Source organism: Pseudomonas sp. NFACC41-3, assembly GCF_900109505.1.
Classification (GTDB): Bacteria; Pseudomonadota; Gammaproteobacteria; order Pseudomonadales; family Pseudomonadaceae; genus Aquipseudomonas; species Aquipseudomonas chlororaphis.
The window spans coordinates 399713-457383 of sequence record NZ_FOAE01000001.1; the positions used below are offsets into that span (position 1 = coordinate 399713).

The following is a 57671-nucleotide window of genomic DNA, read 5'->3' on the forward strand; positions in this document are numbered from 1 at the left end:
TGACGAATCTTGGATATGATAGGCGCGATTTGCCGGCCTCCAATGGCCCGCATTCTCACTTATTTTCCAGGTCCAGGCCATACAGCTGGCAAGCGCTCCCCGAGCAGCCGGCTTCTGAGCTTTTCCAACACAGTTAGTGGAGAGATCACCTTGGTAGAGTACGTAGTTTCCCTCGATAAGCTCGGCGTCCATGATGTAGAGCATGTGGGGGGCAAGAACGCATCCCTGGGCGAGATGATCAGTAACCTTGCAGGCGCCGGTGTATCCGTCCCTGGAGGCTTTGCCACGACGGCCCAGGCCTATCGTGATTTTCTCGAATTGAGCGGTCTTAACGACCAGATCCACGCTGCGCTCGACGCCCTGGACGTCGATGACGTGAATGCCCTGGCCAAGACCGGCGCGCAGATCCGTCAATGGATCATGGAAGCCGAGTTCCCCGAGCAACTGAATAGCGAAATCCGCACCGCGTTCGCCAAGCTGTCCGCGGGCAACCCTGACATGGCCGTGGCCGTGCGCTCCTCGGCCACCGCCGAAGACCTGCCGGACGCTTCCTTCGCCGGCCAGCAGGAAACCTTCCTCAATATCCGTGGCGTCGAGAACGTCATTCGCGCCGCCAAGGAAGTCTTCGCTTCCCTGTTCAACGACCGCGCCATTTCCTACCGCGTGCACCAGGGCTTCGACCACAAGCTGGTCGCCCTGTCTGCCGGCGTGCAGCGCATGGTGCGTTCGGAAACCGGCACCGCCGGCGTGATGTTCACCCTCGACACCGAGTCGGGCTTCCGTGACGTGGTATTTATCACCGGCGCCTACGGCCTGGGTGAAACCGTCGTTCAAGGTGCGGTGAACCCGGACGAGTTCTACGTCCACAAGGGCACCCTGCAAGCCGGTCGCCCGGCCATCCTGCGCCGCAATCTGGGCAGCAAGGCGATCAAGATGATCTACGGCGACGAAGCCAAGGCCGGTCGCTCAGTCAAGACTGTCGACGTCGACAAGGCCGATCGCGCGCGTTTCTGCCTGACCGATGCCGAAGTCAGCGAGCTGGCCAAGCAGGCGATGATCATCGAGAAGCACTACAAGTGCCCGATGGACATCGAATGGGCCAAAGACGGCGACGACGGCAAGCTGTACATCGTCCAGGCCCGTCCGGAAACCGTGAAGAGCCGCACCCAGGCCAACGTCATGGAACGTTACCTGTTGAAGGAAACCGGCACCGTGCTGGTGGAAGGTCGCGCCATCGGCCAGCGCATCGGCGCCGGCAAGGTGCGGATCATCAAGGACGTGTCGGAGATGGACAAGGTCCAGGCTGGCGATGTGCTGGTGTCCGACATGACCGACCCGGACTGGGAGCCGGTGATGAAGCGCGCCAGCGCCATCGTTACCAACCGTGGCGGCCGTACCTGCCACGCCGCGATCATTGCGCGCGAGCTGGGGATTCCGGCCGTTGTCGGTTGCGGCAACGCCACCGAACTGTTGAAAGACGGCCAGGGCGTGACCGTGTCCTGCGCTGAAGGCGATACCGGTTTCATCTTCGAAGGCGAGCTGGGCTTCGACGTGAAGAAAAACTCCGTCGACGCCATGCCGGAGCTGCCGTTCAAGATCATGATGAACGTCGGCAACCCGGACCGCGCCTTCGACTTCGCCCAACTGCCGAACGCCGGTGTGGGCCTGGCCCGCCTGGAGTTCATCATCAACCGCATGATCGGCGTGCACCCCAAGGCGCTGCTGAACTACGCCGGCCTGCCCCATGAAATCAAGGACAGCGTCGACAAGCGCATCGCTGGCTATAACGATCCGGTCGGTTTTTACGTCGACAAGCTGGTTGAAGGCATTAGCACCCTGGCTGCGGCCTTCTGGCCGAAAAAGGTCATCGTGCGCCTGTCGGACTTCAAGTCCAACGAATACGCCAACCTGATCGGCGGCAAGCTCTACGAGCCGGAAGAAGAAAACCCGATGCTGGGCTTCCGCGGTGCTTCGCGTTACATCAGCGAAGCCTTCCGTGACTGCTTCGAGCTCGAGTGCCGCGCCCTCAAGCGCGTGCGCAACGACATGGGCCTGACCAACGTCGAGATCATGGTGCCGTTCGTCCGCACTCTGGGCGAAGCCAGCCAGGTGGTGGATCTGCTGGCCGAAAACGGTCTCAAGCGTGGTGAAAACGGCCTGCGCGTGATCATGATGTGCGAGCTGCCTTCCAACGCGATCCTGGCCGAAGAGTTCCTCGAGTTCTTCGACGGTTTCTCCATCGGCTCTAACGACCTGACCCAGCTGACCCTGGGCCTGGACCGCGATTCGGGCATCATCGCGCACCTGTTCGACGAGCGTAATCCGGCGGTCAAGAAACTGCTGGCCAACGCCATCGCCGCCTGCAACAAGGCCGGCAAATACATCGGTATTTGCGGCCAGGGCCCGTCCGACCATCCGGACTTGGCCAAGTGGCTGATGGAGCAGGGCATCGAAAGCGTCTCGCTGAACCCGGATTCCGTACTGGAAACCTGGTTCTTCCTGGCCGAGGGGCAGGGTGCGGTCTAAGCGGAATGAAGCCTCGGCCAGCCTTCGGGCTGGCCGAGGCTTTGAGATTCAAGTAGGGCGGGCTCCATCTGGAAGCCGCCCTTTTTTGTGCAAGAGCATTATGCAAAGCAGCAGCAACCTGTTTCCCGTCGCCTTGATCAGTGCCGAACGTCGAGGCGACCTGAGTGAAGACGTCTACCGCCTGAAGCCCGGCAATAGCCCGGACGCCACGGTCGAGCTGGCCGTCACCCGCCTGGGGATGGCGGACGAACCCGAATCCCGTGGTGTCCCGGTGATCCTGCTGCACGGCAGCTTCTCCAATCGGCGCTTCTGGTATTCGCCCAAGGGCATCGGCCTGGGCGCGTATCTGGCGCGCATGGGTTTCGATGTATGGATCCCCGAGATGCGTGGTCACGGCCTGTCGCGACGCAATGCCGACTACCGCAAGAATCGCGTCGCCGACTATGCGCAATACGATCTGCCCGCCATCGGCGCCTTCGTGCGGGAACAAAGCGGCCAGGTTCCGCACTGGATTGGTCATTCCCTGGGCGGCATTACCCTGGCGGCGGCCTTGGGTGGCCAGTACCTGGGAGAGCCGGTAGTGGCGTCGGCGGCGCTGTTCGGCTGTCAGGTCAGCCGCACCTATTGGCCATTGAAAATCCCGGCGGTGGAGTGGGGCGGTCGTTTCATTCTCAAGCGCTTTGCCCAGTTGTCCGGCTCGCGACTCAAGCGCGGTCCCGAGGACGAGCCCATTGGCCTGGCCCTGGAAGGCATGCGCTGGTACGGGCTGTTCGGGCGTTTCGGCGATGGGCAGAAGGACTGGTGGGCCGGCTTGTGCGATGTTTCGCTGCCGGTATTGGCGGTGAGCGCGGCCGGGGATCATCAGGATCCGACCTGGGCTTGTCGCAAGCTGTTTGACCAGTTGAGTTCCGAGCATAAGCAGTTTGTCTGCCTGGGACGCGAACAAGGGTTCAGCGGCAATTTCGGCCATGTGGAGATGCTGGTGAGCAAAGCCGCCCAGGCTGAAGTCTGGCCTTTGGTCGCGCGATGGTTGCAGGATCAGCAGAGCCCGTTGTTGGCGTCGGGCACCGAACTGGCTGCCGCCAGTTGAGTTCAGAAGGCTCTGACAAGAGCATTTCGTTCCGATGCGCTTGCGGCTAAGATATGACGCACTGAGCGGTTCTGGTCACATTAGGTCGCCGGTTAAGCATTCTGTTCGTGCCGTCGAGCCTGCTGAAATTGGCGTATGGTGAGGGCTAGCTGAAATGTTAAACATTTTCCGTCTGCCCTCGTATCACTCAGCATGAACCCTGCGAATTCCGACACCGCGACGTGTTCTTTCCATTACAGGAGTTTCTCGATGAATCATTACCTCACTCCCGACCTGTGCGACGCCTACCCGGATCTGGTGCAGGTGGTTGAACCGATGTTCAGCAATTTCGGTGGCCGCGACTCCTTCGGCGGCGAAATCGTGACCATCAAATGCTTCGAAGACAACTCGCTGGTCAAGGAACAGGTCGAGCTCAAGGGCCACGGCAAGGTGCTGGTGGTCGACGGTGGCGGCTCCCTGCGCCGTGCGCTGCTGGGCGATATGCTGGCCGAGAAGGCGGCGAAGAACGGTTGGGAAGGGCTGGTGATCTACGGTTGCATCCGTGATGTCGATGTCATCGCGCAAACCGACCTGGGCGTTCAGGCGCTGGCCAGCCACCCGATGAAAACCGACAAGCGCGGTATTGGTGATCTCAACGTGGCGGTGACTTTTGCCGGGGTGACGTTCCGTCCGGGCGAATATGTCTATGCCGACAACAATGGCGTAATCGTTTCGCCAAGCCCGCTGAAAATGCCCGAATAAGCAGTCGACCAAGCAAGGGATGAGGATGTTCGAGGAAGACAACGCGCAATGGGGGCTGGTACATGCCCTGGTGCTGGACGGTAAAGGTGGTGCGCGTGCGATTGCCCGAACTGAACTGGACGACTTGCAGCTGCAAGCCCATGAGAGTCTCTGGCTGCATTGGGATCGCAGCCATCCGCAAACCCAGACCTGGCTGCGTAAATCCAGCGGTCTGAGCGAGTTCAGCTGTGACCTTTTACTCGAAGAAAATACCCGGCCGCGCCTGTTGGCGCTGCCGGATTCCGAGTTCCTGCTGTTTTTACGCGGCATCAACCTCAACCCCGGCGCGGAGCCGGAGGACATGGTTTCGGTACGCATCTTCGGTTCGGCCCAGCGAGTGATCTCCCTGCGCCTGCGGCCATTGCGCGCGACGGATGAGCTGCTGGTGCAACTGGGCGAAGGCAAGGGACCGAAAACCGCCTCCGAACTCATCCTTTATATGGCTGAGTACCTGACCCATAAAGTGCAGGACCTGGTCAGCGACCTGTCGGAAGTGGTCGATGCCGAGGAAGAAAAACTGGATGCCGACGAACGGTATACCCCCGAGCACAGCAACATTCTGCAGATTCGTCGACGGGCTGCCGGACTCAAGCGTTTCCTCGCTCCGCAGCGGGATATTTTCGGTCAGCTCAGCCGCATCAGGTTGCCTTGGTTCGCCGATGACGATGGCGATTACTGGAACGAATTGAATAACAGTCTGACCCGCTACCTGGAAGAGCTCGAATTGAACCGAGAGCGCGTGGGGCTTGTGCTGGAGGCCGAAGACCGGCGCCTGAGCGTGCGCATGAACCGCATCATGTTTCGCTTCGGGATCATCACCGGGATCTTTCTGCCGATGAGTTTTCTGGCCGGTTTGCTGGGGATCAATGTGGGAGGCATTCCGCTTTCCAACAGCCCCTACGGGTTTCTGGTGGCCTGCCTGTTGATGGCGCTGGTCGCGCTGGGACAGTGGTGGTTATTCCGACGTTTGCGCTGGGTCTGATCATGAACTATGTGACCCAGGGAATTTTGATCGCGTCTTTCACTGACATATCGAGAGGTGCGTATGCACGATCCGTTTGAACAGTCGTTGCGTGACATGCTCAAGGCCACACCGTCCACCCGGGACGACGATGCGTGCCTGGGCCGCGTACTTAAAACCGCCAACCGGCAGGTGGGGGCGGGCGATCTGTTCAGCCTGCTCGGCCGCTGGTTGCCGGCGCTGATGATTGCTCTGAATAACGGATCGGCCCATATCTCGCCGGTTTCCCGTCGTAAACCTACTGCTCGCACTGCTGATAAGGCTGATTGAATATGGAACTTGATCTCTGGACTCAGAGCCTCGTCACTGCGATGACTGCGTTGTGGACCAAGGTAGCGAACTTCATTCCCAATCTGTTTGGCGCGCTGGTCGTGCTGCTGTTGGGTTTTGTGGTTGCCAAACTGCTTGATACCCTGCTTTCCAAATTGCTCGCCAAACTGGGCCTGGACCGTTTGATGGGCGGTACCGGTTTGACCAAACTGCTGTCCCGCGCGGGCTTGCAGGTACCGATTTCTACCTTGATCGGTAAAATCGTGTATTGGTTCGTATTACTGATTTTTCTGGTTTCTGCTGCAGAATCCCTTGGCCTGGAGCGGGTTTCGGCTACGCTCGACATGCTGGCGTTGTATTTACCGAAGGTTTTCGGGGCCGCGCTGGTGCTGTTGGTGGGGGTATTGCTGGCGCAATTGGCCAATGGGCTGGTGCGCGGAGCGGCCGAAGGGGTCGGTCTGGATTACGCCAGTGGCCTGGGGCGAATCGCCCAGGGGCTGGTGATCATCATCAGTATTTCCGTTGCGATCAGTCAGTTGGAGGTCAAAACCGACCTGCTCAACCATGTGATCGTGATCGTTTTGATTACCGTTGGTCTGGCTGTTGCCTTGGCCATGGGGTTGGGAAGCCGGGATATTGCCGGTCAGATTCTTGCGGGAATCTATGTGCGTGAGTTGTATCAGGTTGGGCAACAAGTGCGAGTTGGCGAGGTCGAAGGGCAGATCGAGGAGATCGGCACGGTTAAGACTACACTGCTGACCGATGAGGGCGAGCTGGTCTCTCTCTCCAATCGGATCCTGCTGGAGCAGCATGTAAGTAGCCGCTAACCCGGCAAACCCTGCTAATGTATGCCGCCGCAAAATGCCCGTGTCTGGGCTGCGGTGGACATTGACCTGACTGTCGGCCCGACTCGTTTTGAATAAAGCCCAATCGCTATCCACGCGCTATGACCCCCGTGAGCTCTCTGACGAGGAGTTGGTTGCGCGCTCGCACACGGAGCTGTTTCACGTAACGCGTGCGTATGAAGAGTTGATGCGACGCTATCAGCGAACCCTCTTCAACGTTTGTGCACGTTATTTAGGGAACGATCGTGATGCTGACGATGTCTGTCAGGAGGTGATGTTGAAGGTGCTGTATGGCCTCAAGAACTTCGAGGGGAAATCGAAGTTCAAGACATGGCTCTATAGCATCACGTACAACGAATGCATCACGCAGTATCGGAAAGAACGGCGGAAACGTCGCTTGATGGATGCGTTAAGTCTTGATCCCCTCGAGGAAGCGTCTGAAGATAAGGCGCCGAAACCTGAGGAAAAGGGCGGACTTGACCGCTGGTTGGTGCATGTGAACCCGATCGATCGGGAGATTCTGGTGCTACGATTCGTCGCAGAGCTGGAGTTCCAGGAGATCGCAGACATCATGCACATGGGGTTGAGTGCTACGAAAATGCGGTACAAGCGTGCGCTTGATAAATTGCGTGAGAAATTTGCAGGCATTGCTGAAACTTAGTTCGGCGCAAATATCTCTTACGTCTAGGTAAGTTCTGATAGACTTACCGCCGAGTTGTCCCCCGGTATGTGGGACTGCTTTACAATCACCAGATGGGGATTTAACGGATGAAACTGAAAAACACCTTGGGCATTGCCATTGGTTCTATTGTTGCCGTGACTTCGTTCGGCGTTCTGGCGCAAGGCCAAGGCGCGGTCGAGGGTGAACTGTTTTACAAAAAACAGTACAACGACAGCGTTAAGCACATCGAAGACGGCTTCAACCCAGGCGCTCGTATCGGCTACTTCCTGACCGATGACCTGTCGTTGGACCTGAACTACGACAAAACCAACCACACCCGTTCGAACGACGGCACTGGCAACCAGAAGATCAAAGGTGACACCGGCAGCCTGCTGGCTACCTACCACTTCGGTCAAGCTGGCGTGGACTCCCTGCGTCCATACGTTTCCGGTGGTTTCGGTCACCAGAGCCGTACCAACGTCCTGGCTGACGGCCACAGCGGTCGCGACCAGTCGACCCTGGCTATCATCGGTACCGGTGTTAAGTACTACTTCACCGACAACCTGTTCGCTCGTGCCGGCGTTGAAGCCGACTACGCAATGGACAACGGCAAGTGGGACTACTCCGCTCTGGTTGGTCTGGGTGTGAACTTCGGCGGCAACGCTGGCAAGGTTGCTCCAGCTCCTGCTCCAGTTCCAGAGCCAACTCCAGAACCAGAAGCTCCGGTTGCTGAAGTTGTTCGTGTTGAGCTGGACGTGAAGTTCGACTTCGACAAGTCGGTCGTTAAGCCTAACAGCTACGCTGACATCAAGAACCTCGCTGACTTCATGAAGCAGTACCCACAAACCACCACCGTTGTTGAAGGTCACACTGACTCCGTCGGTCCTGACGCTTACAACCAGAAACTGTCTGAGCGTCGTGCAAACGCCGTTAAGCAAGTTCTGACCAGCCAGTACGGTGTTGAGTCGAGCCGCGTTCAATCCGTTGGTTACGGTGAGTCCCGCCCAGTTGCTGACAACGCAACTGAAGCTGGCCGCGCTGTAAACCGTCGCGTAGAAGCGCAGGTTGAAGCACAAGCTCAACAAGCTCAGTAATCTGTAGCTTGCAGCTTTGAAAAACCCGGCCTAGGCCGGGTTTTTCTTTGTCCGCGATTTGATGAAAGCGCCTGGAGTCAGGCCGAGAACGCCGCCGCCAGGGCCGCCTCGGAAAGGGCGGGCAGTTGTGCGCCGCAAGCAGCCACTTCGCCGACGACCAGGATGGCCGGGCTTTTCAGCTGGAAGGCATGGGCATCGTCCTGCATGACATGCAGAGCGCTCCGACACAGCCGTTGCTCGGGCAGGGACGCGTTTTCAATCATGGCCACCGGGGTATAGGGCGCCAGGCCGCCAGCGATCAGCTGTTCACGTATCTCGCCCAGTTTTGCCACCCCCATATAGATCACCAGCGTTGTGCCGCTTTGCGCCAGGGCTTGCCAGTTCAGGCTACTGTCGTCCTGGGTATGGGCCGTCAGCAGGGTGACGCCACGGGCGACACCGCGCAGGGTCAGCGGGATACCGCACTGGGTAGCGCCCGCCAGGCCGGCGGTGATGCCGTTCACCAGTTCCACCTCGACGCCACGCTCCTGCAGCCACTGCGCTTCTTCGCCACCACGGCCAAAGATGCACGGATCGCCGCCCTTGAGGCGTACCACGCACTTGCCATGACGGGCGTAGCGCAGCATCAGCCGATGAATGAACGCCTGGGGCGTCGAGCGACAGCCTCCGCGTTTACCCACGGCAATAACCCGTGCCCGGGGACAGTGCTCCAGCACCGCCGGATTCACCAGATCGTCGATCAGCACCACATCCGCCTCGCCCAGGGCCCGCACGGCCTTGAGGGTCAGCAGTTCAGGATCGCCAGGGCCCGCACCCACCAGCCAGACTTTTGCGCTCATGTTTATTTCCTCACAGGGGGATTGCGACGGGCTGTGCCGAGCTGGCCAGCAGACGTTTGATTTCGGGGACGCAAGAGCCGCATTGAGTGCCGCAGCCCAGCTCCCGTTTCAGGCCATCGAGGTCCAGGCCGCGGGAGATCCCGGCACAGACCGCGCTCTGGCTGACGTTCTTGCAGTTGCACAAGGTCTTGCCGCTCGAGGCGAGCCCGGCCGCCCCTGGCGGTGCGCTCATCGGCGCCAGCAGCCAGCGGCGCAGTTGCTCATCGGCCTTGCCTTCCAGCCACAGGTTCTGCAGCCAGTGCCGGGCGAGGGTTTCACCGGCCAGGCGAATGGCGGTGATCCGCCCCTGTTCGATGCGTACCCGCTTGCCGATGGAGCGCCGAGGATCGTCATAGGCCAGCACCGGGCCTTCGTTGAGCCCCAGCAACTGGTCGATGTCCTTGAGCAGTTGCGGCGCCGGCGCTTCGGCGTTGGCCACTCGCAGCAACAGGGCCGGGCGTTCGCGGCCGGCCAGGCTCAGGCTGACGTAGGCGAAACTTTCACAGAGCGGGCGCAGGGCTTCGAAATGCCGCTGCACATCGCCTTCGATCAGGGCGAACAATTGCCACGGCAGCTGGACCGGCTCCAGGCGTACACCGCTGTGCTTGAGTTCCGGCTGTTTGGACAGTGGATCGAACGCCGGCTGAGTCACGGCATTGACGCCGCCCTTGAGAAACCTATCGCCCCAGTGCATCGGCAGGAAAGCCTGGCCCGGGCGCACGCTGTCGTCATCGGCCACGGCGACTACCACGCTGCCGCGACGGCTTTTCAGCGAGACCAGGTCACCCGCTTGCAGGTTCTGCCGGCGCAGTTCGTCCGGGTGCAGGCTGAGGACGGCTTCGCTGACGTGCCCGAACAGCTGGGCCGCTGTGCCGGTGCGGCTCATGCCGTGCCATTGATCGCGCAGGCGGCCGGTGATCAGGGTCAGGGGGAAGCGCGCATCCCGCTGTTCCTTGGCCGCGCGATATGGGTCGCTGACGAAGTGCGCCCGCCCGCTGGCGGTCGGGAAGCGGCCGTCGACGTACAGCCGCGGCGTCCCCTGTTCGGCACCGGCGGGGAAGGGCCATTGCTGCGGGCCGATACGGTCGATCAGTGCGTGGCTGATGCCGGAAAGGTCCAGGTCGCGGCCGCGGGTCAGCAGTTTGTACTCATCGAACAGCTGGGCAGGCGTATCCAGGGCGAACAGGCTGGGCTGTTGCGGACGCAGGCGCTGTTCCAGGCGCCGGGCGAAGTCCAGGGTGATGGCCCAATCCGGGCGTGCTTCGCCCGGTGCGGCCACGGCGCGGCGCACATGGGAGATGCGCCGTTCCGAGTTGGTCACGCTGCCTTCCTTCTCGCCCCAGCTGGCGGCGGGCAGCAGCAGGTCGGCAAAGGCCGCGGTCTCGGTGGTGCGAAAGGTTTCCTGCAGGACCACGAACGGGCAGGCCAGCAAAGCCTCTCGCACCGCGTTCTGGTCGGGCAGCGACTGCGCCGGGTTGGTGCAGGCGATCCACAGCGCCTTGATCTTGCCGCCGCGCAGTTGTTCGAACAGCTCGATCGCGCTCAGGCCGGGGTTGGCCGGCAATTGTTCGACGCCCCAGTAGGCCGCGACTTCAGCCCGGTGCTCCGGGTTGGCGGCGTCCCGGTGCCCCGGTAGCAGGTTCGACAGGCTGCCGGTTTCCCGGCCGCCCATGGCATTCGGCTGGCCGGTGAGGGAGAAAGGGCCGGCCCCGGGACGGCCGATCTGCCCGGTGGCCAGGTGCAGGTTGATCAGCGCGCTGTTTTTCGCGCTGCCGGCACTGGACTGGTTCAGCCCCATGCACCACAGCGACAGGAAGCTCGGCGAGGTGCCGACCCATTCGGCGCACTGGCGCAGTTGCTCGACGCTGATGCCGCACAGCTGCGCGACCATATGCGGGGTGTAGTCGTGGACCAGGTTCTTCAGCTCGGCCAGGCCTTCGGTATGCGCCTGGATGAAGTCGCGATCGATCCAGTCCTGCCACAGCAGCAGGTGCAGGATGCCGTGGAACAGCGCGACATCGGTGCCGGGCAGGATCGCCAGGTGCAAATCGGCCAGATCGCAAGTGTCGGTGCGCCGCGGGTCGATGACGATCACTTTCATCTGCGGCCGCAGGCGCTTGGCCTGCTCCAGGCGGCGGAACAGCACCGGATGGGCGTAGGCCATGTTGCTGCCGACGATCATCGCGCAATCGCTCAGTTCGAGGTCTTCGTAGCTGCAGGGCGGGGCGTCGGCGCCCAGGCTGCGTTTGTAGCCGACCACCGCCGAGGACATGCACAGTCGCGAATTGCTGTCGATGTTGTTGGTGCCCACCAGGGCCCGGGCCAGCTTGTTGAAGGCGTAGTAATCCTCGGTAAGCAATTGCCCGGAGATATAGAAGGCCACGCTGTCCGGGCCGTGTTCGGCGATGGTTTCGGCAAACAGGTTGGCCGCGTGCTCCAGCGCGGTGTCCCAGTCGGTGCGGCTGCGCGCCAGGGCCTTGCCCAGGCGCAATTCCGGATACAGGGCGCGGGCCGCGAGGTCGCCGGTCAGGTGCAGGGTGGAGCCTTTGCTGCACAGTTTGCCGTGGTTGGCCGGGTGGCTCGGGTCGCCACTGACGCCGAGGATGCGTTCGCCGTCGTGCTCGATCAGCACGCCACAGCCAACGCCGCAGTAACAGCAGGTCGAGGCGGTCGTCTGGCGGTTCATCAGCCGGCATCCCGCAGGGCCAGCAGCACGCGGCCGTTTTCCACCCGCGCCAGATGGTGATGGGCGCAGCCGGTATCCGGCGCCTGTGCTTCGCCGGACTCCAGGTCGATCTGCCAGTTGTGCAACGGGCAGGCGACCGTCTTGCCGTAGATCAGCCCCTGGGACAGTGGCCCGCCTTTGTGCGGGCAACGGTCGTCGAGGGCGAAGACTTCGTCGTCGCTGGTGCGAAAGATCGCGATGTCGCCCTTGGGGCCGTTGACGATGCGCGAGCCCAGGGCGTTGATCTCGTCCAGGGCGCAGATATCCAGCCAGTTCATGGCAGCACCTCCAGTGGCTTGACGCGGATCGGCTCGAACTCTTTTTTCAGCTGCGGCTGTTCCAGACGCTCCTTCCACGGGTCCTGTTCGAAGGACAGGGAGAATTGCAGGCGCTCGTTGAGGGCCTTGCGCCGTTGCGGGTCTTCGATGATGGCCTGCTTGATATGCGCCATGCCGACCCGTTGCAGGTAGTGCACGGTGCGCTCCAGGTAGAAGGCTTCCTCGCGGTACAGCTGCAGGAACGCGCCGTTGTATTCGCGCACTTCGTCGGCGGTTTTCAGCTTGACGAAGAACTCCGAGACCTCGGTCTTGATCCCGCCGTTACCACCGATATACATCTCCCAGCCCGAGTCGACGCCGATGATGCCGACGTCCTTGATCCCGGCCTCGGCGCAGTTGCGTGGGCAGCCGGAGACCGCCAGCTTGACCTTGTGCGGCGACCACATGTTGAACAGGTCATGCTCCAGCTCGATGCCCAGCTGGGTGGAGTTCTGCGTGCCGAAGCGGCAGAACTCGCTGCCGACGCAGGTTTTCACAGTGCGGATGGACTTGCCGTAGGCGTGGCCGGAGGGCATGTCCAGGTCTTTCCAGACCCCGGGCAAATCCTGCTTCTTGATACCCAAAAGGTCGATGCGCTGGCCGCCGGTGACCTTGACCATCGGCACCTGGTACTTGTCCGCCACGTCGGCGATACGCCGCAGTTCGGAGGGGGTGGTGACGCCACCCCACATCCGCGGCACCACCGAATAGGTGCCGTCTTTCTGGATATTGGCGTGGGCCCGCTCGTTGATCAGGCGCGATTGCGGATCGTCCCTGGCTTCGCCTGGCCAGGTGGCAATCAGGTAGTAGTTCAGCGCCGGGCGGCAGGTGGCGCAGCCGTTGGGCGTACGCCAGTTCAGGTAGCTCATGGTGCCGGCGATGGTCAGCAGGTGCTGTTCGCGGATCGCCTGGCGGATCTGCCCGTGGTTGAGGTCGCTGCAACCGCAGATGGCTTTCTCGCTTTTCGGCTTGACGTCGGCCGCGCCGCCCACGGTGTTGATCAGGATCTGTTCCACCAGGCCGGCACAGGAGCCGCAGGAGCTGGCGGCCTTGGTGTGCTTCTTGACCTCGTCGACGCTGAACAGGCCGTGTTCCTGGATCGCCTTGACGATGGTGCCCTTGCACACGCCGTTGCAGCCGCAGACTTCGGCGGTGTCGGCCATGCTCATGGCCTTGTCCTGGCCCTGGTGGCCGACATCGCCCAAAGCGTTCTCGCCGAACATCAGGTGGTCGCGGATCTCGCCGATGGCGTGGTTCTCGCGGATCTGCCGGAAGTACCAGCCGCCGTCGGCGGTGTCGCCATACAGGCAGGCGCCGACCAGGATGTCGTCCTTGATCACCAGCTTCTTGTACACGCCGCCGATGGGGTCGGAGAGGGTGATGGTCTCGGTGCCTTCGCCGCCCATGAAGTCGCCGGCGGAGAACAGGTCGATGCCGGTGACTTTCAGCTTGGTCGAGGTCACCGAGCCCTTGTAAGTGGCGAAGCCCAGTTGAGCGAGGTGGTTGGCGCAGACCTTGGCCTGTTCGAACAGCGGCGCCACCAGGCCGTAGGCGATGCCGCGATGGCTGGCGCATTCGCCGATGGCGTAGATGCGTGGGTCGTAGGTCTGCAGGGTGTCGTTGACCAGGATCCCGCGGCTGCATGGCAGCCCGGCTTTTTCCGCCAGCTCGGTATTGGGCCGGATGCCGGCGGCCATCACCACCAGGTCGGCGGGGATGATGTCGCCGTTCTTGAACTGCACCGAGCCGACCCGGCCATTGCCCGCGTCGTGCAGGGCCTGGGTCTGTTCGCTCAGGCGGAATTTCAGGCCGCGGCTTTCCAGGGCGCTTTGCAGCAGCTGGCCGCTGGTCTTGTCCAGCTGGCGCTCCAGCAGCCATTCGCCGATGTGCACCACGGTCACGTCCATGCCGCGCAGCATCAGGCCGTTGGCGGCCTCCAGGCCGAGCAGGCCGCCGCCGATGACCACCGCGTGCTTGTGGGTCTTGGCGGTGTCGATCATCGCCTGGGTGTCGGCGATGTCGCGGTAGCCGATCACGCCCTGCAGGTCGTTGCCGGGAATCGGCAGGATGAACGGGGTCGAGCCAGTGGCGATCAGCAGGCGGTCGTACTCGGCTTCGCTGCCGTCTTCGGCGATCACCCGGCGCTTGACCCGGTCGATCTGCACCACCTTGCGGTTGAGCAGCAGCTTGATGTGGTTGTCCAGGTACCAGCTCAGGTCGTTGAGCACGATCTCTTCGAAGGTCTGTTCGCCGGCCAGTACTGGGGAGAGCAGGATGCGGTTGTAGTTGGTGTGGGGTTCCGCGCCGAAGACCGTGATGTCGTACAGCTCATTGCTCAGCTTGAGCAGCTCTTCCAGGGTGCGGACCCCGGCCATGCCGTTGCCGATCATCACCAGCTTGAGTTTGTTCATTTCGCTCTCCGCGTAGACAGGCCGTCGGGCATGCCGGGCCTGGCTCGATAAACGTTGCGCAAACAAAAAAGGCGTCCCGCCAGTTGCCTGGCAGGACGCCTTTGTCCGGTCCCGTTCTCTCGGGAAAACCCATCCTTCGTCGTTGAAGGCCGGGTCGTATGTGCTGTTGGGAGAGTTAATGCAGCGGTTGTGCCAAGTTCCGCCAATGGCGGTTTCAGCGGGCCTGAAAGCCTGCCTCAGGCCAGCAGGGAGGATTTCCTGCACTGATTCAAAGCGTCTTGCCCACTTCTGGCGCACGCTGCGCGATCCCTGTAGCCGCTGCCGCAGGCTGCGATCGGCACCGCAGGGGCCGCAGAACCTGACGACGCGGTTTTACCCGCAGGTAGGGGATACCGCCTTACGCCGGCTACGCCGTCGGTCGCAGCCTGCGGCAGCGGCTACAGGAAAACAGTGAGGTCAGTGATGCAGGAACAGGTACAGCAACAGCAGGTTGAGCAACAGCGAGACCAGCGCCAGGGTGCGCCAGACTTTCAAGGGCTCGCGTTCCAGCAGCGGTCTGGGGCGCACGCTGAGGCTGCGGCGCTCGCCCTGTTCCAGCACCAGTAACCACTCTTCGGCGGTTTCATAGCGCTGGGCCGGATCGGCCTGTACCGCGCGTTCCAGGCTCTGTTCGAGCCAGTCCGGCAGGTCCGGCCGATAGCGGCTGGCGCTGACCGGGGTGGTGAAGCGCGGGCGCTGGAAGGCTTCGATTTCGCCGTAGGGAAAATGCCCGGTCAGCAAGTGATAGAGGGTCACGCCTACCGCATACAGGTCCTGCCGCGGTGTCGGCGCCACGCCGTTGAAAGCTTCGGGGGCGATATAGCTCGGAGTGCCGGGCAGCAGGTGCGCCTGGTCCTCGGACAGGCCGGGGCAATAGGCCAGGCCGAAATCCAACAGACGCAGCTCGCCGTCGTCCCCAAGCAGCAGGTTTTCCGGCTTGATGTCGCGGTGCAGGATCTGCCGGCGGTGCAGCAGGCCCACGGCCCGCAGCAGGCGCTCGGCCAGGTCCTGCCACTGCGCCAGCGGCAAGGGGCCATGTTGTTGCAGATGCTCGGCCAGGGTCTGCCCCGGGTATTCGCGCATCACGTAATACAGGTGTTGGCGGGCGGTCGCGGCATGTACTTCGGGAAAGTGCCGGCCGGCCACCCGGCGCAGGAACCATTCCTCTGACAGCAGCGATTGCCCGGCCTGATGATCGTCGTGCAGATGACCGGGCAGGGTTTTCAGCAGCCAGGGTTGTTGTTGCGCATCGAGCACGCGGTACAGCAGTGATTGCTGGCTGTGCCCGAGCACCTCGACGACCTGCCAGCCTTCGAAGTGCTGGCCCGGTTTGAGAGGCGGCGGCAGTGGCCATTGCTGCAAGTGAATCAGGGCGTCGCCGATGGAGCTTTCGCCCAGGGCTTCGACCCGCACCAGCAGGGCGCTGGCATTGTCCTGGCTGCCGGCCAGGTGCGCGGCGCTGACCAGGGTCTGCACCGCGCTGTCGAGGTCGGGCTGGTCGCGCAGGATCGCGGCGATGGCGGTGTCGCCCAGGGTCGCCCAGACGCCATCGCTGAGCATCAGGAAACTTTCGTTTTCCCGCAGTTCGCCATCGAGGAAATCCACCACCAGGTGCTGGTCCAGGCCCAGGGCACGCTTGAGCACATGCTGCATGCCGGGTTGGTCCCAGACATGATCGTCGCTGATGCGTTGCAACTGATCGGCATGCCAGCGATAGACCCGGCAATCGCCGACATGGGCCAGGGTAAAGCGCCGGCCGCGCAGCACCAGGGCGCTGACGGTGGTCAGTAGCGGCTGGCCGCCGCCGTTGGCCTGCAACCAGCGGTTCTGCGCCAGCAGCAGGCGTTCCAGGGCCTGGGCCACGGCCCAGGTTTCCGGGGTGGCGTAGTAGTCCAGCGCCAGCGCCTGCAAGGTCGAGCGCGCGGCCAGGCCGCCATCGGCGCATTGGCTGACACCGTCGGCGATGGCGAACAGCAGGCCCTTGCTGGCGGCCAGGGTCGGCGCCGGGGTGACCAGGCGCAAGGCGTCCTGGTTCTCCGCGCGCGGACCGATGGCGCTGGCCTGGGCGTGGCTCAGTCGCAGGCTCATGGACAGCTCAGACCCGCGCCGCGGTGACAGCGGCGGAGCCCCAGGTGGTCCGCCAGCGGCGTTTCACGCCGTGCAGGCCGAACCAGGCCAGCACGCCCAGGCTGGCGAACAGCCACAGGGCCAGTTGATAGCTGCCGGTGCTTTGCTTGATCGCGCCCATGCCCGCGGCCAGGGCGAAACCGCCGATGCCGCCGGCCATGCCGATCAGCCCGGTCATCACCCCGATCTCGCGGCGGAAACGTTGTGGCACCAACTGGAAGACCGCGCCGTTACCCGCACCCAGGCCGAGCATGGTGCACACGAACAGGGCCAGGGCCGCGTAGGAGCTGGGCAGGTTGAAACCGACCGCGGCGATGCACACCGCCGCGACGCTGTACATCACCAGCAGGGTGCGAATGCCGCCGAAACGATCGGCCAGGGCGCCGCCCAGCGGGCGCATCAGGCTGCCGCCGAACACGCAGGCGGCGGTGTAGTAGCCGGCGGTGACCGGGCTCAGGCCGTACTGGTCGTTGAAGTAGCCGGGCAGGGCGCTGGCCAGGCCGATGAAGCCGCCGAAGGTCACGCTGTAGAAGAACATGAACCACCAGCTGTCGCGGTCTCCCAGGGCCTTGAAGTAGTCGGCCATGGATTTGGCCTTGGGCCGTTCCGGGGCGTTCCTGGCCAGCCAGGCGAACAGCACCAGGGTCAGGATCAGTGGGATCAAGGCGAAGCCGAACACGTTGCTCCAGCCGAAGGCGCCGGCCAGCAAGGGCGCGAACAGCGCCGCGAATACCGTGCCGGAGTTGCCGGCCCCGGCGATGCCCATCGCCTTGCCCTGGTGCTGCGGTGGATACCATTGCGAGGCCAGCGGTAGGGCCACGGCGAACGAAGCGCCGGCCATGCCCAGGAACAGCCCCAGCAGCAGGGCCTGTTCATAGCTGTGGATGCCCAGCTTCCAGGCGCAGAACAGCGCGCCGATGACAATCACCTGGCCGATCAGCCCGGCGGTCTTGGGGGACAGGCGATCGGCCAGCAGGCCCATGGCGAACCGCAGCACGGCGCCGGCCAGGATCGGCGTGGCCACCATCAGCCCGCGCTGCTGGGTGGTCAGTTGCAGGTCGGCGGCGATCTGCACGGCCAGCGGGCCGAGCAGGTACCAGACCATGAAGCTCAGGTCGAAGTAGAGGAAGGCCGCGAACAATGTCGGGGTGTGGCCGGATTTCCAGAAGCTTGAATTCATCGCGCACCTCAGCTGTTAAGAGTCTCGAAAGGAGTCATGAGCTTTTGCGTGGGGCGCCATTACGGCCGCTCCACCGGCCCCGGGCTGTGGGGCCAAAACGAAAAAACGCCGCAACCCGCATCGCCTGGGGCGAGAAGGGTGTGCGACGTCTTTGTCGTAGGTGGGGCAACCGCCGTTGGTTACCTGTGTCGATTACATAGCCAGATTTGTGCCAAGAGTGAGAATCCTGGAGGCCCGGATCGCGGGCAAGCCTCGCGCCTACAGAAACTCACGGTCTTCTTCCGTAGGAGAGAGGTTTGCCCGCGATAGGCCGCCGCCCCACAGTTGCGGGATTCAGCCCAGCAACTCGCTCATGGCGATGATCTGCTCCGCCACCTGGATCAGCTTCTGCTGGCGGCTCATGGCCTGGCGGCGCATCAGGGTGTAGGCCTGTTCTTCGTTGCAGTCTTTCATCTTCATCAACAGCCCCTTGGCCAGCTCGATGCGCTTGCGCTCGGCCAGTTGCTGGTCGCGGGCCTGCAGCTGCGCGCGCAAGGCCTGGTCGCTCTCGAAGCGGGCCATGGCCACGTCGAGAATGGGCTGCAGGCGCTGGGCCTGGATGCCTTCGACTATGTAGGCACTGACCCCGGACTTGATGGCGTGGCGCATCACGTCGGGGTCGTGCTCGTCGGTGAACATCACGATCGGCCGTGGCTGGTCGCGGCTGACCAGTACCACTTGCTCCATCACATCGCGGCTCGGTGATTCGGTATCGATCAGGATCACGTCCGGACGCACCGTTTCGACGCGCGTCGGCAGGTCGATGGTCAGGCCCGACTCGTCGATCACCTCGAAACCGGCTTCCATCAGGGCCGCCTTGAGCCGACCGACCTTCTTGGCGGTGTCGTTGATCAGCAGGATACGCAACATGGTCTCGGGCTCCTGTCAGCGGCTGGCGAGAAGAGGCGAGCTGTCGCTCATGGCGTGCAGCTGGAAGCTGCGGGCATAGGCGGCCGGGTCCGAACCGTCCCACAGCTTGCCGTCGATCAACTGGCTGCTGCGCATGTCTTGGCCCCAGGAGGCGACGCCGACGGCGGTGGCGGCTTCACGATAGAGCTCGAGTTGCTGCACCTGGCGCGCGATGCCCAGGTAATCCGGGTCTTCGCGCAGCAGGCCCCAGCGGCGGAACTGGGTCATGAACCACATGCCGTCGGACAGATACGGCAGGTTGACCGCGCCTTCATTATGAAAGCGTAGCGCGTGCGGGTCCTGCCAGCGGTGGCCGAGGCCATCGGCATATTCGCCGAGCAGGCGCGGCTCGATGCAGTCCAGCGGCGCATCGAGGTACTCGCGGGCGCTCAACAGTTGCGCGGTGCTCTGGCGGTTCTCGCGGCTCTGCTCGATGAAGCGGCTGGCCTCGAGGATCGCCATGACCAGGGCCCGGGCGGTGTTCGGGTACTGCTCGACGAAGGCACGGGTGCAGCCGAGGACTTTTTCCGGGTGGTCGGGCCAGATCGACTGGCTGGTGGCCAGGGTGAAGCCCAGGTTCTGGTTCACCGCGCTGGCGCTCCAGGGTTCGCCCACGCAAAACCCGTCGATACGCCCGGCCTGCAGGTGCGCGACCATCTGCGGCGGCGGCACCACCACGCTGTCGACATCCTGCAACGGGTGGATGCCCTGGGCGGCCAGCCAGTAATACAGCCACATGGCGTGGGTACCGGTGGGGAAGGTCTGGGCGAAGGTCAGCCTTGCCCGGCTTTGGTGCGCGTGCAGGTGAAGCGCTTCAGGAGTGGTCACGTTCAGGGCTTGCAGCTCCCGCGAGAGGTTGATGCTCTGGCCGTTCTGGTTCAGGCCCATCAGCACCGCCATGTCGCTGGCGTTGACCCCGCCGATGCCCAGGTGCACGGCGTAGATCAGGCCGTACAGGCTGTGGGCGGCATCCAGCTCGCCGCTCACCAGCTTGTCCCGCAGGTTGGCCCAGGATGCCTGGCGCTTGAGGTTCAGGGTCAGGCCGTAAGGCTGGGCGAAGCCCTGGGTGGCGGCGACCACCACCGAGGCGCAGTCGCTCAAGGCCATGAAACCGAGGTTGATCGCGGTCTTTTCCGGGGCATCGCTGCCGTTGACCCAGGCCAGCGGGCTGACGGGGAGTTCATTCATGGGGTGGCGTCCTCCATAAAAAAGCGGCCATAAAAAGCTTCCATAAAAAAACGTCGCACCCGCGCCAGGCAGAGCCGGCGGGGTAACGACGCCTTTGTCTTTCGACCCACGCCGCCATTGGCCTGGGTGCTGATGCAGGTTGTGGTGCAAGGCATATGCCATTCACCGCTGATTTCGCCGCGTGCCTCGCCTGCGGCCTCCATGCCCGGCTATAATCGCCGCCTCATTTCGCCGCCACCGAGTCAAGCCCGCCCATGTATACCCTGGCCCGCCAGCTGTTGTTCAAACTCTCCCCGGAAACCTCCCACGATCTGTCCCTGGACCTGATCGGCGCGGGCGGGCGTTTGGGCTTCAATGGCTTGCTGTGCAAGGCGCCGGCGCAGATGCCGGTGAATGTCATGGGCCTGGACTTCCCGAACCCGGTCGGCCTCGCGGCCGGGCTGGACAAGAACGGCGCGGCCATCGACGGCTTCGCCCAATTGGGTTTTGGCTTCGTCGAAATCGGCACCATCACTCCGCGCCCGCAGCCGGGCAACCCCAAGCCGCGGATCTTCCGCCTGCCGGAAGCCGAGGCGATCATCAACCGCATGGGCTTCAACAACCTGGGCGTCGATCACCTGCTGGCCCGGGTGGCGGCGGCCAAGTACAAGGGCGTGCTGGGGATCAACATCGGCAAGAACTTCGACACTCCGGTCGAGCGCGCGGTGGATGACTACCTGATCTGCCTGGACAAGGTGTATGCCCACGCCAGCTACGTGACGGTCAACGTCAGTTCGCCCAACACCCCGGGCCTGCGCAGCCTGCAGTTCGGCGAGTCGCTCAAGCAGCTGCTCGGCGCCCTCAGCCAGCGTCAGCAGGAGCTGGCGGTGCAGCATGGCAAGCGGGTACCGCTGGCGATCAAGATCGCCCCGGACATGACCGACGAAGAAACCGCCGAAGTGGCGCAAGCCCTGATCGAGACCGGAATGGACGCGGTCATCGCCACCAACACCACCCTGAGCCGCGTTGGCGTCGAAGGTATGGAGCATGGCGACGAGGCGGGCGGCCTGTCCGGTGCGCCGGTGCGCGACAAGAGCACCCACACCGTGAAGGTGCTGGCGGGCGAGCTGGCCGGGCGTTTGCCGATCATTGCGGTGGGCGGTATCACCGAAGGCAAGCATGCGGCGGAAAAGATCGCTGCCGGCGCCAGCCTGGTGCAGTTGTATTCGGGCTTCATCTACAAGGGCCCGGCGCTGATTCGCGAGTCGGTGGACGCGATCGCCGCGTTGCGCTGAGCACAGCGGCTTTTTGCGTGGCCAATAAAAAGGGCTCCTGAAAGGAGCCCCTGGGCCGCAGCCCGCCGTCCGGATGGGACGTGCGTGGTTAAGTCGTTACATATTCAGATTTTGGTGTCGGAATGTGTGCCCTGTTTTAGCCGACGGCGTGAAGTTCGTTGAGTCTGTGGATTCCCGCAGTGCCGGTCATACCGTCCCAGTTGTCGCCGCGTCCTTCGCGCCAGCCATTGATCCAGGCTTGGCGTACCGACGGTAGAGTAAATGGGCAAAGCTCACGGGACTTGCCATGAACGCCATACTGATATCCGCGCAAAAATGCTCTTTCCAACGGATCACGCTTAAGTCTTCTCATAGGGTGTTTCCCTCACTTGTTGACTGTCTTATGTCCCGTCGGCCTCGTTTGAGGCCGGGCAGAATGCTTCTGCCGTTGGTGCTCGCTGCCGGCGTCGCGAGCGTGGCGTTGGCGTCATTGCGGCGCCAACCTGAGTTGATTTCTAACCAATGCGTCACAACGATGGAATGATCGTTTTGTCATAAGGACGTAACGATAATGATGTTGAGGCCATAAGAACGGCCTGCTTTACATCGGGTTGATCAGGCAAACCTCGCTCTGATCAGCCTCTTACTGGATGATGGGCTTAATGCTTTAGTGAGAATTCCATTCCGTTGCACTCAGGTATTATTCGATGAAAGGTCGAGTTATGACCTTTTGTTTCGCTGACTTTATTATCTGCCCCGGCATCTAAGCTCTTTTGACCCCAGTGGTCACCGCTAGCGGCGAGCTGAACAGCAGGGGCGGGACGGCACAGATTCGTGCCACGCGAGCGCTCTTCAAGAAAAGCGCTTGATTGAAAACCGGGCGGACGATGCGTTGTCCGTTCATTTATTGCTAAAGGCCCTGAACTCCCATGTCGGATCGCTACGAACTCTTCCTCACCTGTCCCAAAGGCCTTGAAGGCCTGCTCATCGAGGAAGCCGCCGGGCTTGGCCTTGAAGACGCGCGCGAACATACCTCGGCCGTGCGCGGCATGGCCGACATGGAGACCGCCTACCGCCTGTGCCTCTGGTCGCGCCTGGCCAACCGGGTACTGCTGGTGCTCAAGCGCTTCCCGATGAAGGACGCCGAAGACCTCTATCACGGCGTGCATGACGTCGACTGGCAGGACCACATGCTGGCGGACGGCACCCTGGCGGTGGAGTTCAGCGGCCACGGCTCGGGCATCGACAACACTCACTTCGGCGCCTTGAAGGTCAAGGACGCCATCGTCGACCGGCTGCGCACGCCGACCGGCGAGCGTCCCTCCATCGACAAGCTCAACCCGGACCTGCGCATTCACCTGCGCCTGGATCGCGGCGAAGCCATCCTCTCCCTCGACCTGTCCGGCCACAGCCTGCACCAGCGCGGCTATCGCCTGCAGCAGGGCGCGGCGCCGCTGAAGGAAAACCTCGCGGCGGCGATCCTGATCCGTTCCGGCTGGCCACGTATCGCGGCCAATGGTGGCGCCCTGGCCGACCCGATGTGTGGCGTGGGGACCTTCCTGGTGGAAGCAGCGATGATCGCCGCCGACATCGCCCCGAACCTCAAGCGCGAGCAATGGGGTTTCACTGCCTGGCTCGGTCACGTCCCGGCCCTGTGGCGCAAGCTGCATGAAGAAGCCCAGGCGCGGGCCCAGGCCGGCCTGGCCAAGCCGCCGCTGTGGATTCGCGGTTACGAAGCCGACCCGCGGCTGATCCAGCCAGGGCGCAACAACGTCGAGCGTGCCGGCCTCAGTGAGTGGATCAAGATCTACCAGGGCGAAGTGGCGACCTTCGAGCCGCGCCCGGACCAGAACCAGAAAGGCCTGGTGATCAGCAACCCGCCCTACGGCGAGCGCCTGGGTGACGAAGCCAGCCTGCTGTATCTCTACCAGAACCTGGGCGAGCGCCTGCGACAGGCCTGCCTGGGCTGGGAAGCGGCGGTGTTCACCGGCGCGCCGGACCTGGGCAAGCGCATGGGCATCCGCAGCCACAAGCAGTATTCGTTCTGGAACGGCGCCTTGCCGTGCAAGCTGCTGTTGATCAAGGTGCAGCCAGACCAGTTCGTCACCGGTGAGCGCCGTACCCCGGAGCAACGGCAGATCGAGCGTGAACAGGCCGAGGCCGACAAGGCGCCGCTGGTTCCGCAGGAGCGCCAGTACAACAAGAACGGCAACCCGATCAAACCGGCGCCGGCGCCAGCCCCTGTGGTCGAGCAGGCACGCCTGAGCGAAGGCGGGCAGATGTTTGCCAACCGCCTGCAGAAGAACCTCAAGTTGCTGGGCAAGTGGGCCAAGCGCGAAGGCGTCGACTGCTATCGCGTCTACGATGCCGACATGCCGGAATATTCCCTGGCCATCGACCTGTACCACGACTGGGTGCACGTGCAGGAATACGCCGCGCCGAAATCCATCGACCCAGAAAAGGCCCAGGCCCGTCTGTTCGATGCCCTGGCGGCCATTCCGCAAGCGTTGAACGTCGACAAGAGCCGGGTGGTGATCAAGCGTCGCGAACGCCAGAGCGGCACCAAGCAGTACGAACGCCAGAGCGCCCAGGGCAAGTTCACCGAGGTCAGCGAAGGCGGCGTGAAGCTGCTGGTCAACCTCACCGACTATCTCGACACCGGGCTGTTCCTCGACCACCGGCCGATGCGCCTGCGGATCCAGAAAGAAGCCGCTGGCAAGCGTTTCCTCAACCTGTTCTGCTACACCGCCACCGCCAGTGTGCACGCGGCCAAGGGCGGCGCGCGCAGCACCACCAGCGTCGACCTGTCGAAAACCTACCTAGACTGGGCGCGGCGCAACCTGTCGCTCAACGGTTTCTCCGACAAGAACCGTCTGGAGCAGGGCGATGTCATGGCCTGGCTGGAGACCTGCCGCGATGAGTTCGACCTGATCTTCATCGACCCACCGACCTTCTCCAACTCCAAGCGCATGGAAGGGGTGTTCGACGTGCAGCGTGACCACGTGCAACTGCTCGACCTGGCCATGGCCCGGTTGGCCAGCGGTGGCGTGCTGTACTTCTCCAACAACTTCCGCAAGTTCCAGCTCGAGGAAAACCTGGCGGCGCGTTATGCCGTCGAGGAGATCACCGCCAAGACCATCGACCCGGATTTCGCCCGTAACGGCAAGATCCACCGGGCCTGGAAAATCACCGCCCGCTGATGTTGATTGGATCCACAGAGCCTTGATTTTCAAGGCTCTTTGCTCTAGCCAAATTAGTGGCGAATAGCTATAACTCAATGCAAGCCCATGTGACGCTCACGTTCGCTGGCGTTATGAGTTTTGCTTATGTCGTTGCACTCGGTACGCCCGAAAATCCTGGGCTTCATCAGCGAAGACGTGTCGGCCTGGCTGGTCGCGTTAGTGGTATTGCTGTTTGGCTGCGTATTGACCGGGCTGCTGGCCTGGTCGACCCTCAATCTGTATCAGCAGCAGTTGCGCCAACGCTTCCAGCTGCTGGCCAGCGAACGTTATAGCCGCATCGAAGAGCGCTTCGAAGATCAGGAGCAGCGCCTGGATGGTCTCAAGCGCTTCTTCATCAATTCCGGCGCGGTCTCGCGCCAGGATTTCGACGGCTACACCCAACCTCTCTTGCATCGCACCCAGGCCTACGCCTGGGCGCCGCGCGTCAGCGGTGCCGAGCGGGCGTCGTTCGAGCGCATGGCGCAGGAGCAGGGAGCGCCGGATTATTTCATTGCCGACCTGAATGCCGAGGGCAAGCTGCAGCGAGCTGCCGAGCGCGATGAGTACATACCGGTGCTCTACAGCCAGACCCAAAGCCCGCTGGGCTCGCCCCTGGGGTTCGACCTGCTGGCCCAGCCAATGCGTCGCGACACTCTCGAGCGGGCGCGGCAGCGTGGCGGCGTGGCGGTTTCGCAGCCGGTGCGCTTGGTCGGAGTCGAGCCTTCCTACGCGCGCGGTATCATCCTGGCGACTCCCGTCAGCCTGCGCACCGATGTGGCCATGTCGCCCCCCGAGCCTTACGGTTATGTGATCGCGGTGATCAGCATGCGCCAGTTGGTGGTCGATGGTCTGCCCGAGCAGCGTCAGGACAACCTGTTCGTGCAGATCATCGACCTGTCGACCGCCGAGTCGTACGGCAAACTCTATGAATCGAGCAACGGCCCCGGGGACAGCCCGCTGGCGGTGAGCCGGGTGCTGAGCCTGGCCGATCATGATTACCAGGTGAACATCCGCCCCAGCGCGGTGTTCCTCCAGGCCAACCATTCTTCGGTGTCCAGCCAGGTGGTCCTGGGCACGCTGCTGAGCCTGCTGCTCAGTGCCCTGCTGTATGTCCTGGTCAGCCAGCGGCAGCGCGCGCTGCGGTTGGTGGAGCAGCGCACCGGGGAGCTGCGGGTCAGGGAGCAGGAATTGCGCGGCACCCACGGGCAGCTGCGCAGCGTGCTCAATGCGGCGACCCAGGTGGCGATCATCGCCACCGACCTGAGGGGCGTGATCAGCACCTTCAATGCCGGCGCCGAACATATGCTCGGCTACAGCAGCGCCGAGGTGGTGGGCCACCTGACCCTGGAAAGCCTGCACCTGCCCGCGGAGCTGAATGCGCGCGCGCAAGCCCTGAGCCAGCGTTACGGCCGGCAGATCCCGATGTGCCAGGCGATGCTGGTGGACGGTTCCGAAGAGCGGGGCGAGGAAACCCGCGAGTGGACCCTGATGCGCCGCGATGGCAGTCATCTGGTGGTGAACATGCTGGCCACTCCGGTCCTGGACGATCATGGCTTATGGGTCGGGCACCTGGCGATTTGTATCGACATCACCGAACGCAAGCGGGTCCACGAGGCGCTAGCGGCCCGCGATCGCCTGCTGAAGAAACTCAGCGCCCATGTACCGGGCGCCATCTATCAGTTCCAGGTAGATGCCGAAGGCCATTCCAGCTTCAGCTACGTCAGTGACGGCATCCGCGATATCTACGAGATCGATCCACAGCAGTTGCAGCGCGATGCCAACCCGGTGTTCGAGCGTATTCACCCGGACGATGTGGCCCGGGTGCGCGGTTCGATCTGGACCTCGGCGAAGAAACTCAGCCCCTGGCGCGAGGAATATCGGGTGCAGTTGCCACAGCGCGGCCTGCGCTGGATACGCGGCGAAGCGACCCCGGAAAAGCTCGCGGGGGGCGGGGTGCTGTGGCATGGCTATCTGTCGGACATCTCCGACCTCAAGCGGGTCGAGGAAGAGTTGCGGGCCCTGTCGGTCACCGACTCGCTGACCGGTATCCACAACCGCCGCTATTTCCAGGAGCGCCTGCAGACGGAAATGGCGCGGGTCGAGCGCGGGGTGGGCAATCTGGCGGTGATCATGCTGGATATCGACCACTTCAAGCGGATCAACGACCAGTACGGGCATGCCATCGGCGACATGGTGCTGCGCGGCGTTTGTGAGCGCATCAGCCTTCGTCTGCGGCGCACGGATGTGTTTTGCCGGCTGGGCGGCGAAGAGTTCATGGTGCTGTGCCCGGACACCGATGGCCAGCAGGCCTATGTCCTGGCCGAGGAGCTGTGGCGCGGGCTGCGCAGCTCGCCGATCGATGGCGTGGGCATTGTCACGGCCAGTTTCGGCATCGCCAGCTGGCGGGAACACGAAGGGGCCGACGGGCTATTGCTGCGGGCGGATTCCGGGGTCTATGCGGCCAAGCAGGCTGGGCGCGACCGGGTCGAGGCGGAGATGGGGTAGGCAGGGGGCGCAGAAGTGGGGTGACGCGAGGTTGTCCTCGCGCCACCTGAGTGACGGCTTACAGGGTCGAAGCGGTGTCTGCCAGTTTCGGCTGGCGGTACAGATCCAGCAGCACCTGGTCGAGCACCGAGGACGCGCCCCAGGGCTTCGGATCGTTGAGAATCGCTACCACGGCCCAGGTGTTGCCGTTGCTGTCGCGGCTGTAGCCGGCGATGGCGCGCACGGTGTTCAGGGTCCCGGTCTTCACGTGGGCTTCACCGGACATGGCGGTGCGCTTCAGGCGCTTGCGCATGGTGCCGTCCATGCCGGCGATCGGCATCGAGCTGATGAACTCCGCCGAGTACGGGCTTCTCCAGGCCGCTTGCAGCATGGAGGCCATTTCCCGGGCGCTGACCCGTTCGGCACGGGACAGGCCCGAACCGTTCTCCATCACCAGGTGCGGCGCGGTGATGCCTTTCTTCGCCAGCCACTGACGCACCACCCGTTGCGCCGCCTTGGCATCGTCGCCATCGGCTTCGGTGCGGTATTGCGCGCCGAGGCTGAGGAACAGTTGCTGGGCCATGGTGTTGTTACTGTATTTGTTGATGTCGCGGATGATTTCCGCCAGGTCCGGTGAGAAGGCCCGGGCCAGCACCTTGGCGCTGGATGGCACCGCGGCCAGGCGGTCCTTGCCCTGGATGCTACCGCCCAGTTCCTTCCAGATGGCGCGTACGGCGCCGGCGGTGTAGGTCGCGTGGTCGAGCAGCGACAGGTAGGTCTGCGAACTGCAGCCGTCGCCCAACTGGCCGTTGACGGTCACGGTGACGCCGCCGTCCGCCTGCGGGACCGGGTTGTAGCGAACGTTGCCGGTGCACTGTTTACCGCCGACGGCCTTGACCTGATTGTCGATGCGAATGCTGGCGATCGGCGGCTCGACGGAAATCAGCACCTTGCCCGAATCGTTGCGCGCCACGAAGCGCAGGGCCTTGAGGTTGACCAGCAGGGCGTCGGGCTTGACCAGGAACGGCTTGTTCTCGTCATTGCCGTCGTCGTTGAACTGCGGCAGTTGCGGCTGCACGAAGAAGTTGCGGTCCAGCACCAGGTCGCCGGTCACTTGCTGCACGCCATTGGCCCGCAGGTCGCGCATCAGCAACCAGAGTTTTTCCATGTTCAGCTTGGGGTCGCCGCCGCCCTTGAGGTACAGGTTGCCATTGAGGATGCCGCCGCTCAGGGTGCCGTCGGTATAGAACTCGGTTTTCCACTGGTGGGTCGGGCCGAGCATTTCCAGGGCGGCGTAGGTGGTAACCAGTTTCATGGTCGAGGCCGGGTTGACCGACACGTCGGCGTTGTAAACGGTGGCCGTGCCCGGACCGTTGAGCGGGATCATCACCAGCGACAGGGCGTTGTCTTGCAGTTTGCTGGCCTTGAGGGCCTGTTGAACCTTGGGCGAAAGGGTGGTGTTGACGGGGGCGGCAGAAACGGAAATGGCCAGGGGCAGAAGAAGACCGGCAAGAAAAAGTGGACGCAAAGATTTGATCATGTGAAGTAAAACCCTACAGCCGAGGGGAGAAAAGACGAGGGCATGACGATAAATTCCCTCAGTGGTCACGAAAGTGTCGGCATTATGCCCCAAGGTATAGCGGCTTGTGCCGTGCCGCGGCGGGCTAATCCGCTATTTTTTTCCCAATGGCAGGCCAAGGCCCTCATAGAGTCAGGCAATCGGTTGCTTAAACTGGTAAAGTGCCGCCCGTTATTACTTATGAGGATTGTTCCATGGCCACTAACCGTTCCCGCCGTCTGCGCAAAAAACTGTGCGTAGATGAATTTCAGGAGCTGGGTTTTGAGCTGAACCTGGATTTCAAAGAAGATCTGGCCGAAGAGGCTATTGACGCTTTCCTCGACGCGTTCCTCAAAGAAGCGATGGAAGCCAACGGCCTCGGCTATGTTGGTGGCGATGACTTCGGCCTGGTTTGCCTGAGCAAACGCGGTTCGGTCAGCGAAGAGCAACGTGCCAAGGTCGAAGCCTGGCTCAAGGCCCGCACCGAGCTGACCAGCGTTGAAGTCAGCCCGCTGCTGGACGTCTGGTACCCGGAAAACTCGATCAATCCGGTAGCCTGATGTGCTGAGTCGGTGGCCCCGTCCGGGCCGCCGACTCACGGCTGTCGCTGTACAGCCTTCTCTATTTATTTCCCCCGCAGAACCTTGATATGCCTCGGGCCTGTTTCCCGGGATTTCGCGTGGGCGGGTTGTAGCCGCTGCCGTAGGCTGCGATCGCGACCGAAGGACGCGCAAGGTCTTGAGATCGCTGAAGCCCTTCGGGCTTATCGCAGCCTGCGGCAGCGGCTACAGGCTTATTCGTTGTTCCAGTTCAGGATCACCAGGGTCAGCACGCCGGCCACGATTCCCCAGAACGCCGAGCCGACGGAGAACAGGGTCAGGCCCGAGGCCGTCACCATAAAGGTGATCAGCGCCGCCTCGCGTTCCTTCACCTGGCTCATGGCGATGCTCAGGCCATTGATGATCGAGCCGAACAGCGCCAGCGCGGCGATCGACAGCACCAGCTCTTTGGGCAGGGCCGCGAACAGCGCCGCCAGCGTGGCGCCGAAGACCCCGGCGATGCCGTAGAAAATCCCGCACCAGACCGCCGCGGTGTAGCGCTTGTTGCGGTCCTCATGGGCGTGGGGGCCGGTGCAGATTGCCGCGCTGATGGCCGCCAGGTTGATGCCGTGGGAGCCGAACGGTGCCAGCAGCAGGGAGGCGATACCGGTGGTGGTGACCAGTGGCGAGGCCGGCACGTTGTAGCCGTCGGCGCGCAGCACGGCGACCCCGGGCATGTTCTGCGAGGTCATGGCCACCACGAACAGCGGGATGCCGATGCTGATGGTCGCCGCCAGGGAGAAGTGCGGGGTGGTCCACACCGGCGTGGCGACTTCCAGGTGGAATTGGCTGAAGTCCAGCAGGCCCATCACCCCGGCCAATGCGGTGCCGGTCAGCAGGGCGGCGAGCACCGCGTAGCGTGGCGACAGGCGCTTGACCAGCAGGTAGCTGAAGAACATGCCCAGCACCAGGCCGGTGCGGTGCTGTGCGGCGACGAAGATCTCGCTGCCGATCTTGAACAGGATGCCCGCCAGCAGTGCCGCGGCGAGGGAGGCCGGGATGCGCTTGACCAAGCGTTCGAAACTGCCGGTCAGGCCACAGATGGTTACCAGCACCGCGCAGGTGATATAGGCGCCGATGGCTTCGCCGTAGCTCACCCCGGACAGGCTGGTGATCAGCAGCGCGGCGCCGGGGGTCGACCAGGCGACGGTGATCGGGGTGCGGTAGCGCAGGGACAGGCCGATGCTGCAGATGGCCATGCCGATGGAGATGGCCCAGATCCACGAGGAAATCTGCCCGCTGGTCAGCCCGGCGGCCTGTCCGGCCTGGAACATCAGCACCAGGGAGCTGGTGTAGCCGGTCATCATGGCGATGAAGCCGGCGACTACGGCCGAGGGCGAGGTATCGGCCAGGGGGCGTAATGGCGCGAGGGAGGCGTCGGACATGGAGCACTGTTCCTTGTTCTGATGAAGATATCTGTCGCCCGAAAGCCCGGCGCAGGGGCGTTGGGTGACGAAAGCAGGGGCCAAGCCTAAACGTAAAAGTAACCATTCATTGCAATACAGCCAGGGCGGCAAATGGCCGTACAGTCGTTGTGACCGCCGGTGGCCCATACAGTTATTGCGAATGGACCCCATGGGTTGTGTACAATGTGCCATTGTTTTTACGCGATACTTGTCAGCGACCCGCTGTGCCGTATTACAGTCACGGTCAATTCGCCGCAGTTCTCCCGACTCGAGTGCCCATGAACGAACAGTTGCAACCCCTCAAGAAACAACCGCGAGCAGGCAAGGCCGGTCGCAGCGGGACCCAGGACGATATTGTCTACGCGCATATCTTCGAGGCCATCCTCGAACAGCGCCTGGCGCCCGGCACCAAATTGAGCGAAGAGGCGCTGGGGGAAATTTTCGGGGTCAGCCGTACCATCATTCGTCGTGCGCTGTCGCGCCTGGCCCATGAAGGCGTGGTGCTGCTGCGACCCAATCGCGGCGCGGTCGTGGCCAGCCCGAGTGTCGAGGAAGCCCGCCAGGTGTTCATGGCGCGCCGGCTGGTGGAGCGGGCGATCACCGAGCTGGCGGTGCAGCACGCCACGGCCGAACAGCTTGCCGAGCTGCGGCAGATGGTCAACGACGAGCGCGACAGCTTTTCCCGTGGCGATCGCGGCGCCGGTATCCGCTTGTCGGGCGAGTTCCACCTCAAACTTGCCGAGGCGGCGAAGAATGCCCCGCTGATCAGCTTCCAGCGCAGCCTGGTGTCGCAGACCTCGCTGATCATCGCCCAGTACGAAAGCGGCAACCGTTCGCACTGTTCCTACGATGAGCACACCCAGTTGATCGACGCCATCGAGGCCCGCGACGCGGAACTGGCGGTGACCCTGATGATGCATCACATGGATCACATCGACAGCAAGCTCAACCTCGACGAAGAAAGCGCCTCGGACGACCTGCACGCGGTGTTCTCGCACCTGCTGCAAACCAAGAAGCCGGGCCGCTCTCCCGCCAAGCTGTAACGCCATCTCCCTGTAGGAGCGAGCTTGCTCGCGATAGCCGCGAAGCGGCGACCTGTCTGCCAAAGCTCGTCATCCTTGGCGATCTTTTCGCGAGCAAGCTCGCTCCTACAGGGTTTACAGCAGATAAAAAAATCCCCCGTCTCAGCGCATGAAGCGGGGGATTTTTCGTTTCCGGGATTAGCGCTGGTGCACCAGATTGCCCGCGGCATAGGTCTGCGCCACGGTGCGGTCATCGCCCAGGGTCATCAGCACGAACAGCGTCTCGGCGATGCTCTTGGATTGTTTCAGGCGATAGCTCAGTAGCGGCGTGGCGTTGTAGTCGAGCACCAGGAAGTCGGCGTCGGTGCCTGGCTGTAGGGTGCCGATCCGCTCTTCCAGGCGCAGTGCGCGTGCGCCGCCGAGGGTGGCCAGGTACAGCGACTTGAACGGACTCAGGCGCGCGCCCTGCAACTGCATGACCTTGTAGGCTTCGTTCAGAGTCTGCAGCAGCGAGAAGCTGGTGCCGCCGCCGACGTCGGTGCCCAGGCCGACATTCAGCTTGTGCTTCTCGGCCATCGGCAGGTTGAACAGGCCGCTGCCAAGGAACAGGTTCGAGGTCGGGCAGAAGGCCACGGCCGAACCGGTCTGCGCCAGGCGCGCGCATTCGTCGTCGCACAGGTGCACGCCGTGGGCGAACACCGAGCGCTTGCCCAGCAACTGGTAGTGGTCGTACACGTCCAGGTAGCCCTTGCGCTCGGGGAACAACTCCTTGACCCATTCGACTTCCTGCAGGTTCTCGCTGATGTGGGTCTGCATGTACAGGTCGGGGTATTCACCGAGCAATTGCCCGGCGAGGGTCAGTTGTTCCGGGGTGCTGGTCGGGGCGAAACGCGGCGTCACTGCATAGTGCAGGCGGCCCTTGCCGTGCCAGCGCTCGATCAGCGCCTTGCTTTCCAGGTAGCTGGATTCGGCGGTGTCGGTCAGGTAGTCCGGGGCGTTGCGGTCCATCATCACCTTGCCGGCGATCATCCGCAGGTCGAGCTTCTGCGCCGCTTCGAAAAAGGCATTCACCGATTGTGGATGCACGCTGCCGAAGACCAGGGCGGTGGTGGTGCCGTTGCGCAGCAGTTCCTTGATGAAAATCCCCGCCACTTCCTCGGCATGGGCCTGGTCGGCGAACTGGCTTTCGCAGGGGAAGGTGTAGGTGTTGAGCCAGTCCAGCAACTGCTCGCCATAGGCACCGACCATGCCGGTCTGCGGCAGGTGGATATGGGTGTCGATAAAGCCTGGGGTGATCAGCGCATCCTGGTAGTGAGTGATCTCGATATCGGCGGGCAGGCTGGCGAGCAATTCGCTGGCGTGGCCGAGGGCGCTGATCTGGCCGTTGTCGACTACCAGCAGGCCATCCTCGAAATACTCGTAGGAGGCTTCGATGCCGACCTCGGCGGGGTCGGCGATGCTGTGCAGGATGGCGGCACGGTAGGCTTTGCGAGTCAGAGGCATGAGGCAGTCTCGGTTCGTGGCTTTTTAATGAGTGGCATGGCTGCGGCGCGAGGCCGGCAGCAGCTTGGCAATGGGTTCGGCGCGGGCGCTGTGCTGGCCGAAATTGGCGTTATAGGTGGCGATGATTTCGCCGGCGATGGAGATGGCGATTTCCACAGGCAACTTGCCTTTGACTTCGCCGAGCCCCATCGGGCAGCGCATGCGTTGCAGCACGCCGCTGTCGAAGCCGCGCTCGCGCAGGCGGTGTTCGAACTTCACCCGTTTGGTCTTCGAGCCGATCAGGCCGAAGTAGGCAAAGTCGTTGCGCTTGAGAATCGCGGCGGTGAGCTCCAGGTCGAGCTGGTGATTGTGGGTCATGACGATGCAATAGCTGCCGGCGGGCAGGTCATCGATTTCATCGACGGGCTCTTCGCTGACGATCTTGCGCACGCCCTGGGGGATCTGCTCGGGGAATTCCTGTTCCCGCGAGTCGATCCAGCGCACCTTGCACGGCAGGCTCGCCAGCAGCGGCACCAGGGCGCGGCCGACATGGCCGGCGCCGAACACCGCGATCTGCGCCTGGACCTGGCCCATGGGTTCGAACAGCAACACCGTCACCCCACCGCAGCACTGGCCGAGGCTGGCGCCCAGGCTGAAGCGCTCCAGGTGGGTGTCCTGTTTGCCGCTGGCGAGCATCTCGCGGGCGATCTGCATGGCCTTGTATTCCAGGTGGCCGCCGCCGATGGTGTCGAAGCTCTGGGTGGCGCTGATGACCATTTTCGAGCCGGCATTGCGTGGCGTCGACCCCAGCTCTTCGATGATGGTCACCAGCACGCAGGGTTCGCCGCGGGTTTGCAGGTCGGCGAGGGCGCTGATCCAGTTGTACATGTTTCACCTCTTGCAACGTTGTCGTCTGCAATGTCGTCATCGCGAGCAAGCTCGCTCCTACAGGAGGGTGCGATATCTGTAGGAGCGAGCTTGCTCGCGATGGGATTTACAGGGAAGCCAGTTCCGCCTTGGTCTCCACGGCCTTCGCCACCTTCAACTGGCGCATCTGCTCGCAGCCCCACAACACCCGTTCCGGCGTGGCCGGCGCGTCGATCTTTGGCTGGTGCCGGTAATCGCCGAGGCTGGCCACGGCGTCCTTGATCGCGCACCAGGCGGCGATGCCGAGCATGAACGGCGGCTCGCCCACGGCCTTGGAGTGGAACACCGTGTCTTCCGGGTTCTTGCGGTTTTCCACCAGCTTCACGCGCAAATCCAAAGGCATGTCGGCAACGGCTGGAATCTTGTAACTGGCGGGGCCGCAGGTCTCTAGTTTGCCCTTGTTGTTCCACACCAGCTCTTCCATGGTCAGCCAGCCCATGCCCTGGATAAAGCCGCCTTCCACCTGACCGATGTCGATGGCCGGGTTCAGCGAGGCGCCGACGTCATGCAGGATGTCGGTGCGCAGCATCTTGTACTCGCCGGTCAGGGTGTCGACTATCACCTCGGCGCAAGCGGCGCCGTAGGCGAAGTAGTAGAACGGCCGGCCACGGGCCTGGGCGCGGTCGTAGTAGATTTTCGGGGTCTTGTAGAAGCCGGTGCTGGACAGCGAGACCTGGGCGAAATAGGCCTGCTGGATCAGTTCCTCGAAACTCAGGATCTGGTCGCGGACCCGCACGTGGCCGTTGTGGAACTCTACGTCTTCCTCGCTGACCTTGTACTGCCGGGCGGCAAACTCCACCAGGCGTTTCTTGATGGTTTCCGCGGCGTTCTGCGCCGCCTTGCCGTTCAGGTCGGCGCCGCTGGAGGCGGCGGTCGGCGAGGTGTTGGGCACCTTGTCAGTGTTGGTCGCGGTGATCTGCACCCGGTCGATCTCTACCTGGAACACCTCGGCCACCACCTGCGCCACCTTGGTGTTCAGGCCCTGGCCCATTTCCGTGCCGCCGTGGTTGAGGTGGATGCTGCCGTCGGTGTAGACGTGCACCAGCGCACCGGCCTGGTTGAGGAAGCTGGCGGTGAAGGAAATGCCGAATTTCACCGGGGTCAGCGCCAGGCCCTTTTTCAGGATCGGGCTGCCGGCGTTGTAGCGACGGATCGCTTCGCGGCGCTCGGCGTACTGGCTGCTGGCTTCCAGTTCGGCGGTCATCTCTTCGAGCATGTTGTGCTCGACGGTCTGGTAGTAGTGGGTGACGTTGCGTTCGGTCTTGCCGTAGTAGTTGGCCTTGCGCACGGCCAGCGGGTCGAGGGCGAGATGGCGGGCGATGGCGTCCATCACTTCCTCGATGGCGACCATGCCTTGCGGGCCGCCGAAACCACGGTAGGCGGTGTTCGACGCGGTGTTGGTCTTGCAGCGATGGCCGTTGATGGTGGCGTCGCCCAGGTAGTACGAGTTGTCGGCGTGGAACATTGCCCGGTCGACGATCGAGGCCGACAGGTCTGGCGAGCAACCGCAGTTGCCGGCCAGTTCCAGCTGGATGCCATGCAGGCGCCCGGTGCTGTCGAAACCGACGTCGTACTCGATATAGAAGGGGTGGCGCTTGCCGGTCATCAGCATGTCTTCGACCCGCGGCAGGCGCATCTTGGTCGGCTGGCCGGTGAGGTGCGCGATCACCGCGCACAAGCATGCCGGGCTGGCGGCCTGGGTTTCCTTGCCGCCGAAACCACCGCCCATGCGGCGCATGTCGACCACGATCTTGTTCATCGACACGTCCAGCACCTCGGCCACCAGCTTCTGCACCTCGGTGGGGTTCTGGGTCGAGCAGTAGACGATCATGCCGCCGTCTTCGGTAGGCATCACCGAGGAAATCTGGGTCTCCAGATAGAAGTGTTCCTGGCCGCCGATGTGCAGCGTGCCCTGCAGGCGATGCTCGGCGCTGGCCAGGGCCTTGGCCGAGTCGCCGCGCTGGTGGGTGTGGCTGTCGAGGACGAAGTGGCGTTTGCGCAGGGCTTCGACCACGTCCAGGACCGGCTCCAGGTCCTCGTATTCGATGACCGCGGCCATGGCCGCCTGGCGCGCGGTTTCCAGGTCGCGGGCGGCCACGGCCAGCACCGGCTGGCCGACGAACTGCACGTCGTCGATGGCCAGCAGCGGGTCGCCGGGCAGCAGCGGGCCGATGTCTTTCAGCCCCGGGATGTCCTTGTGGGTGATGACGATACGCACGCCGTCGAAGGCATGGCAGGGCGCGGTGTCGATGCTGAGGATCTTGGCGTGGGCACGGTCCGAGAGGCGCGCATACACATGCAGCTGGTTGGGGAATTCCAGCCGGTCATCGATGTACACCGCCTCGCCGGACACATGCTTGGCGGCGCTGTCGTGCTTGACGCTGCGCCCGACGCCGGTGGCCAGATCCTGTTGAAACAGGGCGCTCAGTTCGGCTTGAGTCTTCTCGACTTTGTGATGATTAGACATAAGCGGTCACCCGGGTCTCGATGTGCGGTGTTTGCAGTTCGATAAAGTATTTGCGCAGCAGGTTCTGGGCGCTGAGCAGGCGGTATTCCTTGCTGGCGCGGAAGTCCGAAAGCGGGGTGAAGTCTTCGCCCAGGGCGGCGCAGGCACGTTCGACGGTGGTCTCGCTCCACGGGGCGCCGAGCAGCGCGGCCTCACAGTGCTTGGCGCGTTTCGGGGTGGCGGCCATGCCACCGAAGGCCACGCGGGCGTCGGCGATCACGCCGTTCTCGATACGCAGGTTGAAGGCCGCGCAGACCGCGGAAATATCGTCGTCCAGGCGCTTGGACACCTTGTAGGCGCGAAACAGCTGCTCGGCGCTGGCCCGCGGCACGATGATCTTTTCGATGAACTCGCTTTCCTGGCGCGCGGTGACGCGGTAGTCGATGAAATAGTCTTCCAGGGCCAGGGTGCGGCGGGTGTTGCCCTTGCACAGGACGATCTGCGCGCCCAGGGCGATCAGCAAGGGCGGCGAGTCGCCGATGGGCGAGGCGTTGCCGATGTTGCCGCCCAGGGTGCCCTGGTTGCGGATCTGCAACGAGGCGAAGCGCTGCAGCAGCTCGCCGAAGTCCGGGTATTCGGCCTTGAGGGCGTCGTAGCAGTCGGAGAGGGCGGTGGCGGCGCCGATTTCCAGGCGGTCGTCGAAGCGTTCAATGCGTTTCATTTCGGCGACGTTGCCGACGTAGATCATCACCGGCAGCGGGCGGTGGAACTGCGTGACTTCCAGCGCCAGGTCGGTGCCGCCGGCCAGCAACCGGGCTTGCGGGTAGGCGTCATAGAGGTCGGCCAAGTCGGATACGGTCAGCGGTACCAGGCAACGTTTGTCGCCACTGTTCAGCTCGCCGGTGTCGCTGGGGGCGATGGCTTTCAGGCGGGCGATGGTCTCGGCTTCGCGGGCATCGAACTGGTCCGGCTGCTTGCCGCAGCAGGCCTGTTCGGCGGCGGCGAGAATCGGACGGTAGCCGGTGCAGCGGCACAGGTTGCCGGCCAGGGCCTCGTGGGCCTTGTGCGCGTCGGGTTGTTCGGAGTTCTTCTGCAGGGCGAACAGCGACATGACGAAGCCCGGCGTACAGAAGCCGCACTGCGAACCGTGGCACTCGACCATGGCTTTCTGCACGCTGTGCAACTGGCCCTGGTGCTTGAGGTCTTCGACGCTGATCAGTTGTTTGCCGTGCAGCGACGAGACGAAGGTCAGGCACGCGTTGAGGCTGCGATAACGGATATGCTCCGTGCCTGTGTCGTCGGTCTGCAATTCGCCGACCACCACGGTGCAGGCGCCACAGTCGCCACTGGCGCAGCCTTCCTTGGTGCCGGGCTTGCCCAGATGCTCGCGCAGATAATTGAGCACGGTCAGATTCGGGTCCAGGGTGTGCTCGCTACGGAGTTCCTGGTTGAGTAAAAACTGGATCACGGAAGGCCTCGCAGACTCATTATTGTTGGTAACCGACGTGGGCCGAATTTAGTCATGTCTGACTTTTCGGTCAATGATTTTCTGACTTAAGGGTCAGGAAATCGTTTTTTGCCGATCAACAAGCGCTTTCAAACAGTATTGACCCTCCCGGGCCGCAGTGCCTTTTGCTTATTCCGTGCCAAATTCAGGCCCTTGGGCACTCCGCCATGAGGTAGCAATTGCGCTACACTGCGCCGCTTGTACCGATCTAAGAGTTTGAAGGAAAACCATGACGTTCAAGGCGCCGGACAGCCTCGCCGAGCAAATCGCTCACCACCTCGCCGAACGCATCATTCGCGGCGAGCTCAAGCCTGGGGAGCGCATTCAGGAACAGAAGGTCACGCTGGCCCTCAACGTCAGCCGCGGCTCGGTCCGCGAGGCCCTGCTGATCCTCGAACGCCGTCACCTGATCGCCATCCTGCCGCGTCGTGGCGCCCATGTGACCGAACTCACCCCGCACAAGGTGCAGAGCCTGTGCACCCTGATGAGCGAGCTGTACATCCTGCTGGGCAACTCGGTGGCCAACGGCTGGGAACTGCAGGCCGACATGGCGCCGTTCCTGCAGATCCAGCAACGATTGATCGCCGCCTACGAGCGCCAGGACATCCGCAGTTTCGTCGAAGACAGCTTCAACGTGATGCGCGCCGCCTACCCGTTCGCCGACAACCCGTACCTGCAGGAAACCGTCGAGAACCTGCAGCCGGCGATGAGCCGTGCCTATTTCCTGGCCCTGGAGCAGCGCAAGGCGGAAATGAGCGAATTCCTCGACCTGTTCGAGCAACTGCTGGCCGCCGTGCTGGCCCGTGACCTGCCGACGATCCGCCTGGTGCTGACGGCCTATGCCCGGCGCAGTTGCGACCTGGTAGTCGCCGCCTTGACGGTTGCCTGAGCGTGCGGCTCAAGTGCATCAAGCTGGCGGGCTTCAAGTCCTTCGTCGACCCGACCACGGTGAACTTCCCCAGTAACATGGCGGCGGTGGTCGGGCCCAATGGTTGCGGCAAGTCGAACATCATCGACGCCGTGCGCTGGGTCATGGGCGAGAGCTCGGCCAAGAACCTGCGCGGCGAGTCGATGACCGACGTCATCTTCAACGGTTCCACCAGCCGCAAGCCGGTGAGCCAGGCCAGCATCGAGCTGGTCTTCGACAACTCCGACGGCACTCTGGTCGGCGAGTACGCGGCCTACGCGGAAATCTCCATCCGCCGCAAGGTCACCCGCGACAGCCAGAACAGCTATTTCCTCAACGGCGCCAAGTGCCGCCGTCGCGACATCACCGACATCTTCCTCGGCACCGGCCTGGGGCCACGCAGCTACTCGATCATCGAGCAGGGCATGATCTCCAAGCTGATCGAAGCCAAGCCGGAAGACCTGCGCAACTTCATCGAAGAAGCCGCCGGGATTTCCAAGTACAAGGAGCGCCGCCGGGAAACCGAGAACCGCATCCGCCGTACCCACGAAAACCTGGCGCGCCTGACCGACCTGCGCGAGGAGCTGGAACGCCAGCTCGAACGCCTGCACCGCCAGGCCCAGGCGGCCGAGAAGTACCAGGAATACAAAGCCGAGGAGCGTCAGCTCAAGGCCCAGCTGTCGGCACTGCGCTGGCAGGAGCTTAACGAGCAGGTCGGCCAGCGCGAATCGATCATCGGCAACCAGGAAGTCGGCTTTGAAGCCCTGGTGGCGGAGCAACGCAATGCCGACGCCGCCATCGAGCGCCTGCGTGACGGTCACCATGAGCTGTCCGAGCGCTTCAATCTGGTGCAGGGACGCTTCTATTCGGTCGGTGGCGACATCGCCCGGGTCGAGCAGAGCATCCAGCACGGCCAGCAGCGTTTGCGCCAGTTGCAGGACGACTTGCGCGAAGCCGAGCGTGCACGCCAGGAGACCGAATCCCACTTGGGCCACGACCGCACCTTGCTCGCCACCCTCGGTGAAGAGCTGGAAATGCTCGAGCCCGAGCAGGAAGTCACCAGCGCCGCCGCCGAAGAGGCCGCCGCGGCCCTGGAAGAAGCCGAAACCACCATGCACGGCTGGCAGGAGCAGTGGGACGGTTTCAACCTCAAATCCGCCGAACCGCGACGCCAGGCCGAGGTGCAGCAGTCGCGTATCCAGCAGCTCGAAGGCAGCATGGAACGCCTGGGCGAGCGCCAGCGGCGCCTGGTGGAGGAGCGCGCGTTGCTCGCCGCCGACCCGGAAGACGCGGCGATCCTCGAACTCAATGAACAACTCGCGGCCAGCGAGGCGACCCTGGAAGATTTGCAGGCCAGCGAAGACGCTCAAGTCGAGCGCCTGGAGCAACTACGCCAGGAACTGCATCAGGCGACCCAGGCCCAACAGCAGGCCCAGGGCGAATTGCAGCGTCTCAATGGTCGCCTGGCCTCGCTGGAGGCTTTGCAGCAGGCCGCGCTCAATCCGGGGACCGGCGCCGCGCAATGGCTGCAGGAGCAACAGTTGGCCGAGCGTCCGCGGCTGGCCGAAGGCTTGAAGGTCGAGGCCGGTTGGGAGCTGGCGGTGGAAACCGTGCTTGGCGCCGACCTGCAAGCGGTACTGGTCGACGATTTTGCCGGCTTCGACCTGGCCGGTTTCGAGCAGGGCGACCTGCGCCTGCTCCAGCTGGCGGGCGAGGGCGCGCGGATGCCTGGTAGCCTGCTGGACAAGGTCGATGCCCAGGTCGATCTGGCGCCTTGGCTGGGCCAGGTCAAGCCGGTGGAAAGCCTTGAGCAGGCCCTGGCGTTGCGTGGCCAACTGGCGGCCGGCGAGAGCCTGATCAGCCGTGACGGGTTCTGGGTCGGCCGGCATTTTCTGCGGGTGCGCCGCGCCAGCGAAGCGGAAAGCGGCATGCTCGCGCGCAACCAGGAAATCGAACAACTGAGCCTGGAGCGCGACGAGCGCGAAGCCAGTGTGGAAGACCTGGAAACCCGGTTGCAGAACCTGCGTGCGCAACAGCGCCAGCAAGAGAACGGTCGCGAACACCTGCGCCGTCTGTTGCAGGACGAAGCCCGACAGCAGGGTGAATTGAAAGCCAGGCTTTCTGCCGGCAAGGCCAAGGCCGAACAACTGGCCCTGCGCCGTACCCGCCTGGATGAAGAAGTGGCGGAGCTGGGCGAGCAGCGCGCGGTGGAACACGAGCAAGTGGGCGAAGCCCGTCTGCAGTTGCAGGAAGCCCTCGACAGCATGGCCCTGGACACCGAGCAGCGCGAATTGCTGCTGGCCCAGCGTGACAGTTTGCGCGAACGCCTGGACCGGGTGCGCCAGGAGGCGCGCCAGCACAAGGATCACGCTCATCAGTTGGCGGTGCGCCTGGGGTCGCTCAAGGCCCAGCACGATTCCACCCGCCAGGCCCTGGAGCGCCTGGAGCTGCAATCGGAGCGTCTGACGGAGAAGCGTGAACAGCTCAGCCTGAACCTGGAGGAGGGCGCCGCGCCGTTGGAAGAGCTGCGCCTGAAACTCGAGGAATTGCTGGAAAAACGCATGACCGTCGACGTCGAGCTCAAGAGCGCGCAGATCGCCATGGAAGATGCCGACCGCGAATTGCGCGACGCGGAAAAACGTCGGACCCAGGCCGAGCAGCAATCGCAGTTGATCCGTGGCCAGCTCGAACAGCAGCGCATGGAATGGCAGGCCCTGAGCGTGCGTCGCAAGACCTTGCAGGACCAGTTGCTGGAAGACGGCTACGACTTGCAGGGCGTGCTCGCCACGTTGACCGAGCAGGCCAGCGAGAAAGAGGCCGAGGAAGAACTCGAGCGGATTGCCGCGCGTATCCAGCGCCTGGGGGCGATCAACCTCGCGGCCATCGATGAGTACCAGCAGCAGTCCGAGCGCAAACGTTATCTGGACGCCCAGGACGCCGATCTGGTGGAAGCCCTGGAAACCCTGGAAAACGTGATTCGCAAGATCGACAAGGAAACCCGTAATCGTTTCAAGGATACCTTTGATCAGATTAACGGCGGTCTACAGGCGCTCTTTCCAAAAGTTTTCGGTGGCGGCAGCGCTTATTTGGAACTGACGGGCGAAGATCTACTCGATACAGGGGTAACGATCATGGCGCGTCCGCCCGGGAAGAAGAACAGCACCATTCATTTGTTGTCCGGTGGTGAGAAAGCATTGACGGCCCTGGCGCTGGTATTTGCCATCTTCAAGTTGAACCCGGCGCCGTTCTGCATGCTCGACGAAGTTGACGCCCCGCTGGATGACGCTAACGTTGGACGCTACGCAAGGCTGGTTAAAGAGATGTCGCAGACGGTGCAGTTCATCTATATCACCCACAACAAGATCGCCATGGAAATGGCCGATCAATTGATGGGCGTGACGATGCACGAACCCGGCTGTTCGCGCCTGGTAGCAGTGGATGTCGAGGAGGCGATGGCGATGGTGGACGCCTGATATCCGGGCGACCAAAGCCGGTATGTAAGTGACAAGTAAGAGGTTTTTACCTGTGCCGAGTACTGGCTGATCGACATATTGAATGAAGCCGTTGCGACAGACGGTGTAAAGTTGTCTTTGGTCGTGCTAGTTTAATGTCAATTTTTCCTATACGTGGGCAAAAGGCCAGTCAGAACATAGAGTTGGCGCCACGTTTTAAAGCGGTTTGCAGTTTGCTAAACCTCTTATTTTTCAGCATTTTTCATAGAGGCACGGGATTACATGGAAATCGGTCTGCGCGAGTGGCTGATCGTCATCGGCATCATTGTCATTGCCGGTATTCTTTTTGATGGCTGGCGCCGTATGCGCGGCGGCAAAGGAAAGTTGAAATTCCGCCTGGATCGTAGCCTGTCCAACCTGCCGGACGACGACAGCAGTGCCGAACTGCTGGGCCCGCCCCGCGTGCTGGATACCCATAAGGAACCGCAACTCGACGAGCACGACCTGCCGTCGATGAGCGCGCCGGCGCGCGAACCGCGCGAATCCGGTTCCAAGCGTGGCAAGCGTGCCAGCGAGCCACAACAGGGCGACCTGAACCTCAACCTGGATCTGGACGGCGGCCCGAGCTTCAGCAGCCGCGACGATGACTTTCCGGATGAAACCAAGGCTTCCGGTTACGCCGACAAGGACCAGCCGCAAGCCGAAGAAGTGCTGGTGATCAGCGTGATCTGCCGTGACTCCGGCGGCTTCAAGGGCCCGGCGCTGTTGCAGAACATCCTGGAAAGCGGCCTGCGTTTTGGCGAGATGGATATTTTCCACCGTCACGAAAGCATGGCCGGCAACGGCGAAGTGCTGTTCTCCATGGCCAACGCGGTCAAGCCGGGCGTATTCGACCTGGATGACATCGACCACTTCAGCACCCCGGCGGTGAGCTTCTTCCTCGGCCTGCCAGGCCCGCGTCATCCGAAACAGGCTTTCGACGTGATGGTGGCCGCGGCGCGCAAGCTGTCCCAGGAGCTGAATGGCGAGCTGAAGGATGACCAGCGCAGCGTGCTGACCGCCCAGACCATCGAGCACTACCGTCAGCGCATCGTCGAATTCGAACGTCGCGCCCTGACCCAGAAGCGCTGAGCGCTTCGCGAGCCAGCCGCTCCGGCATAACCCTTGGCCTGCCGGAGCGGGCTCGCGATAGGGCCGAAGGGCCCACCCAGACAAATATTGAGCAGCCTAGGCTGCTCTTTTGCTTTTTGAGAGAACACCATGACCTCCGCCGAAACCCGCATTCTTGAGCTGCGCGCTGAGCTGGATCAGCACAACTATCGCTACCACGTACTCGACGAGCCGAGCATTCCGGACGCTGAATACGATCGCCTGTTCCATGAGCTCAAGGCACTGGAAGCCGAACACCCGGAGCTGGTCAGCAGCGACTCGCCCACCCAGCGCGTCGGCAGCGCGGCGCTCTCGGCCTTCACTCAGGTGCGCCACGAAATCCCCATGCTCAGCCTGGGCAACGCCTTCGAAGAAACCGACATGCGCGAGTTCGATCGCCGGGTGACCGAGGGTCTCGACCTGCCGGCGGGCGATCTGTTCGGTGGCGGGGCTGCAGTGGAATACAGCTGCGAGCCGAAGCTCGATGGCCTGGCGGTCAGCCTGCTGTATCTGGACGGCGTGCTGGTGCGCGGCGCGACCCGCGGCGACGGCACCACTGGCGAAGACATCAGCGTCAACGTGCGCACCGTGCGCAACATCCCCCTGAAGCTGCACGGCAGTGGCTGGCCGGCGACCCTGGAGGTGCGCGGCGAGGTGTACATGTCCAAGGCCGGTTTCGAGCGGCTCAATGCCGCGCAGCTGGAAGTTGGCGGCAAGACCTTCGCCAACCCACGGAACGCCGCGGCCGGCAGCTTGCGCCAGCTGGACTCGAAGATCACCGCCAGCCGCCCGCTGGAATTCTGCTGCTACGGGATCGGCCAGGTCACTGCGGATATCGCCGACACCCATATCGGCAACCTGGAGCAGCTCAAGCGCTGGGGCATGCCCGTCAGTCGCGAGCTGAAACTGGCCAAGGGGATCGACGAATGCCTGGATTACTACCGCGATATCGGCGAGCGCCGTAATGGCTTGCCTTATGAAATCGACGGTGTGGTGTTCAAGGTCAACAGCATTGCCTCGCAGCGCGAGCTGGGCTTCCGGGCTCGCGAGCCGCGCTGGGCGATCGCTCATAAATTCCCGGCGATGGAGGAGCTGACCGAGCTGCTGGACGTGGAATTCCAGGTTGGCCGCACCGGCGCGGTGACCCCGGTGGCCCGTCTGAAACCGGTCAAGGTGGCGGGTGTCACCGTCTCCAACGCGACCCTGCACAACATGGACGAAGTGGCGCGCCTGGGCCTGATGATCGGCGACACCGTGATCATCCGTCGTGCGGGCGATGTGATTCCGCAAGTGGTGCAGGTGGTCGCCGAGCGTCGTCCGGAAAATGCGCGCAAGGTGCATATCCCGCAGACCTGCCCGGTGTGCGGCTCCCATGTCGAGCGCACGCAGTTGATCAAGCGCAGCAAGGGCAAGGAAACCATCAGCGAAGGCGCGGTGTACCGCTGTGTCGGTCGCCTGGCCTGTGGCGCGCAGCTCAAGCAGGCGATCATCCACTTCGTTTCCCGTCGGGCGATGGATATCGAAGGGCTGGGCGACAAGACCATCGAACAGCTGGTGGACGAAAAGCTCATTGGTTCGCCGGCCGATCTCTACAAGCTCAAGTACGAGCAGATCATCGATCTGGAAGGCTTCGCCGAAGTCTCCAGCAACAAGCTGCTCAAGGCCATCGAAGACAGCAAGAAGCCGGGCCTGGCGCGTTTCATCTACGCCCTGGGCATTCCCGATGTGGGCGAGGAGACGGCCAAGGTCCTGGCGCGCTCCCTGGCCTCGCTGGAGCGCGTGCAGCAGGCCTTGCCGGAAGTACTGACCTACCTGCCGGATATCGGCCTGGAAGTGGCTCACGAGATTCACAGCTTCTTCGAGGACAGCCATAACCAGCAGGTAATCGGTGCCCTGCTCGATCCGCAGCAGTGCGGGCTGCAGTTGCAGGATCAGGGCGACTTGGGCGCGGAGTTCGCTGCCAGCACCACCCTGGGTGGCATGCTCGACAAGTTGAACATTCCATCGGTGGGGCCGGGTGCGGCGCAGAAGCTGGCGGACAAGTTCGCGACCCTCGACGGTGTGGTCAAGGCGGACTGGCTGGACATGCGCCAGACCCTGCCGGAGAAGCAGGCCAAGGCCGTGCGCGAGTTCTTCGACATCGCGGAAAACGCCGAGCGGGCACTGGCCATCGAGGCGCAGTTGCAAGCCTTCGGCATGCACTGGCAGAGCGAGAAGAAAGTGGTGGAAGGGCTGCCGCTGGCCGGTCAGACCTGGGTGCTCACCGGCTCGCTGGAGCTGATGAGCCGCGACGTGGCCAAGGACAAGCTGGAAAGCCTGGGCGCCAAGGTCGCCGGTTCCGTTTCGGCCAAGACCCACTGCGTGGTGGCCGGCCCCGGTGCCGGCTCCAAGCTGGCCAAGGCCAACGAATTGGGCCTGAAAGTGCTGGACGAAGAAGCCTTCGTGGCCTTCCTCGGCCAGCACGGCATCTCGGTATAACCCTGTAGCCGCTGCCGAAGGCTGCGATCGGTCGCACAGCGGGCGTTGCTCTGTTGGGCGCCAGAAGGTCCTGCGGACCTTGTCGCAGCCTGCGGCAGCGGCTACATGGAATGGCGTTCCCCGGCAGGAGCGCCCTGAAGGTGATGGAACGATCATCTCGTCCATATGATCTAGTCTTGGCACGCCCAGGGAGAGATCGCCATGTACCGCTTCTTCGAACAGCTCAGTTCCCGTATCGCCGCACCCTTTGTCCGTGAAGACAGCCGCAACAGTAAGGTCTGGCGGTGTCGCTGTGGGCAATCGCTGTTCTTTCGCAACAGTCAGTGCCTGGCCTGTTCGGCGGCCCTGGGTTATCAGCCCGAGCAGAGTCGCCTGTCGTCGCTGCAGCCAGGACCGGAGGCCGATACCTGGCGGCTGGACGTCGATCCGCAAGCCGGGCTGTTCCGGCGTTGCGCCAACCTCGATACCGCGGCAGCCTGCAACTGGCTGCTGCCTGCGCATGGCGCCGCTACCCTGTGTGTGGCGTGCAGGCTGAACCGGACCATTCCCGATCTTGGCGTGCCGGAAAACCCCGAGCGCTGGCGCATGGTGGAAATCGCCAAGCGCCGCCTGGTGGCGCAACTGGTGAGCCTGGGCTTGCCGCTGATCGCCAAGGCCGAGGATGAAGAGGCCGGCCTGGCTTTCGATTTTGTCGGCATCGATCTGCAGGGCAGGGCGCCCATGACCGGCCACGCCAACGGCCTGATCACCCTCGACATCAAGGAGGCCGACGATGCGTATCGCGAGCAGGTGCGGGTACAGATGCGCGAACCTTATCGCACCTTGCTCGGCCACTTCCGGCATGAGGTGGGGCATTACTACTGGGATCGCCTGATCGCAGGCAGCCATTGGCTGGAACCCTGTCGCGCGCTGTTCGGCGACGAACGCGCGAGCTACGCCGAAGCCCTGGACCGGCATTACCAGCAGGGCGCACCGAGCGATTGGTCGCAGACCTGCGTCAGCGCCTACGCCACCATGCATCCCTGGGAAGACTGGGCGGAAACCTGGGCCCACTACCTGCACATGATGGACGCGGTCGACACCGCGCTGGGCTTCGGCATGAGCGCCCGGGAAATGGACTTCGACTACCAGCCGTTCCCGCTGGATACCCTATATGACCCGCAGCACCCTGGCGGCCCGGCGTTCCTCTCTTTTGTTAACGCCTGGATCGAACTGGCCGGCATGCTCAACGAACTGTCGCGCAGCATGGGCCAGCCGGATTTCTATCCCTTCATCCTGCCGCCGGCGGTGATCGCCAAGCTGCACTTCATCCACCTGGTGATCCAGCAGGCCGGCGGCAAGGCCGACGCAGCACTCGAACAAGCCTGAGCTCACCATCTGCTTCTGTAGGAGCGAAGCTTGCTCGCGATGGCATCCCCACGGTCTGCTTCCACACCGCGTCGCCTGCATCGCAAGCAAGCCCCTGGATCGCGATCAGCGGCTGGTACGCACGCCATCGAGCAAGGCATCGACCACCGCGCGAGCCATCTCCACGGAATGCACCATGGACCAGATCAGCCCGCGTTCGATGCCGCTGCCCTGTTCGGTGATTTCATCCGAGACTTCTTCGGCGCATTTGAGCAGTAGCGAGACGTGCATCAAGGCTTCTTCGGCATTCACCCCGGCCTGCACCGCGAACAGCGGCCGTTGCTGGGCGTCATGCAGGCCGAATGGCTGGCTGCGGGTTTCTTGCAGTTGCGCCAGCAGCGGTTGTTTCTGGTCGTTGAGCGACAGGAGCAGGGAGGCATTGGCTGCATCCAGTTCAGGGTCGCGTAATCGGCGCGGGGTGGTGAAGGGTGGGTCGGGGACGAGCTTTTTCATGTGGGTACCTACGACTCTCTGAAAAGTGAAAGCCGCCAGTCTCGCTTCCACACGAGAGGGTGGCAGCCATGCGTGGGTGTGGAAGACCGGGGAGTCCTTGGTACCCAAAACCCGGCGCACTCGAAAGTGCCCCACGCATGGTCGCCATAACACGGATCTGCGGACGCAAAACGCCAGCAGTCGCTGTTGAGCGCTGTACCAATGACTTTTCCGGACTTCCACATCCGGGTCGTTGAAATTGCAACGACCCCCGCAGACTGCCCGATCAAATTCAGGGGTACAACCCGCCCAAAGGCGTTCCAGAGTTTCTAGGAAACCCCTTACAAAACAAAGCGAAAAATCGACTGCCGGCTCGCCGCAAAACTGCCATCTCGCTCATGCGCGGTCCCTGTAGCCGCTGCCGCAGGCTGCGATCGGTCGCGCAGCGGCCGCAATGGCGGACAACAGGGCGTTTCGTTGCTGCTCGACAAATGGTTGGCGACGGCTTCGCCGTCGAGCGCAGCCTGCGGCAGCGGCTACAGGAATCGACAAGCGAGCGGGGTAATGATCCAAGTACTTGAAGCCGTTCAGATTTTTTAATCTTTACAGAGCGGTTGTAACTTCGCCGCAGATAGGTACAATGGCGCGGCTCGCCGTCAGGTGAGCATCGTTATGGTGACCCCATTGGTCCCCTCGCAACGATCAGCCGTGAACCCGGTCAGGCCTGGAAGGGAGCAGCCGCAGCGGTGACATTGTGTGCCGGGGTGTGGCTGGTGGGGTTGCCTCCATAACGCCCTCTGTCGGTCCTCGACGAATATTCTGAATTCTCCCCCTGTTTTATCCTGATCTGGCCTCTCGCCGGTCGCTCGTTTCATTTCCCCAATCGTTCCTGCAATAACTGCGCAAACGCGTCCCGTGCGGTGTGGCGTTGTATTTCCTTGTTCCAGACAAAACGAATGTCGATCGGCTGCAGGTCGGCGAAGCGGTGGCGCGCCAGGCCCGCGGACAGGGTGTAGCGGTCGAGCACGCCTTCCGGGGCCAGGGTCATGCCGGCGCCAGCGCTGACGCAGTCGATAATGGTGCCCCAACTGGCGTAACCGATGATGGTCGCGGTCACGTCGTGAGCGTTCAGCCAGTGCTCCAGGGCGCGGCGGTAAGGGCAGCCGCCGGGCCACATGAACAGGGTCTGGTCTTGCAGGTCGCGCGGGCTCAGTACGGGCGCGGCGTGGGCGCTGGTAACCAGCACCAGGGGCTCGTTGTAGAGAGCGGTGCGCTCCAGTTTCGGGGGGAGGGTGTCGACCGCGACCAGTGCGCCGTCGATCCGGTGATGTTGCAGTTCCTCGAACAACTGCGACCAGGTGCCGGTTACCAGCTCCAGAGTGACCTGTGGAAAGCGCTGATGGAATTCCGCCAGCAACGGTGGCAAGCGCCCGCCAGCGCAGGATTCGATGGCGCCGATGCGCAGGATACCGCTGGGTTCGGCCTTGCGGTCGACCGCCCGTTTGGCCTCATCCACCAGGGCCAGGATGCGCTCGCTGTAGCCGAGAAAGATTTCCCCGTCCGGACTGATTCTCAGCCCGCGGCCGGCGCGGATAAACAGGCAGGTGCCCAGCTCGCCTTCCAGTTGCTTGAGGCGGTTGGTGATGTTGGAGGGCACGCAATGCAGTTGTTCGGCCGCTCGGGCAATGCTGCCGGTGCGGGCGACCGCTTTCACCATTTTCAGTTGGCTCAGTTCCATTGCTCATTTCCAGTGAGGTCTGGTCTCAGTATCCGTTAATTGTGGTGAGTTGTGGCGGGCGGGAGACTGAAGGCCTTCCTTGTGCTGCCGAGTGCCTGTGTCTTGAACATCTCTCCTGCGTTGAAGCTGGTCCTGGCGACCGCCGCGGTCATTCTGTGTTGGGCCTACTCCCCGGTGGGTATCCACATCGGGCTGGAAGGCTACGAACCTGGCCATCTGGCGTTGCTGCGCTTTCTGATTGCCTCGCTGTTCATGGGGGCAATCGCCCTGGTGAAAAGAATCTCCCTGCCGCGTTGGCGCGATCTGCCCTGGTTGCTGGTGCTGGGCTTTTTTGCCATCGCCCTGCATCACGTCAGCCTCAACTATGGCCAGCAGGGGTTGAGCGCGGGGGCATCCAGTGTGCTGGCGCAGTCGGCGCCGATCTTCAGCACCCTGATTGCGTTTTTCTGGTTGAGGGAGCCGGTCAGCGGCTGGCGCTGGGGGTGTGTCGGGCTGGGGTTGCTGGGGGCGGTCGTGGTGGTCTGGGGCGACCAGGGCGTGGCGTCGATCGAGCCCCGGGGATTGCTGGTGCTGCTGGCGGCCTTCTCCTGGGGCTTGTACTTCGTTTTGCAGCGGCGCTATTCGGGGCGTTACGACCTGCTGACCACCGTGTGCTACATGGTCTGGGCCGGCACCTTGCTGTTGAGCCTGTATTGGCCGGGGCTGGCGGTCGCGGTGGTCCAGGCGCCGTGGCGGGTGAACCTGGCGGTGTTGCTGCTGGGGCTGTTTCCCAGTGCGCTGGCTTACCTGGCGTGGGCCTATGTGCTGGCGCGGGTCGAAGTCAGCCGGGCATCCATCGCCATGTACCTGATACCGCCGATCGCCATGCTGCTGGCGGCGCTGGTCCTGCATGAGCGGGTGCATGGCGCGGTGATCGTGGGCGCGGCGATCGTCCTCGGCAGTGTGATGGCGATGCAGTTGGAGGGGCGCTGGGCGCGGCGCCGCTCTGTGCTGCCGGGCTCTATCGGCACGGCTCCTGTTCACTCCGGGGTGAGGCAAAACACCCTGAGCCGATGCCCGTCCGGGTCCAGGGCGACGAAGGTGTAGCCGAAGTCCAGGGTGGTCGGGGCCTGGGCGATGTTCACGCCGGATTCGGCCCATTGGCCGTGCAGCAGGTCGACGGTCTGCTTATCGGCCACGGCCAGGGCCAGTTCGCCGCCACTGCCGGTGACTTGGGTGGCTGGTTCGACATCCTGTCTGGACCAGAGGCCGAGCTTGAGCCCCGAATCAATAATAAACAGGGCAAAGGTCGGCGACAGCTCGACCGGTGGCCTGTCCAGCAGGCGGCTGTAAAAGTTGGCGCTGGTGGCGGGGCTGTCGACGTAAAGCAGAAGGTAAGTGCTGGTAGCGATCATCTGGACTCCTGGAGTGGTTGGGCTGCGCACGCCAGCTTAAGGGGCGCCGCTGTCAGTTCCTGTCAGGAGTCATCTGGGGGAAATGAAGAGGAGGCAGGCTATCGGCTTCGATAGGGCTGCCTCCTCTGCGTGTTGCTCGGCTCTAAGGCTTGGACAAGGCCAGGTCTACCGCTGCTATCAGCTTTCCCAGGTCCTTCGGGGTGGCTTTGTGAATGACACCGAACAGATACGCCCGCTGTTCGTCTTCGTCGCCCAGATCTGCGAAAAAGGCTTTCAGCTTCACCCCGAGTACATCGGCCAGCAGGAACAGGGCTTCCACACTGGGGGTGTAGGTGCCGGTTTCGAAGCGGCTGATGGTTTTAGGGTCAAAACCGGTTTTTTCGCCTAGTTCAGCCTGAGTAAGCCCCGCTACCTTGCGGTAACGCCTGATGGCTGGACCCAAACTTGAAATTTGCATCGCTCAATTCCCATTTAGAATCAAGAACTTAACGATAAATCTTTGCATTAGGCAACGCCATGATTCATCACCTTGCCTTGCAAAATGTGATGCAATTCGTAGAATCGACGCTTCGGACAGGCATTTGGTGATCTAGTTTCAGAAGATGAACTGATGAAACAAGAACTCATTGCATTTTCCTTGTTCACCAGAATCGAGGGTATGGCGCAGGCGCGAACGTCTCGCTGATGATTGCCAGTGTCCCACCCGCCAAATTCGGCTGATCCCTGACTGATTTTAGTTGATCTTCGTCGATTCGAAGATCAATGACGGTGCGGGTCACTGTACGGTTGCAATTGTGTCAGGTGGGGCGAGACGGTGCGCCATTTTTCTCGGTCGGCCTCTTGCCGGCTTGTCTGGGCTGGCATTGTCGAATGCTGTCTATGGAGTTTTAACGTGCGTCTGAATGTGCCGGTCACCTCTGTTCAGCAGATACCTTCGGAGCAGCAGCCTAAGCCTGCCTGGGTTTGCGAAGTGAGTGAGGATGAACGCCCAAACATCTCTTCCGGGCCTCGTGCCTTGGTCGAGCGGTTCAACCGCTAGCGACAGTGAGCCAGACTCATGGATGAGAAATACCGCAGGGCCGTGGATGCAGCCGCCATTTTTTCCGAGACCGACCTGACCGGCCGGATCACCTACGTCAACGACCAGTTCTGTTCGATTTCCGGCTACAGCCGTGAAGAGCTGCTGGGCGCCAATCACCGGATCCTCGGCTCCGGCCTGCACCCCCCCGAATTTTTCAGCAGCATGTGGCGCACCATTGCCCTGGGCCAGGTCTGGAAGGGCGAGATCTGCAACCGGGCCAAGGATGGGACCTTGTATTGGGTCGACAGCACCATCGTGCCCTTGCTCGATGAGGCCACTGGTCGGGTCCAGCGTTATGTGGCGATCCGTTTCGATATCAGCGAAAAACGGCGCTTGTTGCACTCGCTGCAATGGCGGGTCGGGCACGATGTGCTGACTGGTTTGCCCAACCGTTCCTTTCTGTCCGACCTGCTCAACCAGGCGCTGGACTACTCGCGCAAGGAGAACATTGCGCTGGCGGTGTGCATGCTCGATCTCGACGGCTTCAAGGCGGTCAACGATGGCTACGGGCATGCCAGTGGCGACCTGTTATTGGTGGAGGTAGCGGCGCGCCTGCGCTCGATCATTCGCGGCGAAGACGTGGTGGCGCGGCTGGCCGGGGACGAGTTCGTGCTGATCCTGCGCCATGTGCGCGACATTCGCGAGTTGCGGGCGGCGCTGCACCGGGTGCTGGGGGTGATCGCCACGCCTTATCTGATCCAGGACAAGGAGATCAACGTCTGCGCCAGCATCGGCGTCACGCTGTTTCCCGCCGATAACGACGATGCCGACACCTTGCTGCGGCATGCCGACCAGGCGATGTACGTGGCCAAGCAGAGCGGGCGCAATCGCTTCCACTTGTTCGATGTGTCGCGCGACCGCGAGGTCAAGGCCACCCACCAGACAGTGGAGCGGGTCCGGCAGGCGCTGGCGGCCGGCGAGCTGTGCCTGCACTTTCAACCCAAGGTCAACATGCGCAGCGGCGAGGTGGTGGGTTTCGAGGCGTTGCTGCGTTGGCAGCATCCGCAGCGGGGCATGGTTGCGCCTCGGGAGTTCCTGCCGTTGGTGGAGGAGACCGACCTGATCGTCGATATCGGCGAGTGGGTGATGGAGCAGGTCATGGCCCAGTTGCGGCAATGGCAGTTGGCCGGACAGCGTTGGCCGGTCAGCGTCAATATCGCCGCGCGGCATTTCCAGCGGGGGGATTTCGTCGACCGGCTCAAGGCGGTGCTCGAGCGCCATCCGCAGATTGCCCCGCAGTTGCTGGACCTGGAAATCGTCGAGGCGGTGGCGGTGGAGAATCTCCAGCACGTCAGCGCTTGCCTCGAGGCCTGCCAGGCGCTGGGTGTGCAATTCTCCCTGGGGGATTTCGGCACCGGGCATTCGTCGCTGAGTTACCTCAAGCGCTTGCGCACCCAGACCATCAAGATCGACCGCATGTTCGTGCGCGACATGCTGCACGACAAGGGCGACCTGGCGCTGACCCAGGCCCTGATCGGCCTGGCCCGGGCGTTTGATCGGCAGGTGGTGGCCGAAGGCCTGGAAACCATGGAGCACGGCGAGTTGCTGATGTCGCTGGGCTGCGATGTGGCGCAAGGCTATTTCATCGCCCCGCCCATGCCGGCCAGCGAGGTGCCGGGCTGGGTGGCGACCTTCCTGCCGCCGCTGGAATGGTGTCCGCAGGACGAAGCCGGCTGACAGCTACGGCGCCCCATAGCTTTGCGGGGCGCTCTCGGTCGGCCTGTGGCCGGTGTACAAACCGATGATGTCGTTGATCTCTCCTGACATCTTCATGCGCAACAAGGTGCGCAGCACTCGTTGCACCGGTAGCGCCGGATCGTTGCGGATGACGCAGCCGACCGCCTGTTCCTGCAGGACGGCCACGCCATGCAACTGCTGGTCGGGTGGCAGGGTCTGATTGAACCAGTCCAGCGTCCATTGGTTGCTCACCGCGTAGCGGTAGCGGCCGGCCCAGAGTTTTTGCAGCACCTGTTCCTGGTTGCGCGCGTCGTCGCGGAGCAACTGGCGGCTGTCGAACAAGGGTTGCAGGGAAGGGTAGGTGTAGCTGAGGACGGTGCCGATGGGCTGCATCGGTAGCTCCCCGGGAATGACCGGGAGCGGGGGACGCTCGTGGCTGACCAGCAGGTCGCGCTGGACGAACAGCGGGATGCTCCAGATGTAATCGCCGGACGGGTTGGGCAGCCAGGGTTGGGCGACATAGCAGCGGACATCGATTTCCTTGTGGTCCATGGCTGCCTGCACGCGGGCCCGGGCCAGGACATGGAATTCGGCCGGGTTGCCGACCTGGGTGGCGAGGCTGGCCATCAGGTCGTGGAGAATGCCCTGGGTGGGCCGGCCACGTTCGATCTGTACCACGGGCATGGCCCAGCTGTCGGGGATCGAGAAGCGCAGGGCCGGTTCTGCGGCAAAACCATTCATGGCAACCAGCAGAAAGGCGCCCAAGGCTAAACGCATAGAGTCTCCACGCAGGAAAAGGCCGCTGACAAGCCCGACAAAAAGCAGCTTAGCCAGATTAGACGAGCGCACCGGATGCAATTTCGCCCTTGCTCCGCTAGCATTACGGGCTTCCGCTTCCCAGTTGCGACGGTTTTCGATGAGTTATCAGGTTCTTGCACGTAAATGGCGTCCGCGCTCGTTTCGCGAAATGGTCGGCCAGACCCATGTGCTCAAGGCTCTGATCAATGCCTTGGACAGTCAGCGGCTGCACCATGCCTATCTGTTTACCGGCACCCGCGGGGTGGGCAAGACCACCATCGCGCGGATCATTGCCAAATGCCTGAACTGTGAAACAGGCATTACCTCCACGCCCTGCGGCACCTGCTCGGTATGCCGCGAGATCGACGAAGGGCGTTTCGTCGACCTGATCGAGATCGACGCCGCGAGCCGGACCAAGGTCGAGGACACGCGCGAGCTGCTGGACAACGTGCAGTACGCCCCGAGCCGCGGGCGCTTCAAGGTCTACCTGATCGACGAAGTGCACATGCTGTCCAGCCACTCGTTCAACGCCTTGTTGAAGACCCTGGAAGAGCCGCCGCCTTACGTCAAATTCATTCTGGCGACCACCGACCCGCAGAAACTTCCGGCAACGATTCTTTCGCGCTGCCTGCAGTTCTCCCTGAAGAACATGACCCCGGAGCGAGTGGTCGAGCACCTGACTCACGTGCTGGGCGTCGAGAACGTGCCGTTCGAAGACGACGCGCTGTGGCTGTTGGGCCGCGCCGCCGACGGTTCGATGCGCGATGCCATGAGCCTCACCGACCAGGCCATCGCCTTCGGCGAAGGCAAGGTCATGGCCGCCGATGTGCGGGCGATGCTCGGCACCCTCGATCACGGCCAGGTCTACGACGTCCTGCATGCGCTGATCGACGGCGATGCCAAGGCCTTGCTCGAGGCCGTGCGCCACCTGGCCGAACAGGGTCCGGACTGGAACGGCGTGCTGTCGGAGATTCTCAATGTCCTGCACCGCGTGGCCATTGCCCAGGCCTTGCCGGACGGTGTCGACAACGGGCATGGCGACCGCGACCGGGTGCTGGCCCTGGCCCAGGCGTTGCCGGCCGAAGATGTGCAGTTCTATTACCAGATGGGCCTGATCGGCCGGCGCGACCTGCCGCTGGCGCCGGACCCGCGGGGTGGTTTCGAGATGGTCCTGCTGCGGATGCTGGCCTTCCGGCCAGCGGACTCGGCAGACGCGCCGAGACAGCCGCTAAAGCCAGTGGGGATCAGCCAGGCCACAGTTGATTCCGCCCAATCCGTGGCTGGCGCAGCCGTTGCTGCGCCGGTAGTTGCCGCCGTCGCGCCAGTGGTCGAGGCCGCTCCCGTGGCCGCACCTGCCGCGGCCCCGGTTGCAACGCCTGCACCTGTTTCTGCAGCGCCGGTGGCGCCTGCACCGCAACCGGTGGTCGAGACGCCGCCAGAGACAGCGCCTGTCGTCGCCGAAGAGGTGATCGACCTGCCGTGGAACGACCCGGTCGAACCGGTCGTCGCGCAGCAACCGGCCATCGAGCCCGTGCTGGAAACCGCCGCGGAGCAGCCTGAGCTGACTCCGATGCCGACCCAGACCCCGGACAGCGTGGTGCCGGATGCGCCGGAATGGGTCAGCGCCCCGGTGCCGGAGCCCAGCGTTGCCGAGGTCGATGCCGCGACACCGGGGATCGACCTAGACGACGAGCCGCCGCTGGACGAAGACTACATCGAGCCAGACATGGATTCGGCCTACAGCTACCTGGACGAACTGGCCAGCGAGCACGCCGCCGATCCCGAGCCGGAACCCGAGCCGTTGCCAGCCGCCCAGCCGGCCACCGGCCTGGCGCTGGAGTGGCTGGAGCTGTTCCCCAAGCTGCCGATTTCCGGGATGACGGCGAGCATCGCCGCCAACTGCACCTTGATCGCCGCCGAGGGCGATAACTGGTTGCTGCACCTGGACCCGGCCCACAGCGCCCTGTTCAACGCCACCCAGCAGCGGCGCCTGAACGATGCCCTGAACCAGTACCACCAGCGCACGCTGACGGTGAGCATCGAGCTGATCAAGCCCGAGCAGGAGACCCCGGCCCAGGCCGCGTCACGCCGCCGGGCCAATCGCCAGCGCGAGGCCGAGGAGTCGATCCACGGCGATCCGTTCATCCAGCAGATGGTGCGGGAGTTCGGCGCGGTGGTCCGTCACGATACTATTGAACCTGTCGAGGCCCTGGTCAGCCAGGGTTAATAACTGAAGGGCGCCGGGCCTTGAGGCCGGGTGCTGTTTTTATCCAAGTACTTTGAGGTGATTCCCATGATGAAAGGTGGCATGGCCGGCCTGATGAAGCAGGCGCAGCAGATGCAGGAAAAAATGGCCAAGATGCAGGAAGAGCTGGCCAACGCCGAAGTCACCGGCAAGGCGGGTGGCGATATGGTCACCGTGGTCATGACCGGTCGTCACGACATCAAGCGCGTGAGCATCGACCCAAGCCTGCTGGAAGGCGTCAGCGAAGATGACCGCGAAGTGCTGGAAGATCTGTTCGCCGCCGCCGTCAACGACGCCGTGCGCAAGATCGAAGCCAACAGCCAGGACAAGATGTCCGGCGTGACCGCTGGCATGCAACTGCCACCGGGTATGAAACTGCCGTTCTGATTCGCGCCCGCGCATCGGTCGGACTTGAAAATGCCAGGCATCGCGCCTGGCATTTTTGTTTGTGGCGCCTGTAGCCGCTGCCGCAGGCTGCGATCGAGCGCGCAGCGGTCGTCATTCAGGCGATGGGGTCTGGCTGGATGATTGCGGTTGCCGTGCAATCGATCGCAGCCTGCGGCAGCGGCTACGGGATGAGAAACATCGAACGCCGATCGCAGTACGATGGTCTGCACTCTGTATGGCCCGATTCAATTCTCGATAAGGAGTTGCTCTGATGTCGCAAGCATTGACCCTCAACCAGCGCATTGTTCTGGCCTCCCGGCCCCAGGGCGCCCCTGTGCCGGAAAACTTCCGCCTGGAGCGGGTGGCGCTGCCGGACCTGGCGGATGGCCAGGTGCTGCTCAAGACCCTTTACCTGTCGCTGGACCCTTATATGCGCGGGCGCATGAGTGATGCGCCGTCCTACGCCGCCCCGGTGCAAATCAACGAAGTGATGACCGGCGGCGCGGTGAGCCGGGTCGAGC

At 63.0% G+C, this 57671-nt stretch carries 43 protein-coding genes and 1 other RNA gene (1 of these 44 cut by a window edge); 24 read left to right on the forward strand and 20 right to left on the reverse strand.

Annotated features, from left to right (window positions below; translation table 11 throughout):
• The first annotated feature begins 150 nt into the window (after positions 1-150).
• The 8 genes from ppsA (at position 151) to BMY68_RS01885 (ending at position 8287) form a co-directional block, all read left to right on the forward strand.
• Positions 151-2526 carry a phosphoenolpyruvate synthase gene (gene ppsA, locus BMY68_RS01850; protein ID WP_009042917.1) on the forward strand — a complete coding sequence of 792 codons (2376 nt, stop codon included), beginning with the start codon at positions 151-153 and terminating at the stop codon, positions 2524-2526.
• Positions 2527-2626: 100 nt separating this feature from the next.
• A complete protein-coding gene (locus tag BMY68_RS01855; protein WP_085530265.1) occupies positions 2627-3616 on the forward strand; it encodes an alpha/beta fold hydrolase in 990 nt (329 codons plus the stop codon).
• A gap of 249 nt (positions 3617-3865) precedes the next feature.
• A complete protein-coding gene (rraA, locus tag BMY68_RS01860) occupies positions 3866-4357 on the forward strand; it encodes a ribonuclease E activity regulator RraA (RefSeq protein ID WP_009042919.1) in 492 nt (163 codons plus the stop codon).
• A gap of 25 nt (positions 4358-4382) precedes the next feature.
• Positions 4383-5378, forward strand: coding sequence for a zinc transporter ZntB (locus tag BMY68_RS01865; RefSeq protein WP_085530266.1), 996 nt, complete (start codon positions 4383-4385; stop codon positions 5376-5378).
• A 63-nt stretch (positions 5379-5441) separates the two neighbouring features.
• Entirely contained in the window at positions 5442-5687 is a 246-nt protein-coding gene (locus tag BMY68_RS01870) for a hypothetical protein (protein WP_007927518.1), read from the forward strand.
• A gap of 2 nt (positions 5688-5689) precedes the next feature.
• Positions 5690-6514 (forward strand): mechanosensitive ion channel family protein, encoded by an 825-nt coding sequence (locus BMY68_RS01875; RefSeq protein WP_053260260.1) that lies wholly within the window; start codon positions 5690-5692, stop codon positions 6512-6514.
• Between the two features lie 88 nt (positions 6515-6602).
• Positions 6603-7193, forward strand: a complete 591-nt coding sequence (sigX, locus tag BMY68_RS01880; protein ID WP_009042922.1) for an RNA polymerase sigma factor SigX — start codon at positions 6603-6605, stop codon at positions 7191-7193.
• Between the two features lie 107 nt (positions 7194-7300).
• On the forward strand, positions 7301-8287 hold the full coding sequence (locus BMY68_RS01885; RefSeq protein WP_007927525.1) for an OmpA family protein: 987 nt from the start codon (positions 7301-7303) through the stop codon (positions 8285-8287).
• A 77-nt stretch (positions 8288-8364) separates the two neighbouring features.
• Here BMY68_RS01885 and cobA read toward each other — a convergent pair whose 3' ends face one another.
• The 8 genes from cobA to BMY68_RS01930 form a co-directional block, all read right to left on the reverse strand.
• A complete protein-coding gene (gene cobA, locus BMY68_RS01890; RefSeq protein WP_009042923.1) occupies positions 8365-9126 on the reverse strand; it encodes a uroporphyrinogen-III C-methyltransferase in 762 nt (253 codons plus the stop codon).
• A gap of 10 nt (positions 9127-9136) precedes the next feature.
• Positions 9137-11851 (reverse strand): nitrate reductase, encoded by a 2715-nt coding sequence (locus BMY68_RS01895; RefSeq protein ID WP_085530267.1) that lies wholly within the window; start codon positions 11849-11851, stop codon positions 9137-9139.
• Positions 11851-12168, reverse strand: coding sequence for a nitrite reductase small subunit NirD (nirD, locus tag BMY68_RS01900; RefSeq protein WP_085530268.1), 318 nt, complete (start codon positions 12166-12168; stop codon positions 11851-11853). Before nirD ends, BMY68_RS01895 begins: the two co-directional genes overlap by 1 nt.
• Positions 12165-14618 (reverse strand): nitrite reductase large subunit NirB, encoded by a 2454-nt coding sequence (nirB, locus tag BMY68_RS01905; RefSeq protein WP_085530269.1) that lies wholly within the window; start codon positions 14616-14618, stop codon positions 12165-12167. Before nirB ends, nirD begins: the two co-directional genes overlap by 4 nt.
• 456 nt (positions 14619-15074) lie before the next feature.
• On the reverse strand, positions 15075-16745 hold the full coding sequence (locus BMY68_RS01910) for a bifunctional protein-serine/threonine kinase/phosphatase (protein WP_085530270.1): 1671 nt from the start codon (positions 16743-16745) through the stop codon (positions 15075-15077).
• A 7-nt stretch (positions 16746-16752) separates the two neighbouring features.
• Positions 16753-17964: a nitrate/nitrite transporter gene (locus tag BMY68_RS01915; RefSeq protein WP_009042928.1), complete on the reverse strand. Its 1212-nt coding sequence runs from the start codon at positions 17962-17964 to the stop codon at positions 16753-16755.
• A gap of 333 nt (positions 17965-18297) precedes the next feature.
• Complete coding sequence (locus BMY68_RS01925; protein ID WP_007932173.1) at positions 18298-18873, reverse strand: ANTAR domain-containing response regulator; 576 nt, start codon at positions 18871-18873, stop codon at positions 18298-18300.
• Between the two features lie 15 nt (positions 18874-18888).
• Positions 18889-20100 (reverse strand): CmpA/NrtA family ABC transporter substrate-binding protein, encoded by a 1212-nt coding sequence (locus tag BMY68_RS01930; protein ID WP_085530272.1) that lies wholly within the window; start codon positions 20098-20100, stop codon positions 18889-18891.
• A gap of 254 nt (positions 20101-20354) precedes the next feature.
• Here BMY68_RS01930 and BMY68_RS01935 point away from each other — a divergent pair, with 254 nt between their 5' ends.
• Positions 20355-21374: a quinone-dependent dihydroorotate dehydrogenase gene (locus BMY68_RS01935; RefSeq protein WP_085530273.1), complete on the forward strand. Its 1020-nt coding sequence runs from the start codon at positions 20355-20357 to the stop codon at positions 21372-21374.
• 136 nt (positions 21375-21510) lie between these two features.
• On the opposite strand, the gene BMY68_RS01940 is transcribed toward BMY68_RS01935, so the two are convergent.
• Positions 21511-21726, reverse strand: a complete 216-nt coding sequence (locus tag BMY68_RS01940; protein WP_002553055.1) for a ribosome modulation factor — start codon at positions 21724-21726, stop codon at positions 21511-21513.
• 556 nt (positions 21727-22282) lie between these two features.
• Here BMY68_RS01940 and rlmKL point away from each other — a divergent pair.
• Together rlmKL and BMY68_RS01950 are read left to right on the forward strand one after the other, a co-directional pair.
• Complete coding sequence (gene rlmKL, locus BMY68_RS01945; protein WP_009042931.1) at positions 22283-24553, forward strand: bifunctional 23S rRNA (guanine(2069)-N(7))-methyltransferase RlmK/23S rRNA (guanine(2445)-N(2))-methyltransferase RlmL; 2271 nt, start codon at positions 22283-22285, stop codon at positions 24551-24553.
• Between the two features lie 126 nt (positions 24554-24679).
• Positions 24680-27079 carry a sensor domain-containing diguanylate cyclase gene (locus tag BMY68_RS01950; RefSeq protein ID WP_085530274.1) on the forward strand — a complete coding sequence of 800 codons (2400 nt, stop codon included), beginning with the start codon at positions 24680-24682 and terminating at the stop codon, positions 27077-27079.
• A gap of 58 nt (positions 27080-27137) precedes the next feature.
• Here the strand turns inward: BMY68_RS01950 and dacB are convergent, their stop codons facing one another.
• Entirely contained in the window at positions 27138-28598 is a 1461-nt protein-coding gene (gene dacB / locus BMY68_RS01955; protein ID WP_038580722.1) for a D-alanyl-D-alanine carboxypeptidase/D-alanyl-D-alanine endopeptidase, read from the reverse strand.
• Between the two features lie 233 nt (positions 28599-28831).
• On the opposite strand from dacB, the gene BMY68_RS01960 reads away from it, so the two are divergent.
• Positions 28832-29176 carry a YggL family protein gene (locus BMY68_RS01960; protein WP_007932191.1) on the forward strand — a complete coding sequence of 115 codons (345 nt, stop codon included), beginning with the start codon at positions 28832-28834 and terminating at the stop codon, positions 29174-29176.
• Positions 29177-29409: 233 nt separating this feature from the next.
• On the opposite strand, the gene BMY68_RS01965 is transcribed toward BMY68_RS01960, so the two are convergent.
• Positions 29410-30600, reverse strand: a complete 1191-nt coding sequence (locus BMY68_RS01965; RefSeq protein ID WP_062823127.1) for a benzoate/H(+) symporter BenE family transporter — start codon at positions 30598-30600, stop codon at positions 29410-29412.
• A 299-nt stretch (positions 30601-30899) separates the two neighbouring features.
• Here BMY68_RS01965 and BMY68_RS01970 point away from each other — a divergent pair, with 299 nt between their 5' ends.
• Positions 30900-31664, forward strand: a complete 765-nt coding sequence (locus tag BMY68_RS01970; protein ID WP_007932193.1) for a GntR family transcriptional regulator — start codon at positions 30900-30902, stop codon at positions 31662-31664.
• A gap of 177 nt (positions 31665-31841) precedes the next feature.
• Here BMY68_RS01970 and guaD read toward each other — a convergent pair whose 3' ends face one another.
• From guaD to xdhA, 4 genes are all read right to left on the reverse strand, one after another.
• Complete coding sequence (guaD, locus tag BMY68_RS01975) at positions 31842-33146, reverse strand: guanine deaminase (protein ID WP_085530275.1); 1305 nt, start codon at positions 33144-33146, stop codon at positions 31842-31844.
• Positions 33147-33170: 24 nt separating this feature from the next.
• Complete coding sequence (xdhC, locus tag BMY68_RS01980; protein WP_009042936.1) at positions 33171-34013, reverse strand: xanthine dehydrogenase accessory protein XdhC; 843 nt, start codon at positions 34011-34013, stop codon at positions 33171-33173.
• Positions 34014-34119: 106 nt separating this feature from the next.
• The gene (xdhB, locus tag BMY68_RS01985; protein WP_085530276.1) at positions 34120-36519 is read right to left on the reverse strand and encodes a xanthine dehydrogenase molybdopterin binding subunit; all 2400 of its coding nucleotides are present in this window, start codon (positions 36517-36519) and stop codon (positions 34120-34122) included.
• On the reverse strand, positions 36512-37966 hold the full coding sequence (gene xdhA / locus BMY68_RS01990) for a xanthine dehydrogenase small subunit (RefSeq protein WP_085530277.1): 1455 nt from the start codon (positions 37964-37966) through the stop codon (positions 36512-36514). The genes xdhB and xdhA overlap by 8 nt, the downstream gene beginning before the upstream one ends.
• Positions 37967-38234: 268 nt before the next feature.
• On the opposite strand from xdhA, the gene BMY68_RS01995 reads away from it, so the two are divergent.
• The 5 genes from BMY68_RS01995 to BMY68_RS02015 all read left to right on the forward strand — a co-directional run bounded on the left by BMY68_RS01995 (position 38235) and on the right by BMY68_RS02015 (position 47359).
• Positions 38235-38894, forward strand: coding sequence for a GntR family transcriptional regulator (locus tag BMY68_RS01995; RefSeq protein WP_009042939.1), 660 nt, complete (start codon positions 38235-38237; stop codon positions 38892-38894).
• Positions 38895-38896: 2 nt separating this feature from the next.
• Positions 38897-42385: a chromosome segregation protein SMC gene (gene smc / locus BMY68_RS02000; protein WP_085530278.1), complete on the forward strand. Its 3489-nt coding sequence runs from the start codon at positions 38897-38899 to the stop codon at positions 42383-42385.
• Between the two features lie 261 nt (positions 42386-42646).
• Positions 42647-43495 carry a cell division protein ZipA gene (gene zipA, locus BMY68_RS02005; protein ID WP_009042941.1) on the forward strand — a complete coding sequence of 283 codons (849 nt, stop codon included), beginning with the start codon at positions 42647-42649 and terminating at the stop codon, positions 43493-43495.
• Positions 43496-43624: 129 nt separating this feature from the next.
• On the forward strand, positions 43625-45991 hold the full coding sequence (ligA, locus tag BMY68_RS02010; RefSeq protein ID WP_085530279.1) for an NAD-dependent DNA ligase LigA: 2367 nt from the start codon (positions 43625-43627) through the stop codon (positions 45989-45991).
• Between the two features lie 201 nt (positions 45992-46192).
• On the forward strand, positions 46193-47359 hold the full coding sequence (locus BMY68_RS02015; RefSeq protein ID WP_085530280.1) for a zinc-binding metallopeptidase family protein: 1167 nt from the start codon (positions 46193-46195) through the stop codon (positions 47357-47359).
• Between the two features lie 105 nt (positions 47360-47464).
• Here BMY68_RS02015 and BMY68_RS02020 read toward each other — a convergent pair whose 3' ends face one another.
• A complete protein-coding gene (locus tag BMY68_RS02020) occupies positions 47465-47851 on the reverse strand; it encodes a DUF6124 family protein (protein ID WP_009042944.1) in 387 nt (128 codons plus the stop codon).
• Positions 47852-48512: 661 nt separating this feature from the next.
• Here BMY68_RS02020 and ffs point away from each other — a divergent pair.
• An RNA gene (gene ffs / locus BMY68_RS02025) (signal recognition particle sRNA small type) lies at positions 48513-48609 on the forward strand.
• Positions 48610-48701: 92 nt separating this feature from the next.
• Here ffs and BMY68_RS02030 read toward each other — a convergent pair.
• The gene (locus tag BMY68_RS02030; protein ID WP_085530281.1) at positions 48702-49568 is read right to left on the reverse strand and encodes a LysR family transcriptional regulator; all 867 of its coding nucleotides are present in this window, start codon (positions 49566-49568) and stop codon (positions 48702-48704) included.
• A gap of 102 nt (positions 49569-49670) precedes the next feature.
• On the opposite strand from BMY68_RS02030, the gene BMY68_RS02035 reads away from it, so the two are divergent.
• Positions 49671-50654, forward strand: a complete 984-nt coding sequence (locus tag BMY68_RS02035; protein ID WP_085530282.1) for a DMT family transporter — start codon at positions 49671-49673, stop codon at positions 50652-50654.
• Here the strand turns inward: BMY68_RS02035 and BMY68_RS02040 are convergent.
• Entirely contained in the window at positions 50588-50962 is a 375-nt protein-coding gene (locus BMY68_RS02040; RefSeq protein WP_085530283.1) for a VOC family protein, read from the reverse strand. The genes BMY68_RS02035 and BMY68_RS02040 overlap by 67 nt on opposite strands.
• 142 nt (positions 50963-51104) lie before the next feature.
• Complete coding sequence (locus tag BMY68_RS02045) at positions 51105-51419, reverse strand: helix-turn-helix domain-containing protein (RefSeq protein ID WP_007922376.1); 315 nt, start codon at positions 51417-51419, stop codon at positions 51105-51107.
• A 600-nt stretch (positions 51420-52019) separates the two neighbouring features.
• Between BMY68_RS02045 and BMY68_RS02050 the strand changes: the two genes are divergently transcribed.
• A complete protein-coding gene (locus BMY68_RS02050; RefSeq protein WP_009042948.1) occupies positions 52020-53720 on the forward strand; it encodes a putative bifunctional diguanylate cyclase/phosphodiesterase in 1701 nt (566 codons plus the stop codon).
• Positions 53721-53723: 3 nt separating this feature from the next.
• Here BMY68_RS02050 and BMY68_RS02055 read toward each other — a convergent pair whose 3' ends face one another.
• Positions 53724-54497: a type 2 periplasmic-binding domain-containing protein gene (locus BMY68_RS02055; protein ID WP_085530284.1), complete on the reverse strand. Its 774-nt coding sequence runs from the start codon at positions 54495-54497 to the stop codon at positions 53724-53726.
• A 139-nt stretch (positions 54498-54636) separates the two neighbouring features.
• On the opposite strand from BMY68_RS02055, the gene dnaX reads away from it, so the two are divergent.
• From dnaX to BMY68_RS02070, 3 genes are all read left to right on the forward strand, one after another.
• The gene (dnaX, locus tag BMY68_RS02060; protein WP_085530285.1) at positions 54637-56745 is read left to right on the forward strand and encodes a DNA polymerase III subunit gamma/tau; all 2109 of its coding nucleotides are present in this window, start codon (positions 54637-54639) and stop codon (positions 56743-56745) included.
• 66 nt (positions 56746-56811) lie between these two features.
• On the forward strand, positions 56812-57150 hold the full coding sequence (locus BMY68_RS02065) for a YbaB/EbfC family nucleoid-associated protein (RefSeq protein ID WP_007922383.1): 339 nt from the start codon (positions 56812-56814) through the stop codon (positions 57148-57150).
• A 271-nt stretch (positions 57151-57421) separates the two neighbouring features.
• A protein-coding gene (locus BMY68_RS02070) for an NADP-dependent oxidoreductase (RefSeq protein ID WP_009042951.1) crosses the window boundary here: on the forward strand, positions 57422-57671 show its 5' end (the start). 785 nt of this gene lie beyond the right edge of the window; the window shows 250 of its 1035 coding nt (coding positions 1-250); its start codon is at positions 57422-57424; the stop codon falls past the right edge of the window.

Excerpts from the sequence above, each read along its gene's own strand:
- BMY68_RS01915 (WP_009042928.1), bottom strand. The coding sequence starts at position 17,964 with ATGAATTCAAGCTTCTGGAAATCCGGCCACACCCCGACATTGTTCGCG.
- BMY68_RS02020 (WP_009042944.1), bottom strand. The coding sequence starts at position 47,851 with ATGAAAAAGCTCGTCCCCGACCCACCCTTCACCACCCCGCGCCGATTA.
- BMY68_RS02055 (WP_085530284.1), bottom strand. The coding sequence starts at position 54,497 with ATGCGTTTAGCCTTGGGCGCCTTTCTGCTGGTTGCCATGAATGGTTTT.
- rlmKL (WP_009042931.1), top strand. The coding sequence starts at position 22,283 with ATGTCGGATCGCTACGAACTCTTCCTCACCTGTCCCAAAGGCCTTGAA.
- BMY68_RS01925 (WP_007932173.1), bottom strand. The coding sequence starts at position 18,873 with ATGTTGCGTATCCTGCTGATCAACGACACCGCCAAGAAGGTCGGTCGG.
- xdhC (WP_009042936.1), bottom strand. The coding sequence starts at position 34,013 with ATGTACAACTGGATCAGCGCCCTCGCCGACCTGCAAACCCGCGGCGAA.
- BMY68_RS01935 (WP_085530273.1), top strand. The coding sequence starts at position 20,355 with ATGTATACCCTGGCCCGCCAGCTGTTGTTCAAACTCTCCCCGGAAACC.
- rraA (WP_009042919.1), top strand. The coding sequence starts at position 3,866 with ATGAATCATTACCTCACTCCCGACCTGTGCGACGCCTACCCGGATCTG.
- BMY68_RS01885 (WP_007927525.1), top strand. The coding sequence starts at position 7,301 with ATGAAACTGAAAAACACCTTGGGCATTGCCATTGGTTCTATTGTTGCC.
- BMY68_RS01970 (WP_007932193.1), top strand. The coding sequence starts at position 30,900 with ATGAACGAACAGTTGCAACCCCTCAAGAAACAACCGCGAGCAGGCAAG.
- xdhB (WP_085530276.1), bottom strand. The coding sequence starts at position 36,519 with ATGTCTAATCATCACAAAGTCGAGAAGACTCAAGCCGAACTGAGCGCC.
- dacB (WP_038580722.1), bottom strand. The coding sequence starts at position 28,598 with ATGATCAAATCTTTGCGTCCACTTTTTCTTGCCGGTCTTCTTCTGCCC.
- BMY68_RS01995 (WP_009042939.1), top strand. The coding sequence starts at position 38,235 with ATGACGTTCAAGGCGCCGGACAGCCTCGCCGAGCAAATCGCTCACCAC.
- BMY68_RS01965 (WP_062823127.1), bottom strand. The coding sequence starts at position 30,600 with ATGTCCGACGCCTCCCTCGCGCCATTACGCCCCCTGGCCGATACCTCG.
- BMY68_RS01870 (WP_007927518.1), top strand. The coding sequence starts at position 5,442 with ATGCACGATCCGTTTGAACAGTCGTTGCGTGACATGCTCAAGGCCACA.
- BMY68_RS02030 (WP_085530281.1), bottom strand. The coding sequence starts at position 49,568 with ATGGAACTGAGCCAACTGAAAATGGTGAAAGCGGTCGCCCGCACCGGC.
- BMY68_RS01940 (WP_002553055.1), bottom strand. The coding sequence starts at position 21,726 with ATGAGAAGACTTAAGCGTGATCCGTTGGAAAGAGCATTTTTGCGCGGA.
- BMY68_RS02045 (WP_007922376.1), bottom strand. The coding sequence starts at position 51,419 with ATGCAAATTTCAAGTTTGGGTCCAGCCATCAGGCGTTACCGCAAGGTA.
- cobA (WP_009042923.1), bottom strand. The coding sequence starts at position 9,126 with ATGAGCGCAAAAGTCTGGCTGGTGGGTGCGGGCCCTGGCGATCCTGAA.
- BMY68_RS01960 (WP_007932191.1), top strand. The coding sequence starts at position 28,832 with ATGGCCACTAACCGTTCCCGCCGTCTGCGCAAAAAACTGTGCGTAGAT.
- dnaX (WP_085530285.1), top strand. The coding sequence starts at position 54,637 with ATGAGTTATCAGGTTCTTGCACGTAAATGGCGTCCGCGCTCGTTTCGC.
- zipA (WP_009042941.1), top strand. The coding sequence starts at position 42,647 with ATGGAAATCGGTCTGCGCGAGTGGCTGATCGTCATCGGCATCATTGTC.
- BMY68_RS01910 (WP_085530270.1), bottom strand. The coding sequence starts at position 16,745 with ATGAGCCTGCGACTGAGCCACGCCCAGGCCAGCGCCATCGGTCCGCGC.
- BMY68_RS01855 (WP_085530265.1), top strand. The coding sequence starts at position 2,627 with ATGCAAAGCAGCAGCAACCTGTTTCCCGTCGCCTTGATCAGTGCCGAA.
- BMY68_RS02015 (WP_085530280.1), top strand. The coding sequence starts at position 46,193 with ATGTACCGCTTCTTCGAACAGCTCAGTTCCCGTATCGCCGCACCCTTT.
- BMY68_RS01950 (WP_085530274.1), top strand. The coding sequence starts at position 24,680 with ATGTCGTTGCACTCGGTACGCCCGAAAATCCTGGGCTTCATCAGCGAA.
- BMY68_RS02050 (WP_009042948.1), top strand. The coding sequence starts at position 52,020 with ATGGATGAGAAATACCGCAGGGCCGTGGATGCAGCCGCCATTTTTTCC.
- ligA (WP_085530279.1), top strand. The coding sequence starts at position 43,625 with ATGACCTCCGCCGAAACCCGCATTCTTGAGCTGCGCGCTGAGCTGGAT.
- BMY68_RS01865 (WP_085530266.1), top strand. The coding sequence starts at position 4,383 with ATGTTCGAGGAAGACAACGCGCAATGGGGGCTGGTACATGCCCTGGTG.
- nirB (WP_085530269.1), bottom strand. The coding sequence starts at position 14,618 with ATGAACAAACTCAAGCTGGTGATGATCGGCAACGGCATGGCCGGGGTC.
- BMY68_RS01875 (WP_053260260.1), top strand. The coding sequence starts at position 5,690 with ATGGAACTTGATCTCTGGACTCAGAGCCTCGTCACTGCGATGACTGCG.
- BMY68_RS02065 (WP_007922383.1), top strand. The coding sequence starts at position 56,812 with ATGATGAAAGGTGGCATGGCCGGCCTGATGAAGCAGGCGCAGCAGATG.
- BMY68_RS01895 (WP_085530267.1), bottom strand. The coding sequence starts at position 11,851 with ATGAACCGCCAGACGACCGCCTCGACCTGCTGTTACTGCGGCGTTGGC.
- BMY68_RS02040 (WP_085530283.1), bottom strand. The coding sequence starts at position 50,962 with ATGATCGCTACCAGCACTTACCTTCTGCTTTACGTCGACAGCCCCGCC.
- guaD (WP_085530275.1), bottom strand. The coding sequence starts at position 33,146 with ATGCCTCTGACTCGCAAAGCCTACCGTGCCGCCATCCTGCACAGCATC.
- nirD (WP_085530268.1), bottom strand. The coding sequence starts at position 12,168 with ATGAACTGGCTGGATATCTGCGCCCTGGACGAGATCAACGCCCTGGGC.
- BMY68_RS01930 (WP_085530272.1), bottom strand. The coding sequence starts at position 20,100 with ATGAATGAACTCCCCGTCAGCCCGCTGGCCTGGGTCAACGGCAGCGAT.